The organism is Microcoleus sp. T3_B1 (assembly GCF_036700445.1).
Taxonomy (GTDB): domain Bacteria; phylum Cyanobacteriota; class Cyanobacteriia; order Cyanobacteriales; family Microcoleaceae; genus Microcoleus.
Genome location: NZ_JAUBOX010000060.1, coordinates 7,056 through 49,916 on the forward strand (window position 1 = coordinate 7,056; position 42,861 = coordinate 49,916).

At 45.1% G+C, this 42,861-nt stretch carries 22 protein-coding genes; 8 read left to right on the top strand and 14 right to left on the bottom strand.

What is annotated here, in order from left to right; genetic code table 11:
- From QT990_RS25290 to ppsA, 4 genes are all read right to left on the bottom strand, one after another.
- On the bottom strand, positions 1–3,521 hold a 3,521-nt coding region (locus QT990_RS25290; protein WP_333465892.1), incomplete at its 3' end, for a DUF4347 domain-containing protein.
- A 1,097-nt stretch (positions 3,522–4,618) separates the two neighbouring features.
- Positions 4,619–4,810, bottom strand: a complete 192-nt coding sequence (locus QT990_RS25295; RefSeq protein ID WP_333465893.1) for a hypothetical protein — start codon at positions 4,808–4,810, stop codon at positions 4,619–4,621.
- Between the two features lie 226 nt (positions 4,811–5,036).
- The gene (locus QT990_RS25300; RefSeq protein ID WP_333144083.1) at positions 5,037–5,357 is read right to left on the bottom strand and encodes a DUF6464 family protein; all 321 of its coding nucleotides are present in this window, start codon (positions 5,355–5,357) and stop codon (positions 5,037–5,039) included.
- A gap of 583 nt (positions 5,358–5,940) precedes the next feature.
- Positions 5,941–8,418, bottom strand: coding sequence for a phosphoenolpyruvate synthase (gene ppsA, locus QT990_RS25305; protein ID WP_333144082.1), 2,478 nt, complete (start codon positions 8,416–8,418; stop codon positions 5,941–5,943).
- 263 nt (positions 8,419–8,681) lie between these two features.
- Here ppsA and QT990_RS25310 point away from each other — a divergent pair, with 263 nt between their 5' ends.
- The 5 genes from QT990_RS25310 to QT990_RS25330 all read left to right on the top strand — a co-directional run bounded on the left by QT990_RS25310 (position 8,682) and on the right by QT990_RS25330 (position 23,815).
- Positions 8,682–8,813: a hypothetical protein gene (locus QT990_RS25310; RefSeq protein ID WP_333144081.1), complete on the top strand. Its 132-nt coding sequence runs from the start codon at positions 8,682–8,684 to the stop codon at positions 8,811–8,813.
- A gap of 605 nt (positions 8,814–9,418) precedes the next feature.
- Complete coding sequence (locus QT990_RS25315) at positions 9,419–15,910, top strand: PAS domain S-box protein (protein ID WP_333465894.1); 6,492 nt, start codon at positions 9,419–9,421, stop codon at positions 15,908–15,910.
- A 406-nt stretch (positions 15,911–16,316) separates the two neighbouring features.
- Positions 16,317–17,522, top strand: coding sequence for a hybrid sensor histidine kinase/response regulator (locus tag QT990_RS25320; RefSeq protein WP_333308944.1), 1,206 nt, complete (start codon positions 16,317–16,319; stop codon positions 17,520–17,522).
- Between the two features lie 947 nt (positions 17,523–18,469).
- A complete protein-coding gene (locus tag QT990_RS25325; protein ID WP_333465895.1) occupies positions 18,470–23,491 on the top strand; it encodes a PAS domain S-box protein in 5,022 nt (1,673 codons plus the stop codon).
- 186 nt (positions 23,492–23,677) lie between these two features.
- Positions 23,678–23,815: a hypothetical protein gene (locus QT990_RS25330; RefSeq protein WP_333465896.1), complete on the top strand. Its 138-nt coding sequence runs from the start codon at positions 23,678–23,680 to the stop codon at positions 23,813–23,815.
- Between the two features lie 206 nt (positions 23,816–24,021).
- Here the strand turns inward: QT990_RS25330 and QT990_RS25335 are convergent, their stop codons facing one another.
- The 9 genes from QT990_RS25335 to QT990_RS25375 form a co-directional block, all read right to left on the bottom strand.
- Entirely contained in the window at positions 24,022–25,683 is a 1,662-nt protein-coding gene (locus QT990_RS25335) for a diguanylate cyclase domain-containing protein (RefSeq protein ID WP_333465897.1), read from the bottom strand.
- 128 nt (positions 25,684–25,811) lie between these two features.
- Positions 25,812–26,264, bottom strand: a complete 453-nt coding sequence (locus tag QT990_RS25340) for a response regulator (protein ID WP_333144075.1) — start codon at positions 26,262–26,264, stop codon at positions 25,812–25,814.
- Complete coding sequence (locus QT990_RS25345) at positions 26,261–26,431, bottom strand: hypothetical protein (RefSeq protein WP_333144074.1); 171 nt, start codon at positions 26,429–26,431, stop codon at positions 26,261–26,263. The genes QT990_RS25340 and QT990_RS25345 overlap by 4 nt, the downstream gene beginning before the upstream one ends.
- 527 nt (positions 26,432–26,958) lie before the next feature.
- Positions 26,959–28,866: a PAS domain S-box protein gene (locus QT990_RS25350; protein ID WP_333144073.1), complete on the bottom strand. Its 1,908-nt coding sequence runs from the start codon at positions 28,864–28,866 to the stop codon at positions 26,959–26,961.
- The gene (locus QT990_RS25355; protein ID WP_333144072.1) at positions 28,867–30,807 is read right to left on the bottom strand and encodes a response regulator; all 1,941 of its coding nucleotides are present in this window, start codon (positions 30,805–30,807) and stop codon (positions 28,867–28,869) included.
- Between the two features lie 339 nt (positions 30,808–31,146).
- Positions 31,147–34,305, bottom strand: a complete 3,159-nt coding sequence (locus QT990_RS25360; protein WP_333409452.1) for a PAS domain S-box protein — start codon at positions 34,303–34,305, stop codon at positions 31,147–31,149.
- Complete coding sequence (locus tag QT990_RS25365) at positions 34,302–34,700, bottom strand: response regulator (protein ID WP_333144070.1); 399 nt, start codon at positions 34,698–34,700, stop codon at positions 34,302–34,304. The genes QT990_RS25360 and QT990_RS25365 overlap by 4 nt, the downstream gene beginning before the upstream one ends.
- A gap of 60 nt (positions 34,701–34,760) precedes the next feature.
- Positions 34,761–37,304 carry a CBS domain-containing protein gene (locus tag QT990_RS25370; protein WP_333409451.1) on the bottom strand — a complete coding sequence of 848 codons (2,544 nt, stop codon included), beginning with the start codon at positions 37,302–37,304 and terminating at the stop codon, positions 34,761–34,763.
- Positions 37,305–37,368: 64 nt separating this feature from the next.
- Positions 37,369–37,713 (bottom strand): ATP-binding protein, encoded by a 345-nt coding sequence (locus tag QT990_RS25375; protein ID WP_333144068.1) that lies wholly within the window; start codon positions 37,711–37,713, stop codon positions 37,369–37,371.
- Positions 37,714–38,481: 768 nt separating this feature from the next.
- On the opposite strand from QT990_RS25375, the gene QT990_RS25380 reads away from it, so the two are divergent.
- From QT990_RS25380 to sds, 3 genes are all read left to right on the top strand, one after another.
- Positions 38,482–38,853, top strand: coding sequence for a helix-turn-helix domain-containing protein (locus tag QT990_RS25380; RefSeq protein WP_333143194.1), 372 nt, complete (start codon positions 38,482–38,484; stop codon positions 38,851–38,853).
- A gap of 125 nt (positions 38,854–38,978) precedes the next feature.
- Entirely contained in the window at positions 38,979–39,536 is a 558-nt protein-coding gene (locus tag QT990_RS25385) for a transposase (protein WP_333465898.1), read from the top strand.
- A gap of 1,355 nt (positions 39,537–40,891) precedes the next feature.
- Entirely contained in the window at positions 40,892–41,863 is a 972-nt protein-coding gene (sds, locus tag QT990_RS25390) for a solanesyl diphosphate synthase (protein WP_333104787.1), read from the top strand.
- A 99-nt stretch (positions 41,864–41,962) separates the two neighbouring features.
- On the opposite strand, the gene QT990_RS25395 is transcribed toward sds, so the two are convergent.
- On the bottom strand, positions 41,963–42,427 hold the full coding sequence (locus tag QT990_RS25395; protein ID WP_333148343.1) for a hypothetical protein: 465 nt from the start codon (positions 42,425–42,427) through the stop codon (positions 41,963–41,965).
- Between the last annotated feature and the right edge of the window lie 434 nt (positions 42,428–42,861).

The following is a 42,861-nucleotide window of genomic DNA, read 5'->3' on the forward strand; positions in this document are numbered from 1 at the left end:
CCCGCCTCACCGGGCACTGCCACTGTCGAGCCGTCGTTGTTGGTTAAGTCCGGGTCAAAAGTGTCCGATCGACTCAATACAATATTCGTGATACTCGTCAGAGTAGGCGGCGGTACAAAAATCAGGCGGCGGGTGACGCTGCTGCCGCTGGCTAAAGTCGCGATCGCTGGGAACTCGATCGCCCCTGTGTCTGGATTGTAGGTTCCGCCATCGGACACGCTGACATTAGTTAAGCCGGGAATCAGGCTGTCGGTGATGACTACGTTGGTCGCGGGACTGGGGCCGTTGTTGGTAGTAGTAATTGTATAAAGGAGGGTGTCGCCCACCTCGATGGTGGCCGGAGCCGTTTTTTGGGTGACAACATCGGCCACACCATTGATCGAAGTAACAACTCGCCCCCCCGCCTCACCGGGCACTGCCACTGTCGAGCCGTCGTTGTTGGTTAAGTCCGGGTCAAAAGTGTCCGATCGACTCAACACAATATTGGTGATACTCGTCAGAGTCGGCGGCGGTACAAAAATCAGGGTGCGGGTGACGCTGCTGCCGCTGGCTAAAGTCTCGATCGCTGGGAACTCGATCGCCCCTGTCTCTGGATTGTAGGTTCCGTCATCGGACACGCTGACATCAGTTAAGCCAGGAATCAGGCTGTCGGTGATGACTACGTTGGTCGCGGGACTCGGCCCGAAGTTGGTAGTAGTGATTGTATAAAGTAGCGTGTCACCCACCTTGATGGTGGCCGGCGCCGTTTTTTGCGTGACAACATCGGCCAAACCACCGATCGAGGTCACAACAGTAGCATTAGCATTTGTACCGTTGTTGTTGGCTGGAGTGGAGTCGGGAGTGATAGAGGTACTTCTTGCCGTGTTGCTGATGGAAGTTAGGGTGGGCGGTACCGTGAAGCCGATCGTCCGAGTGACTGTCTCCGCGTTGGCGATTGCCACGGGCGCGAAGGTGACAATGCCGGTCACTGGATCGTAAACGCCACCGTTAGATGCCGTGACTCCGGTTAACCCCGGAACTATGCTGTCAGTGATGGTTACAGCTTCTGCAGGACTTGGGCCTAAGTTGACGGTGGCGATTGTATAGCTGACCGAGCTACCGGCCGTAGCACTCGTAGATCCCGTTTTTGTGGTAACAAGATCCGCGTTGGGCGCAATACTTGTCGTAACCGTAGAGTTAGTGGGAGTGCCGTCTTTGTTGGTTGTCGAGCCGTTGTTGTTAGTGGCGATCGGATCGAAAGTCGCCGAGCTGCTCCGGGCCGTGTTGCTGATGTCGGTACGGGTGGCTGGGGCGATGAAACTGACGGTGTGGGTCGCAGTAGCCGCATTGGCCAGCACCGTCAGTGCTGGGAAGGTGACAATGCCCGAAACTGGGTCGTAACTCCCCCCGTCCGATAGGCTGACTCCTGTTAAACCCGGAATAATGCTGTCGGTGATAGTCACATCGGCAGCGGGGTCTGGCCCCATGTTAGTCGTAGTCAATGTGTAGGCGACGCTTGACCCGGCCGAAGTAGTCACAGGGCCACTTTTGGTAGTAACTAAATCCGCCACTGTACCGACAACAGTAGTAGAGACTACACCCGGCCCCTCGATTTGACCGGGCGCGAGTATACCGCTGTTGTTGCTGAGGTCGGGGTCGAAAGTCGAGCTAGTGCTGAATGCAACGTTCGCAAAACTGCTACCGCTGGTTAAACCTGACGGCAGATTAATTGTCAGGGTGTAAGTCAGAGTCTCACCCGCATTGAGAACCGGAATTAACGGCCAGGTGACAGCCTTCGTTTCGTTCACATAAGTGCCATTGTTCGAGGCAATCAGCTCCGGCCGCATTCCCCCCGGACCCAGCAGTTCAAAAGGTATTTCATCTTGAATCAGAACATTTGTAGCCGGCGCTGGCCCCTTGTTTACAGTAGTAATCGTGTAGGTAATGCTGCCTCCAGGCTTGACGAACTGCGGGCCAGTCTTGATAGTGGCAACCTCAGCGGTGATACTGGGAGGATTGATAGTTTCAACTACCAGGTTTTGAAGTTCGTGAATGTTGTTGGCGGCTCCTGTGGAACTGCCAAAACCAAATTTGAAAATTGGCGGTACTCGGCCGTTTGCGGTTGCCAAGTTGGGGATGTCGATGAATGTAGTTTCGTAGATGTCGTCGAAGTTTTTATCGAAGGCAACCGTTAGGCGAGAGGGATTCACCGGATCGTTAGATGGATTCAGCGTAATTTGAACGGATCTTTTGGCTAAATTGCGATCGCTCGTGAACGTATTGCTGAAATTAAAACTGGTGCCGGGAGGGCCGATAAAGTTAATACTCGTAGGAATGTTATCGATGCCGAAAGGAACGATCGCATTTGTTAAAAACTTATAACCTTCTGCTTGATTTCCTCTAACCGTTACTGAATCTGGCCTGAAAGAACCAATAGAAGAACCCGGAATCGCAGGCGGCTCAGGGTCGGAGCGCCCTTCTGTAGACGTTGAAAAATTGCCAAACTCATCAAACCCAATGCCTAAATAACCTCCCTCAATACCGGGTATACCCGTTCGTGGAGCGTAAGCCACAGAACCGCCATAACCCCCAGTCCTTGTTGGGCTAACAGTGCCGTCAATCAAGAAGAAACCCAGCCCGTCCCCTGGCTGAGGGCCAATATTGGGTTGCGGAGCCTCAAATTGCCCGCTTGAACCGTAAGAATAAAAATCAAACTGAACTCTGAGACCGTCCGTGGAAGGAATAGGGTTGTTGTAGATGACAAAGGCTTCCCGAAGGTTTACTGCAGGAGTTAATCGCAGAGCACCATCGCCGGGACTCGAACCGCCCAAACCCGGAAGCACCCCAGATACTGTGCCTCCCGTAATGCCGGGGATAAGTTGATCGGCTGCTGGAGCGTTGCTGCTCGGATTGAACAGTGCCCCGTCGTTTCCCCCGTAAATCCACGGCCCCCTAACTGTGGAGTTTTTGAAAGTTTCGTTAACTAATATGCCGAGGGCGTAAGGGTAGGCTTCGAGCACTTCTTTTTCAATGGCGATTCTCGCCTTTATTTCCCCAGTCGCAAATTTTAATTCCCAGTCGCCGCCGAGTGCCGCACTCCCCGTCAAGTTGTCGGAAGCTGCAATATCTGCACCCAGCATCAAGCTCAACCGCCGCACGAAGGCCTCGCCGCTTTCCCCCGCTGCGACGCTGCACCCGAATAACAAGATATCTCCTCTCTCGCTGAGGGCTTTTCCCCACTGCTGTAACAAATGGCTGTAGGTTTCTAAGTTGTCGTTGCAGAGTTCGATCGATCCTAGCTGCACGCCCCCTTCTCGACCGTGAGAAACTATCTGAAGGCTATCTAAATCGCTGCAAACCGCCAGAATTCTAGTAATTTGCTCGACTCCATCCCGTGTCGAGTCCAGTACAAATACCTCTGTATCGGCTGTTGTTCCTCTTGCCAAGCTGTCGTAGTTCTCTACTCTGCCATCGAGGAACAGTACATTTTTTATAGTCCGAGAAGGCAACCACGGGAAGTTTGCCCCTACAGTTGATCGCAAAAATTCTCTGTGGGGATGCCCAATTCTCGTGCCGCCACGAAGTTTCTGGGACAGGGGCAACCACGGGGGGATTGCCCCTACTGTTTTTACTTGTTTTATTGGTTTTTTCTGATGATAAGTTGCTGTTGTTTGGGATTTTGCGCCCCCAATCCTTGCGGGGGAGTCACATCTTTTTGGAGTGATAAAAATTGGTTTGTTGCAGATGCTTTGCATGGTCAAATTGGCTCACGGATTGTAGATGATGTACCCATTTCCAGATGATAATTATCACCTATTGACAAGGTTTAATTGCAGAGTAATAGGCTCTGCTGCTTGACTTGAATCAAGAGCAAAAAGCGAATTTTACTCAGCACAAAGCAGTGCTATATTGCTATTTGATAGCATTGCAAGTATCGCCGGCAGAAACGCTGACGATTTGGTGTTTAAATGCCAATAATCTCTCTATCGGGTGATATTTTGCCTTGGGCTTTTTTCTTTTCTGTTAGCGAGTGTATCTGTTATACGCCTGTCTCTTACATCGCGCAGTAGATAATAACAGGACTTCTCAAAAATTTACTTGATGAGGTTTTCTGTAGATCGTCTAATGCACTTTAATTTGCAGAGAATTTTCACTATTTATGGACGGATAAACGGGTTGGATGGACGAAAAGACTTGGTTGCCGCCTTTGCTCCCGGTAAAAAACTCGGTTTCTTTGGTTTGGGTGTGCAAGCCCTATTCACAATAGCAACTAGACATTAATTAGGGAGTGATAGCCGTCACATAATTATGTCGGCCGTGCCCGAAGTGTCATTCAACTGATATCTTTTACCATTCTCAATAACCATTCTATGGAGGGTTCTCCTGCCCAGTCCATAAGAAAATTCACTTGTTGTGGAAAAGGCCAGAAAGCCTATTCTTGAAAATGGTGCAACATATGAGATTCAATTGAAATCGGCATACCCTGTATCGACGAAGCGTCTTAAAAATTCATGACTTGGAGTCTGGAGATAGCAATCTAGGTTTGAGACTGTTTCGCTACGATCGCAAAAACAGATTAGTGCCGCCCACAAGCAACTTCTCAAACTGTCCACAAGCGAGTCTTCGAGCTGGTTTCTGTTTAAGATAAATGCTCTGGACAATGTTTCGTGCAGAATTTTTCATGATGTTTTGGAGAAACTGATTGGGAGATTTGCCCATCAGCTACGTGGAATTTTTGTTCGCTAATTTTCTTAACTGCAGGAGTTAAGCCGAGGAGACTAGAAACCCAATTTCTGTCTAGATTTTTCGCCGTCCAACCAAAATTCATCATCTAAACTTCGTTTCTGATCGTAAGTCGTCAACTAGAAAAACACTGATCGCAATCCCCCAGTTATGGCAACTGTAACCAAGCAATAATGCTCGATTAGGTTTTAACTGCTGAGTTTGGGCGTGGGTCGTCCAAAACAAGCTTCAACAATAATCATTACACCTAAGTACATATTAACTCATAGATTACTACATCCGCAAATATGCGTAGATACAAGCACCAATACAAGCTATATCTTTTCACCACGAGCGTCAAGAGTTCTGGCTTGGTAGTACCGACAACCTTGACAGGGCCCAGAAGGATTGACAGCGCAGCGAATGTAATTAGAGCGGGCGTTATACTCGCAAGTGATATCGCCGATCGAATAACCGAGGCTTTGTATGTAAGTGCGATCGGCAGTTGCTAGTTGAGTTCGCAGGGATCTATTGGCTACCGCAAGTCTGGCCGCTGCAATTCTGTCGCGGGCTTGGCTCTGGGCAGAGCGCATCACCCACAAAGACAGCAGCGACGGAGCTAAACCTATGAAAATAATCAGGAGAGCAGTTAGCACTTTTTCAGAGCTTATGTGGAGAATATTTGTTTTAATTTAGGCGATCGGCAACAAAAAATCCTCCCCAAGAAGACGGTTTTAAATAAGAAAAGTTCCCGATCGAGTCTCAAACTAGGCCGCCCCTGTGTTAAGCGTTAGCTGGCGGGTGAGGAGGGCGATGATCGCGCGCCGCGCCAGGGTTAAACAAAGCCAGAAACGCAGATATGATGTGATATTATGTCAGGTGAATCGATTTTAGATTTTAGATTTTAGATTTTAGATTTTAGATTTTAGATTAAAGAATTGAAGCATTGACCCCACGGATAAATTCCGGGACTTGTTTATGGGATACAGGTTTTTTATTTCTGGGTCCTGAGTCTGCTTTCGGAATGAATCCGGGGGCTTGTATCCTGGATGCTTTCGGTCAATTACCAGCCATCAAATACAGCATATTCCATGTAGATGTAGAGCGCGAGAAACCGGGTTTCTTGAACAGAATTAGTTTAGAGGCAAGAACTGTAAAGAAACCAGGTTTATGGGGTGTACTTCATAAACCTGGAATAGGCTTGTTTGAGAAACCGGTTGCTCTCCCAAACCAAAACGGTTAAACCTTAGCAATATCTCCCGCTAAATCCATCAACGAACCCGCACCTTCCACCTTAGCAACATCTAACAAAGTCTTCAAAACCGAATCGGGATTCAAACTAATCGAATCAATTCCCAACTCAACCAAGAAACGAGCAAACTCAGGATAATCGCTGGGTGCTTGACCGCAAATCCCAATCTTGCGATCGTACTTCTTAGCGGCTTTAATGGCAATTGCTACCATTCGCTTGACAGCTTCATTCCGTTCGTCAAAAATGTGTGCGACTAAAGCCGAATCCCGGTCTAATCCTAATGTTAGCTGAGTTAAATCGTTAGAGCCGATCGAGAATCCGTCAAAAACTTGGGCAAATTCGTCAGCAAATATGACATTGCTCGGCAATTCGCACATCACATACACTTGCAAGCCGTTCTCGCCCTTAACTAAACCGTGTTTTGCCATCTCGGCTAACACTTTTCTGCCTTCCTCTGGGGTGCGGCAAAATGGAATCATCGGAATCACATTTGTCAAGCCCATTTCGTCGCGAACTCGCTTTAATGCTTTGCATTCCAAAGCGTAAGCTTCGCGGTAATTTGGGTCGTAATAGCGAGAGGCGCCGCGCCACCCGATCATCGGGTTTTCTTCCTTGGGTTCAAACTGCCGCCCTCCCAAAAGATTAGCATATTCGTTGCTCTTGAAATCGCTCATCCGCACGATAACTGGATTTGGATAAAATGCGGCGGCAATTGTGGCAATTCCGTGGGCTAGTTTGTCGGTGAAGAAATCGGGTTTGTGTTGGTAAAGTGCTGTCAGGTTGGCAATTTCTTCTTTGACTGATTCATCTACCAATTCGTCAAAGTGAATCAGTGCCAGGGGGTGTGCTTTAATGTGATTGGCAATGATGAATTCCAACCGCGCTAAGCCTACGCCGTCGCAAGGAATGGCTGATAAACCAAAGGCTTCTTCTGGGTTCCCGACATTCATTAAAATTTTAGTGCGGGTGCGGGGCAAATTCTCGATCGCAGTTTCTTGAATTTCAAAAGGAAGCAAACCGGAATAAACTTTGCCTTCCTCTCCTTCGGAACAAGAAACAGTGATTTCTTGCCCGTTTTTCAAGATTTGGGTGGCATCGCCGGTGCCGACAATGGCGGGAATTCCCATTTCTCTGGCGATGATGGCGGCGTGACAAGTGCGGCCGCCGGAATTGGTGACGATCGCACTTGCTTTTTTCATAATCGGTTCCCAATCCGGGTCGGTTTTGTTGGTAACTAAAACTTCTCCTGATTGAAATTCAGCGATTCTGTGAACGTCTAAAATCACGCGGGCTTTGCCTTGTCCGATTGATTCGCCAACGGCGCGTCCTTTTGCTAAAACTGCACTGCTGCCTTGCAATTTGTAGTTTCGCAAAACTTTAGCCGACTTTTGAGATTGTACTGTTTCGGGTCGCGCTTGGACAATAAATAATTCGCCCGTATTGCCGTCTTTTGCCCACTCAATGTCCATCGGGGTGTATGTCCCGCGCACTTTAGAGTAGTGTTCTTCGATGACTACGGCCCATTTTGCTAGTTGCAGAATTTCATCATCTTGGATGGCAAATTTATTTTTTTCGGCGGCGATGACGGAGACGTTTTTGGTGTATTTAGAACCGCCGATATCGTACACCATTTTGAGGGTTTTGCTGCCGAGTCGTTTCTCTAAAATTGGGCGAAAACCTTGTTTTAAGGTTGGTTTAAAGACGAAGTATTCGTCGGGGTTGACGGTTCCTTGGACGATGTTTTCGCCTAATCCGTAGGCGGCGGTGACTAATACGGCGTTTTTGAATCCGGTTTCGGTGTCGATGCTGAACATGACGCCGGAGGATGCTAAGTCCGATCGCACCATTTTTTGGACGCCGACTGATAGGGCGACTTCAAAGTGGTCGAAACCCCGCTGTTGGCGGTAGGAAATCGCGCGATCTGTGAATATGGAAGCAAAGCATTTGTGACAGCATTCGAGGACACCAGCGCAAGCTTGGACGTTGAGGTAGGTTTCTTGCTGTCCCGCGAAACTGGCGTCGGGTAAGTCTTCGGCGGTGGCGGAGGAACGCACTGCTACGTCTGTACTGTCGCCGTAGCGATCGCACAATTTTTCGTAAGCATCCGCGATCGCCGCTTGGAGTTCTCGCGGAAATGGTGTGTCGAGAATCAGTGCCCGCGCTTGCTTGCCTTTTTGTCGCAGGTTCTGCAGATCTTCTACGTCTAAATCGGCAAAAATTTCGCGCAATTTAGCTTCTAAACCCGCTGACTGGATGAAGTACCGGTAAGCGTGTGCTGTAGTTGCAAATCCGTTGGGAACTCTGATTCCTTGACAGGTTAATTGTTGAATCATTTCGCCCAAAGAAGCATTTTTACCGCCTACTAATGGGATGTCGGCGATGCCGACTTCATCAAACAACAATACTAAGGCTTTTTCTTTGGGAATTAAACCGGGTTTTTGTTCAATTGCTAAATTTTCGATCATTGCTTTTTTTCCTCTCAACTTCATCTCAGTTCGGTCAAAGGACAGTAAACAAAAGACAGTTTATTGGGACTTGTAATTTTGTTACCAAAATTCTCGGATTTTTTCTTAGGCTGTATCAACCGAGTGTTCGATTGCCTCTATTTCAAGATTATCACTTTTTGGCTAAATAGCAAGGCCGGTGGAGATATTTTATTTGATTGCAAAAAGTAAAGAAATTGCAGTAATTAGTTTATGTAAGGTATTATAAAAGAAGTGGTAAAAATATGAATAGCGAAGATAGTTCCCAACGCTTTTTGGGCGTTGAGCGCTCATTGGTGTGGGGATATGGCTCGGATTGTGTGGGTAGCGGAATCCAAGGGCAACAAAGGGTGGGGTTCGATCGCGCGATCGGCTGAACCCGCCCAAAAACGGATACTTACTTTCCGACAGAAGTCGTGAGTCGCCCAAAATTGGAGATTCTAGTTCCACATCCCCGATTCATCTGTGGACTAAATCTAAAATTTAAAATCTGGTCACAGGGGCGATCGCCCAAAAAAATACTAAGCAGCTTAGTTTCCTCCTGAAACCCAGCTTCTAAAAACCTTAAAAATTTTCCCTCTGATTGCGTTAGCCTACTTAGAAGAAAAACACAGCCGGATAGATATTATATAGCGGTTCTCAAAAAAGTGACGTATGCCCACGGAGGCCTATGCCCTATGCCCACGGAGGCCTATGCCCTATGCCCATGAGTACCTCATATGAGAGCTCGAAAGGCTATATATTGCACCATTTTCAATAAGCCTTTTAAGGGCTGGTTAGAAGAACCCCTCCCAAGAAAATTTACTCTTTGTGAAATGGGTCGGAAAGCCCGTTCTTGAGAACCGTTCAACCTTTGAGATAAAGTGCATTGTAATTATTGAACCAAAGAGTTTTTAACTGGGAAGGGCGGGATTTGTGGCTATACAATTCTTTATATGCTATAATAGTTAGCTAAACTGCCTTATTACAAAAAACAAGGTATATGATATCAGTTTTGAGCCCACCCGCAAAGCGAAATGGCTTTAAAGTTCTTCTGGTCGAAGACAATCAAGCAGAAGCCGATCTGATCGAAGAATTATTATTAGAAACAAATGTCAGTAGAGCCGAACCCCAAAGGCTATCAGTAAGTTGTACAGACTGTCTCAGCAAAGCGCAGGAACTTTTGGTAGGCGAAAATTTTGATGTGATTTTACTAGATCTTTCGCTGCCCGACAGCCAAGACTTAAATACAATTGTCAAAATACAAGAATATAGCCTGAATACTCCGATTGTCGTCCTGACTGCCCGCAACGATGAAGAGCTTGCCGTGCAGTCAATCCAAGCCGGCGCTCAAGATTATCTAGTCAAGCGAAAAATCGACAGCGAAGTGTTAATTAGATCGCTTCGCTACGCAGTCGAGCGACAGCAGAACCAAGAAGCTTTACGAAAAAGCGAAGAAAAATATCGGTCAGTAGTCGAGAATTCTCTGGTCGGAATTGCCATTATTGCTCCTCCAATTTCTCCCTCAGAACCCGAAAAATGCGAGTGGTTGGAAGTGAACAATGCTTTGTGCGATTTGCTGGGATACAATCGCCAAGATTTTTTGCACATAAAATGGGATCAGTGGGGTTTTCCTGATGACTTGCAGGCCAGTTTAGAGCAGTTAAAAAAAATTTTTGCCGGGGAGAGCGAAGGCTATGTTCTAGACAAAAGGTGGCGCAGAAAAGACGGAAAAACAGTTTATACTAGAGTTTCCCTGCGCTGTATTCGCGCCCTAGACGGCTCGATCGACCACATGATTAAAGTAGTCTTAGACGTGAGCGATCGCTACCGTTACGAAGCTCAATTAAAAGCCTCAGAAGAGTTTTTAAATCACACGATCAATTCTATTCCTGACCCGATTTTTGTCAAAGATGAGCAGCACAAATGGATCGTATTAAACGATGGTTTTTGCAATTTGATAGGAAAAAGGCGCTCGGAACTGATTGGCAAGTCAGGATACGATTTTTTACCCCCAGCACAAGCGGCTTTTTTTTGGCAACAAGACGAGGAAGTATTGCAAAGAAGTCTTTCTCAGGAAACAGAAGAAAATTTTACCGAGGCCTGCGGCAAAGAACGCATTATATCTACAAAAAGAACAGTTTTTAAGAACGCCGATGGTCGTCAAATGTTGGTCGGCACAATGCGAGATGTGACCGAATACAAACGCCAGCAGATAGCGTTGCAGGAAAGCGAAGCTCGATTTCAAATAATGACCGACAACGTGCCGGGAATGATCTATCAATATCGGCTTTATGTAGATGGTAAAACATCTTTTACTTACGTTTCTTCCGGCAGTTGGCAGATATACAATTTAAAGCCAGAACAAATAGAAGAAAATGCCGCTTTGGCTTTTGCAACAGTTCACCCAGACGACATCTCAGACTTGCAGCTATCGATGGCAACTTCAGCGGCGACTCAGCAAGCTTGGCAACACCAGTGGCGGCAAGTTATGGGAGATCGAGTGAAATGGCTGCAAGGCGCGTCGAAGCCAGAAAAGCAAGCCAACGGCGATATAGTTTGGGATGGTTTGGTGATGGATGTTACCGAATTGAAACAAACCCAGCAAGACCGCGATCGATTTTTTAATCTCTCGCTGGATTTACTTTGCATTGCAGGTTTTGATGGCTATTTCAAACGCTTAAACCCCGCTTGGTCAAATGTATTGGGTTATAGCAGTGATGAAATCTTAGCCAAACCTTTGATAGAATTCGTGCATCCACAAGACCGAGAAATTACTGTAGCGGAATTAGAAAAACTTAAAAAAAGCCACCCCGTTATTAGCTTAGAAAACCGCTATCTTTGCCAAGATGGTACTTATAAATGGCTCTCGTGGACAGCATCGCCATTTGCAGAAGAAGGTTTGATTTATGCAGTGGCTCGCGACGTTACATTTAGCAAGCAAGCTGAAGCTGAATTGGGTAAGAGCGCAGCCACAAACCGCGCTCTTTTAAATGCGATACCAGACATGATATTTCGCTGTCGGGCAGACGGCACTTTTGTAGATTTCAAGCCTGCCAAAGATTTCGATAATATCCTATCACAAAAATCACTAATTGGCAAAAAAGCACAAGACATATTGCCGGCTGCTTTTGCTGAGAAAATCTTGTCGGGCAATCAACAAGCGATCGACACTGGCGAGATTCAAGTCGTAGAATATCAAATGCCAGTTAATGGTGAACTGTACGATTTTGAAGCGAGAATTGTCTTCTGCACGGAGGACGAAATTATCGCGATCGTCCGCGACATCACTCAACGCAAACGATCCGAGTCAGTCCTCCACAGGCAAGCAGCAGCAATGGCCCAAGCTTCCGAAGGTATCGCCATATTCAGTGCCGACCATGAGGTGATTTATTGCAACGCAGCACGACTAAAAATCTACGGTTACGACTCTCTAGAAGAAATCTTAGATAAAAGTTGGAAAATGTTCTACCAAGGTGCAGAACTGCAAAGGTTCGAGCAAGAAGTCCTGCCGACTTTAGTGAAGAAAGGTTCTTACAGCACCGAAGCAGTAGGATGCCGTCGCGACCGCTCGGAAGTTCCTCTAGATGTATCGCTGACAATGCTGCCAGACGGGGAAATCATTTGCATTGTTCGCGATATTTCCCAAAGAAAAAAAACAGAAGCAGCACTGCGGGAAAGCCAGCGGTTCATTCAGCAAATTGCTGGGGCCAGTCCTAATATTTTGTATGTTTGTGACTTAATTGAAAAAAAAAATATCTATGGGAACGCTTCTATCTACCACATTCTTGGCTATACAGTAGAGGAGATTCAGGCAATGGGGCCGTGGATGATGTCAACTTTAATCCACCCCGAAAATTTAATCAAAATGCCTGATTATTTACAGCAAGTCGAAACAGGCAGCGAAGGGGATATCTTTGAAATTGAATACAGAATTAGGCACAAGGATGGTTCTTGGCGCTGGATGGTCAGCCGAGATACTGTATTTGCGAAAACAGCAGACGGTAAGTTACAACAAATTCTCGGCACGGCCACTGATATTACAGAAAGCAAGCAAGCAGAAGATGAAATAAAGCTGTTGCTGGCAGCAACTCAAGCCATTAGTCAGTCGGCAGATTTTCAGAGCGCCCTCCCAGATATTTTGCGGTTGCTGTGCAATGCGATCGGCTGGAATTTTGCAGAAGCTTGGATACCGAGTGCTAACGGTACTTTTTTGGAACACAGCGAAACTTGGTACGCTAGCGATCGCGATTTAGATAGGTTCGGCTGCGAAAGTAAAAAAATTAGATTCGCCGCCGGAGTGGCAGTACCTGGACGGATTTGGTCAACCAGAAATGTAGAATGGATTGAAGATATTTCTCTAGCCAAAAATCATCTTTTTGCCCGATCGCAAATGGCGAAATCAGTCGGATTGAAAGCTTGTTTCGGAGTGCCAATTCACGCTAGCTCAAAGGTGCTGGCAGTTTTAGTATTCTGCAAGCGCGATCGCTCGATTATGGAACCGCGTATAGTAGAGTTGGTCAAGGCTGTAGCGACTCAGTTGGGCGATCATATTCAGCGCAAACAAGCCGAAGAAGAATTGCGTAAAAGTGAAGAACGCTGGCAGTTAGTTCTCAAAGGCAATCAAGACGGAATTTGGGATCTGAATCTTCAAACAAATGAAGCTTTTCGATCGGCCCGCTGGCAAGAAATTATCGGTTACACAGACGGCGAAATCGACAGCCGCAACACCGCATGGATCGATCGCATCCATCCAGAAGATCGCTCACGAGTGCAAGCAGCGATCCAAGGTTATCTCGATCGGCAAACCCCCAATTACGCCGCCGAATACCGCTTGCAGTGCAAAGACGGTAGCTATAAGTGGGTGCTCGCTCGCGCTCAAGCAGTGTGGGATGAAGCCGGAAACCCTCTGCGGATGGTGGGTTCGATGACGGATATCAGCGATCGCAAAGCAGCAGAATTAGCTTTACTGCGGGTCACTCAAGCCGTCGAAAGTACCAGCGACGCGATCGCGATCGCCGACTTGAATGGGCGGTCTATTTACCACAATCAAGCCTTCATTCAGCGCTACGGCTACACGGTGGAAGAACTCAATGATATTGGCGATATGGCCGCGCTTTATGTCCGACCTAAAAATTACAAACAAATCTATAAAAGCCTTCGCCAAGGTCGCTCTTGGTGTGGCGAACTTTCACTGCAAACTAAGAGCTGCGAAGCAGTAACTGCTCTGGTGCGAGCTGACAGTATTCAAGATATTAATGGGAATTACATCGGCTTAATTGCAGTAATTACAGACATCACAAAACGCAAAGAATCTGAAGTAATTTTGCGCCAAAAGTTAAAGCGCGAACAGTTGGCAGTAGCTATGCTGGAACGCATTAGGTCTTCTCTAAATTTAGAAGAAATTCTTACCAAAACTGTCGAAGAAGTGCGACAGTTTTTGCAAGTAGATCGCACAGTTATTTACCAATTTAATCCCGATTGGAGCGGGTTTATCGCTGTAGAGTCGGTTGCCGAAAATACCCTACCCATTGTAGGAATGGATATTTATGACCCATGTTTTGGGGAAGCCTACGTTACTCTTTACCGAGACGGCAGAATTAGAGCAACAGAAGATGTTTACAATGCCGGTCTGGCCGACTGCCACTTGGCTTTGTTGACTCGGTTCGAGGTGAGAGCGAATCTGGTAGTGCCGATTTTGCAAGGCGAAAACTTGTGGGGGCTGTTAATTGCCCACCACTGCACGGGCCCGCGTCCCTGGCAACAATTGGAGGGAGAGTGCCTAAAACAATTGGGGGTGCAGTTGGCGATCGCCATTCAGCAATCGACGCTATTTGAACAAGCACAAACCGAAATTGCCGATCGCAAACAGGCAGAAGCCGCCCTGCAATTAGCTAAAGAAGCCGCCGAATCCGCCAACCGCGCTAAAAGCGACTTTCTCGCCAACATGAGCCACGAATTGCGGACGCCTTTGAACGGGATTTTGGGATACATTCAACTGCTCAAAGTCGATAAAAATTTGACCGCAGATCAGCAGGAAAGTCTTAACAACATTCACCAGTGCGGCAACCACCTGCTGACGCTGATTAATGATGTTTTAGACCTCTCAAAAATCGAAGCGAGTAAAATGGAGCTGTCACTGACAAATGTGCATTTTTCCAGTTTTGTTAAAAGTATTATTGATTTGTTCCAGATGCGCTCTGCTCAAAAAGGAATTGCTTTTAATTACGAGCAGGTTTCAGCCCTGCCAGACGGCATTTGGGCCGACGAAAAAAGGTTACGTCAAGTTTTGATTAATTTGCTCAGTAATGCCGTTAAGTTTACGAACAGCGGCAGCGTTACCTTCAAAGTCGGTTATGCAGAAAATTTCCCCGATAATTATCCTCAAACCAACTGCGAAAATTCTAGTTTGACAGCGGAAATTGCCACTCAAACAATCAATTTGGCCGGGAATATAGACGCGCAGCAAATGTCGAACCCGCCGCTAGGAACAACAGAGGCGCGCGAGGTGACAACAGACAATACCGGCGATCGTACCCCTACCCCTAAAATTCGCTTTCAAATCGAAGATACCGGCATTGGCATTTCTCAGAATAAATTAGAAGAAATATTTTTGCCTTTTCATCAAGTGGGCGATCATAAAAATTTCGTCGAAGGTACCGGCCTGGGACTTTCGATCAGCCAAAAATTAGTCAAAATGATGGGCAGCCAAATTCGCGTCCAAAGTACCTCCGGCAAAGGCAGCATATTTTGGTTGGATCTAGACTTGCCAGCAGTCGCCCAGTGTTCGGAACTCCCCTCCCGGCAAGAAAAAAGGCGGCTTGTAGGTTTTATCGGCCCCCAGCGGAAAGTGCTAATCGTGGACGATCACGAAGTAAATCGCGCCATGTTGCACAGGCTACTTGTTCATTTAGGCTTTGAAATTGCACAGGCCACAGACGGCGAAGACTGCTTGCACAAAGCACAGGAATTTCTACCCGATCTAATTTTAATGGATTTGCTGATGCCCGTAATGGACGGTTGGGAAGCTACCAGGCGGCTGCGACAGTTGCCGGAATTAAAAGATACGGTTATCCTTGCTTTGTCCGCTAACGTTTACGAGACTAGCAGGCAACAGAGCATACTTGCAGGTTGCGATAATTTTCTCACCAAGCCGATTCAAACTAATGAGCTTTTAGAATTATTGCGCCTGCACTTGAGACTAGAATGGGTTTACGAAGAACGAGTGCAAACCAAAAAGCGGACAGATCAAACGGCAAAAGCATCTTCTGAGATTGCTGCTGCTGACTCAACGATGGTGTCTCCTGCCTCAGAGTCAGTCTTGGCGTTGTTAAGATTGGCTGCAATGGGCGATATTGAAGCTATTCTGGAAGAAACTGCTAAACTAGAACATTCTGACCCGACATTAGTGCCTTTCGTTCATCACCTGCGCCAACTTGCTAAAGGATTTCAGCTCAAGCAAATTCGAGATTTTTTGAAGCAACATTTGTCCTAAAATTGACGGTAGCTAACAGACCACTCAAAATCAGTTAAATCTCGCGCCCTGAGTACCATTCTCAATCAGGGGTTCGGGCCTCCCGCGAAGCGACAACTTAATCTGCTTGGGCGGCCCGGACTCGCAGCCTGCTCCTCAAACGGTTATTGCAAATAGAAGCATCTAGGAAGCAACCGGGTTTGGAGCATCTCAATGACAGCAGCCAAGCTAAAAATTGGAGTTTTGAGGCAGGAGGCAGGAGGCAGGAGGCAGGAGGGAAGAGGAAGAAGGAAGGAGCCAGAAGAAGTGTTTTTACAAATATGAGATGCTCCCACCGGGTTTCTAGATCCGCAAAAAATTCATTGAATCACGTTTTACGTCACAAACCACAACTCAACACTCAAAAATTTGAAGATTTCCCTTGAATATGAACGATAAGAATTCCGAAAGAAGCATCATACTAATTGTCGATGACAACCAAACAAATCTTGACGTACTTTTCGAGTTGTTAAGGAATTACGGGTTTAAAGTATTAGTGGCTCTAGACGGCGAAAGTGCGATCGAGCAAATTGACTACATCCATCCAGACTTGATTCTTTTGGATATCATGATGCCAGGAATTGACGGTTTTGAAACTTGCCGACGTTTGAAAGCAGACCCGTCAACGCAAGATATTCCCATCATCTTCATGAGCGCCCTTTCCGATACGCCTGATAAAGTAAAAGGCTTTCAGACAGGAGCCGTTGACTACATCACTAAGCCTTTCCAGCACGAAGAAGTTTTGAGCCGGATTCAAACCCACTTGACAATCCGCAGCTTGCAAAAAAAACTCGAAGAAAAAAACCTCGAACTGGCCCACCTCAACCAAAACCTGGAAAAACTTGTTGAACAAAAAACCAAGCAATTAATAAACCAGGAAAAAACAGCCATCATCGGACGTTTGACTCAGGGCATGGTTCACAACCTCAAAAGTCCCCTGCAAGTGATCCAGACAAGCGTCGATTTGATTGAAACAAAAGCCACACAAATTCAAGACGACTCTCTGTTTAATTATACTAAGTATATTTTCCAAGCTGTCACAAAAATCAATCTGATCATGGATACTCTGATGATGAAAAGCCGAAACGAGCAAAAGCAAGATTTGCACCCGGTGAATATCAACGATTTAGTCCAGAGAGAAATTCAGCTATTGGAAGGCAACCTGTATTTTAAAAATAAGATTAGAAAAAAATACTTTTATGACGAAGAAATTGCCAGCATTCCATTAATTTATTCCTATCTTTCTCAAGTATTTTATAATTTAATCAATAATGCAATGGATGCTATGTGGGCCAAGAAAAGCAGAGAAATAACTATCGTGACTCGGCAAGACGACTCCAACATATACATGGATATTGCAGATACGGGATGCGGCATAGCATCTGAAGATGTGTCAAAACTTTTTGACCCTTTTTACACATCAAAGCCACCTAAAGGGGAGGAAAAGACCGAAGGAGAACCGACAGGAACGGGCCTAGGACTTTATACTTGTATTGAACTTTTAAAACCTTTTAACGGTGAAATTGCTATTAGCAGCAATGTGGGTCAAGGCAGCGTGTTTACAGTTGTGCTGCCAAAACCTCAGAAAAATTGAGCGACTCAACAGAGTTAAATTGTGTCCAGTTAGACAACCCTAATTAAGTTGGTAATTAAATTTGTAGCAAGGAATGCAAGTCTTGGTTACTCGATCGAGAGAGGACTTGCATTGCTCAATACAAATAGGCGCTAATTGCGGGCAATTAACCGAAGACAATCTCAGAGCGTATTTTGTAAATCAACGGTAATTCTCGTAGCTTAGTAGTAATATAGCAATCCTTGCAGGAGTCGTAAACTTTTTACCTCACCCCAACCCTCCCCGAAGCCGCAGGGAGGGAGTAAGAAATTCACAAATGATTGAGGATTGCTATACCATTTTAAAAAAATAAGGCAACTTTAGGCAAGCTTTAAACGGCAATTTATAATCTAAAGTTTCCAAGGCTATCAGCAAGGCAAATCCTGATTACTCCGCACTCTTTTGAGTGGCCTCTTGCTATTCCCCTGCCAAAGGTTGTAAATTAAAAGAGAGTTGAGTTGCAATATTGGTAAGAGTATTATAGTTTTGGATCGCTAGGTTTGGGGCGAGGCGGAAAACTTGCAGCGAACAACTCAATTCTACAAATCTGCGGGGTCTGCAAGCACACAGCCCACTCTCGTGCGTGCGGTTCACAGGGCTGTTTCATTCTCAGAAAAACCAGGGTTTTGTAGGGGCGGTGCGACCCCTACTCCCCGTGCCCGCCCAGCCGATAGACGAGCGGGTAGGGGTTTTAGATATCGGGGCAACCGGGCGTGGGATTGCCCCTACAAGAGAATGAAACAGCCCTGGTGCGGTTCAAGTTCCCCAATCATCAGCTAGGTAGCTGCATCCGCTGCTGAGATTTTATAATTACTAAAAAATAGCAAAAGGATAGCAGTAAAAAAAAATGCCACTGTACGCAAGAACCAAACTGCGATAGTCATCAGTCATTCCCAATCTCCAATCTCAAATCTAAAATATAAAATGGTATGACCTCTGTGTTTGAGTCAACTTTAACGCCTGGTTTAAAAATTCTTTTAGTAGAAGACTGTGCAGAAGATGCAGAACTCATTCAAGAACTGCTGTCTGAGGGCCAACTAGGACTATCAATTGATGTCACCAATGTAGTTCGCCTCCGGGAAGCGATTGAAATTTTAAGCGACAAAATTTTTGATGTAATTTTATTAGATCTTTCACTTCCTGACAGCCTAAAATTTAATACTTTTTTCCGACTGCAAGATTGCGGTATAAATATTCCGATCGTCATTCTGACAGCCGCAGATGACGAAGAACTGGCTGTCGAGTTAATTGCCGCCGGCGCCCAAGATTATTTGGTGAAAAGACAGGTAGACAGCCGGCTGCTGGTACGGACGCTTAGGTGCGCGATCGCCCGCCAGAAACGGCAAGCAGAATGGCAAAAAAGTCAACAAAAATACCAGCAGGTTGTTGGCAATATCAAAGAAGTAGTTTTTGAAACAAATACTGCGGGCCATTGGACTTTTCTAAATCCAGCTTGGACGGAAATTACCGGATTTACCGTTGATGAAAGCTTAGGAACTTCCTGTTTGAGTTACATTCATTCTGAGGATCAATACCAATATTTAAATTCGTTTAGAGGTCAGAAACCAAATCAAGAAACATCCTGTTGTTATCAAAGTCGATATATTACCAAAAATGGCGAAATTCGGTGGGTGGAAGTGCAAGAATTTTTTATGTTGGGCTGGGACGGCGCGCCACAGGGGACGACAGGAACTATCCACGATATTACGGATAAAATTTTAGCACTCTCCGAACTGGAAGCTAGTAAAAAGTTTTTGAATTATACGATAGATGCACTGGCTGATCCCATTTTTGTCAAGGACGAAGATCACCGCTGGATACTGTTAAATAATGCTTTTTGCAAGCTGCTCGGCAAGCAGCGCGAGGAACTGCTGGGCAAGTCGGATTACGACTTTTTCCCAAAACAAGAAGCTGAGATTTTTTGGCAGAATGACGAACAAGTTTTTAGGACGGGGGAAGAAAACGAGAGCGAGGAAATATTTACGGACGGCAGCGGTGCAAAGCACATTTTGTCTACTAAAAAAACTGTCTTTGAAAATACCGATGGCAGTAAAATTCTCGTCGGGATAATTCGAGATATCACTCAGGATAGGCGCCAACAATTAGCGCAGCAAGAAAGCGAAGCTAGACTGCGGCAACTTGCTGCCAATTTACCGGGAATAATTTATCAATTTCGTCTCTCAATCGACGGCAAAAAAAGTTTTCCTTATATTTCTTCGGGCAGCCGCGATTTATTTGAATTGGAACCCGAAAATATTCAGCAGAATCCTCAACTCCTTTTTAGTTTTCTTCATCCAGATGAGCGTCAAAAAATTGAAGAATCTCTTGCTGTTTCTGCGGCAAATATGCAGCCCTGGCAGCAGGAATGGCGCGCGATTTTACCGTCGGGAAAACTTAAGTGGATGCAAGGGGTTTCGTCGAAACCGGAACGAGTTGATTGTCCGACTGAAATAGGGCAGGAAGGGGATATAGTTTGGGAAGGCATGGTGCTGGATATTACTGATTTAAAACAGGCAGAAGCAGCTTTGCGGGAGAGCGAAGCCAGATTTCGATCGCTCGTTGAGAATATCCCCGGCGCTATCTGCCGCAGCTTGTACGATGCTGAGGGGACGATGGTATTTATTAGCGATGAAATTGAGGTAATTAGTGGGTATCCTGCTGGGGATTTTATTGGCAACAACGGCTTGAGTTTTGCGACAATTGTCCACGAGGCAGACAAGGAAATGGTCGATCGACAAATCAGCGCAGCCGTAGAGTCGAAACAGCCGTACAATCTAGAATACCGGATTGTTCGCGCTGACGGGGCGGTGCGGTGGATGTCGGAAAGAGGTAGGCCAACTTACAATATAGAAGGGCTAGTTTTGTGGCTCGACAGAGCGATTTTTGACATTACCGATCGCAAACAAGCCGAACTAACTCTGTGCCTGGTAACTCAAGCTGTAGACAGTGCTAGTGATGCGATCGCGATCGCCGATTTGGACGGTTATTCCATTTATCACAATCAAGCATTTATTCAGCGCTACGGCTATACAGTTGAGGAACTAAATAATGCCGGCGGCCCAGCAGTAATGTACCCCAAATCTCAAGATTTGAGAAAGTTATTTAGGGGGCTGCGGAAAGGTTTTTCCTGGGACAGTGAAATTGAAATCAAGAGTAAAAATGGCGATATCATAGAAACTTTCTTGCGAGCTAACTGCATTAAAGATAGCGCTAGTCAACCGATAGGAATGATAGCCATAATTGCCGACCTCACAGAACTAAAACGCACCGCATCGGCATTAAAACTCAGTCAAGAGCGATTGCAGTTGGCGGTTTCAGGCAGCTCTTTGGGGCTGTGGGATTGGAATATAGCTACTGGCGAAACTTATTTCGATTTTCATTGGAAATCAATGCTTGGCTACGCAGAAACCGAAATTGAAAACAACCTCAAAGGTTGGGAAAGTTTGCTGCATCCAGAAGACCGAGGGAAGGTAATGGAATGTTTAAATTCCTATTTGGAAGGTGAGACTGAGATTTATGAATTTGAATTTCGGATGCTCAACAAAGCGGGCAATTGGCAGTGGATTCTGGCAATGGGCAAGGTAGTCGAGTACGACGAATGGGGTGCGCCGTTGCGGATAACGGGCACTCACAAAGATATCAGCGCCCGCGTGGCAGCAGAAGCCGAAAAAACGCAGTTGATCGCATCTCTGCAACTACTTGCCGAACAGTTGCAAGCAGCGCAAAAAATAGCCCGCATCGGCAATTGGGAATTCGATAGGGAGGCAGGACTTATTACTTGGTCGGAAGAACTGTTTCGAGTTTATGGTCGAGAATTGAATCTGCCACCGACAATGGAAGAACTTTTAGAGCAAATTCATCCCGATGACAAAGAAAGGTTCGCAGAAGTTGTACAAAAAGCAGTGACTGAAGGAACAGCTTACGATATCGACCACCGCATCTATTTCCCATCAGGAGAAATTAGGCACGTTAACGCTAAAGGACAAGCTATTAAAAATGAGTTGGGTCAGGTGGTGCGGCTGTTTGGCACGGCAATGGACATTAGCCATCGCAAAAAAGCAGAAATTGCTTTACAAGAAAGCGAACAGCGATTTCGCGCTGTATTTGAACAAGCGGCGATTGGCATTGTTAAAGTGTGGCGCGACGGTCAATTTTTGAATGCAAATCAAGGGTTTTGCAATATTGTGGGATACTCAGAATTGGAGCTGAAATCGCGAAATGTTGGGGAGATTTCTCACCCCGAAGATGTAGCAGCAGATGCCGAGTCGCGCGACAGACTGTTAGCTGGGGAAATTTTTAATTATTCCCTTGAAAAACGCTTTATTCGCAAAAACGGTTCATTTGTTTGGACTAATATGACTGTATCTTTAGTGCGGGATGGGTTTGGGGAACCTAGCTATGTAATTGCTGTGATTGAAGATATTAGCTCTCGCAAACTTGCCGAGGCTATCTTGCGCCAGCAATTAAAGCGAGAACGCTTGGTGGTAGAGATGCTGGAACGCATTCGCTCTTCTCTCAATTTAAAAGAAATTTTGACAAAAGCTGTGGCTGAAGTACGGCAATTTTTGCAAACAGACAGGACAATAATTTATCGCTTTAATCCCGATAGGAGCGGTTTTGTAACTGTCGAGTCGGTGGGCCAAAAGTGGCGATCGATTCAGGGACTAACTATTAACGATCCCTGCTTTGAATACAGCTATGCTTCTGCTTACGAACACGGTCGCGCTGTACCTGTAGATGATATTTACAAAGCTGGTCTTTCCCAGTGCTACCTTAATTTATTAAGTCAATTTCAGGTGCGAGCTAATTTGGTAGTGCCGATTTTGCAAGGCGAGAAGTTGTGGGGGCTATTGATTGCCCACGAGTGCGCGGGCCCTCGCCAGTGGCTGGAAATTGAGGTCGAGTGTCTCAAACAAATTAGCGTGCAGTTGGCGATCGCGATCCAGCAATCAATGCTGTTTGAGCAAGCACAAAGTGAAATTGCCGATCGCAAACAAGCCGAGTCAGCTTTGCAGGAATCGGAAGCGCGAGAACGTTCAAAAGCGCTAGAGTTAGAAGCAGCTATTAACAAACTGCGAACGACTCAAGCTCAGCTCGTTCAAAATGAAAAAATGGTGAGCTTGGGTCAGTTAGTTGCTGGTGTTGCTCACGAAATTAATAATCCTGTTAGCTTTATTCACGGCAATCTCAATCCGGCTCGCAATTACACTTTAGATTTGCTGGAATTGATTAAAGTTTACCAGCATTACTGTCCTCATCCTCCCGCCCAAGTCTTGCAGAAAATTGAGGAAATAGACTTGGCTTATATTGCTGAGGATTTCCCGAAATTGTTTAATTCGATGCAAGTAGGAACCGAGCGAATTGTCGAAATCGTGAAATCGTTGCGTAATTTTTCCCGATTGGACGAGTCCGCAGGGAAGGCGGTTAACATTCACGAAGGAATTGATAGCACTTTGATGATTTTGCAAAATCGCTTAAAATCTCACAGCAGTCCAGGAGAAATTCTGATAGTTAAAGATTACCAAATCTTGCCACAAATTGAATGTTTTCCGGGCGAGTTGAATCAGGTATTTATGAATATTTTAATTAATGCGATCGATGCTTTGGAAGAACGGGACAAGCAGCGTTCGATCGAGGAGTGCGATCGACATCCCAGCACGATCGCTATTCGCAGTTATCAGGCGGCTGCCGACTTCGTAGCGGTATCGATTGCCGACAACGGGCAGGGGATACCGGAGTCAGTGCGATCGAGGCTGTTTGACCCGTTTTTCACGACTAAACCTGTGGGCAAGGGTACGGGTTTGGGATTGTCGATTTCTCACTCGATTATAGTCGATCGCCACGGTGGCAGATTGAGTTGTATTTCGACACCGGGAGAGGGCGCGGAGTTTTTGATTGAAATTCCAGTGCGGCCGAATTTAACTGGTAGGAATTCAAATTTGGGGCAATAATTAGCAATTGGTAATTGGAAATTAGGAAGCGGAAATGGTTACTATCTCACATCTTGCACGATTCTCAAGAACAGGCTTTTCGGCCTGTTCCACAAAGAGTGAATTTTCTTGTGGAACAGGCATCTTGCCTGTTCCTCAACAAGTAATTGAGAAGGGTGCAACATCTCAGTAATATCAAATGCGGAAATGGGTAATATCTCAGCTCTTGCACCCTTCAAAATAACAGGCAAGATGCCTGTTCCACAAAGAGTGAATTTTCTCGTGGAACAGGCCGAAAAGCCTGTTCCTCAACAAGTAATTGAGAAGGGTGCAACATCTCAGTAATATCAAATACCGTTGTGAGTGAAAAATCAAACACGATATTACAAATTACCAATTATATCAAATCCGTTAGCATCGGAATAGTAAATTCGATTTCACTGTTGACAGTCAACAGTCAACAGTCAACAGTCAACAGTCAACAGTCAACAGTCAACAGTCAACAGTCAACATCATTCTGGTGTTACCGGAAATGATATTACCTTCAACTTTTACATAAAAATCGGGGCAGATTCCGAGTTACTCCTGGCGTGACAAATGCGATTTTTGCCTTCGCTTTTGGCTTGAAAAAGGGCGCTGTCAGCGCTGTGAATTAGGGTGGTGGGAGATTCCTGGGCAGAAGGAATCGCTGTCGCAATGCCACAACTGAGGGTAACGTAGGGGCCGATCGACGATCGCGCGTGGGGCAGTTTCAAGCAGGCGATGCCGTCGCAAATTTTCCGGGCGACAGCGTTTGCCCCTTGGGCGCTGGTGTTGGGCAGCACTAGGGCAAATTCTTCGCCACCGTAGCGGGCAGTCAAATCCCCAGCCCGGTTGGTGGCGCTGGCGATCGCCCCCGCAACTTGGCGCAAACAATCGTCCCCGCCGAGATGCCCATAAAACTCGTTGTAAAGTTTAAAAAAGTCGATGTCAAACATAATTAAAGACAGCGGCAGTTCCTCTCTTGCCAATCTGCGCCACTCTAAGCTCAAAATGCGATCGAACTGGCGGCGATTGGCAATGCCAGTCAGTCCGTCAGTAGTTGCCAGTTGCTGCAATTTTTGATTGGCTATTGCTAGCTTGCGGTAAAGTTGAGATTGTTCGATCGCGATCGCCACTTGATTTGCCAAGTGCTCTAAAAAATCTATTTCCCACTGCTGCCATTCCCTGACACCGTAGCAATTGTATGCTGTCAGCATTCCCCACAAACTATGGCCATTTTCTGCGATCGAATCCGGCAAATTTTTACTGTGCGCCTGCGGTTTGCCACTCGCCTGGTTCCAGATATAATTTTCCGCTGCATCTTGATTGTTCTCGACTTCCCAAACAGTGGCTTCTTGTGTTTCTTTTGCCGTTTCCCAGTCGCCTGATTGCCAAATTGGTACGCTTATAACTGCTGCAATTTCACAATCTCTCAACAATTCTTTGCAACTGCCAGCCAAGGGGGCAGTGCTGACATCTGCTATTGCTTGTACCGACTGGGATTCGACTAAAATAAAGCAGGATACTGCCAAAGCAGCACTAATATTTGGGTTTTCAATATAACCTTCTGGCAAACCGTCACCTGCGACGATCGCACCTTTTTGCTCTTCCCCGTCCAATTGAGACACCCAATCCTGACAGCGATAAATTAAAACGCGGTCTGTTTGGAGAAATTGGCGCACTTCTGCAACGGTACTTTGGAGAATACTTGCCGGATCTATTGACGATCGAATATGTTCGATCATTTTCCCCAACAGGCGCTGTCGGAGAGCCTGCTGCCGCAATTGTTCTTCGATTTGCTGGCGTTCGATCGCGTAATGGATTGCCCGCACCAGCAGAGTTCTGTGAAATCTTCCCTTTACCAAACAATCTTGAGCGCCCCAGCGCAATACTGACCGGGCCATATTTTCATCGCTGATATCTGTCAGCACCACAATTGGCAATGTGGGCCATCGCCCTTTCAAAACTGCGAGATCCTCGCTTCCCCTCAAGCTGTCTGACACTGACAAATCTAATAGTACGGCGTCAAACTTGTCTACTTCCAGACGCCCAACTCCTATCTCCAGAGACTTAACAGTTTGGAGCAGAAATAGAGACTCGCTGAATGACCCTAGAAGGTCTTCGATCATTGTCGGAGCTCCGAGGTCATCCTCAACCAACAAAATTTTCAGACATTGGTGACGTGTTAACACAACTATAGCCTTCGGAGCGCGTCGAAAGCAACTTTTTTGTTTTGATAGCGATACTTGCGATCGGCCAATATTTCGGCCGATCAAATTCACTATACACTCAAACTAGGCATTTAGCGCTCCATTAATGCTTACATATCCGGCGGGAGTGAAACGATCTCAAACCAATATTCACATAAAGTCTTCATTACTTCAAGCAAGCCTTCAAAAGTTACTGGTTTGGATATGAAAGAATTGGCTCCCAAGCGGTAGCAAAGCAAGATATCTCCTCTGCAGTGGGAAGTTGTGAGCATTACAACCGGAATTTGTTGCAAATGGGGGTCAGATCTGATCGAAGTTAGTGTTTCTCGCCCGTCCAGCCTCGGCATATTCAGATCCAAAAGGATCAAGTCTGGCTGATGCCAATTGCTGCTACCAAGATATTGACCGCGACGGTATAAGTAGTCTAGGACTTGTTCTCCATTTTCCACAAATTCGCTCGTAATTGCTAATCGAACTTCTCGCAGTGCTTCCTCCACCAAAAAGCGCGTGTCCTCGTCATCGTTTGCTATTAAAAGAGTAAATTTTTTCTTTTGATAATTCACGGCTTTGCCTCACTAGGAACGTCTTTTATGAGGTTGCGGGACTTTGAGCCGTGTCTGATTACCTGCAAAGAATCTCTTGCCATCATCCGGTAAATTGGGCTGAGGACACTGAAATTGTGTTGCAGCCATTTACCGTTTTTCTCCATTTGCAAAGGTTTGCGAATCATGCTTGTTTCACTTGGCAGTCTGTCCCAGAACCGGCAAACTGCAAACACATCACAAATCCTTCTCCGCGAACTACTAGGGAAACTATTGCATCCCAAAGCAAGATGCTCTGGATACAGTTGAAAAAAATTAACAAGTCTTGCGCGCACCGCTGATTTATAAGTTGTATAAGGATAGAGCTAATAGATTTATGTTGATAGATTTTTAGCTCGATGTCATCAGTGAATATGCTACACTTTATAAGCATTTTTGTAAAGAACAGATAAAGATATTTAAAGCTTAAGTAAAGGACGGGTGACAATCAAGCAATTTGCTGACAAGCCCCCGGATTCATCCGTGGAGCGAGAAACAAGCTCCGAATCCTGATCGCAAGCCCCCGGATTTATCAGTGGGGTCGCTTTCTTCAAATCTCAAATCTCAAATCTCAAATCTCAAATCTCAAATCGATATCACCAGCCCCCGGATTTATCAGTGGGGTCGCTTTCTTCAATTCTAAAATCTAAAATCTAAAATCTAAAATCGATTGACTTTACTTTGATATAGGAATAGAAAAATAAAAAGTCGAGCCTCGATTGGGTTCTGATTCTACCCAAAGGCTGCCGCCGTGCCGATCGATAATTCTTTGACAAATCGCTAAACCGATACCAGTTCCCGAATACTGTTTTTGGGTGTGCAAGCGCTGAAAAATCTGAAAAATTCGCGGATGGTACTGTGAGGCAATCCCAATACCATTATCCTGCACTGAAAACACCCAGCTATCCTCCTGACACGAAGCGTCCACCTGCACCACCGGCGCCTCACTGCTGCGGTACTTAATGGCGTTACCAATTAAATTTTGAAACAGTTGCAGCAGTTGAAAACTGTCACCTTTTACCCTGGGCAAATCCCCCCTAGTAACAGAAGCTTGATTCTCGCGGATGGCCAACTGCAAATTAGCGCAAGCATCCTCAAAAACCCGATTGCAATCTATCACATCAAAAGGTTTCTCACTGCGACCTACCCGCGAATACTCCAGCAAGTCATCAATCAGCCCCTGCATCCGCCCGCAAGAGTTAACAATATTGCGGATAAATTTATTCCCTTGGGCATCAAGTTGGTTGTGACAGCGCTTTTCTAATAGTTGAGCGTAGCCGACAATCGTACTCAAAGGCGCTTGCAAATCGTGAGAAGCCACGTAAGCAAACTGTTCTAGTTCGGCATTAGAACGAGTTAATTCTTGAGCGTAGCGGGTTTGAGTGTCTAAACTCTCTTGCAGCAATTCTTGTGCCAGCTTGCGTTCGGAAATATCCTCGATCGCACAAATCAAATACTGCAGCGTCCCCTTGACATCGCGCATTGCCGAAACAGTAACATTTGCCCAGCGCACTGCGTCATCTTTGCATACCAAACGCTTTTCCACAGAAAAAGTTTGAATCTTCCCGGATAACAGCGAGCGCAGGTATTCTCTGTCCGCTTCTCTGTCATCCGGGTGAGTAATTGCCTGCCAATTTTGCTGTAACAATTCCGATTCTGCATAGCGGACTATTTGACAAAAGCCGGGATTTACCCGTATAAATTTACCACAAAGTGCGGTTTTAGCTATGCCGACTGCTGCTTGCTCGAATATCGCGCGGAAGCGTTCTTCGCTGTCTCGTAGGGCAATTTCTGCTCGTTTGCGCTCGGTGATGTTACGAAATGTTACTGCCAGACCATCGTTTAATTTTACCGCCACAATGTGCAGCCAAACAATTGTATCTCGCTCCTGTTCGTAATAAATTTCTTGGTCTACAGTTTCTCCTGTTTCTACTACAGAAACATACAAATCAAATAACCCGTTATTGCTAACTTGGGAAACTTGGGATAACAAATTCTTGCCAACTATGTCATTGAATAGCAGCCCATAAAATTTTTCGGCGGCAGGGTTGATCAAGAGCCACTGGAAATCTACAATATTTCCCTCACTGTCGCGGACAGCCGAATAAGCCACCACACAGTCTAAGGAACTATTTAATATGCTAGCAAGCAGCGACTGTGACTGTTGCAGTTGATAATTTTGCTCTTTTAATTGCTGTTGCAGTTTTTGCAAGCGGACTTGCTTGTCGATGCGCGCTAAAACTTCTTCTACTTGAAATGGTTTAGTAATATAGTCGGCGCCTCCTACTCGAAAAGCTTGTAATTTATCATTCATTTCATCTAAGACGCTTAAAAAAATTACCGGAATTTGTTCGGTTTCTGGTGTCGCTTTCAGTCTCCGACAAACTTCATAACCGTTCATTTCCGGCATTCTAATGTCGAGCAAAATTAAATCCGGGCAATGGGCGATCGCAACATGCAACGCCAGTGGCCCGCAAATAGCTCGGTAAACTTGATACCCCTGGGATGTTAGCAGTTTGGATAAGAACCGCAGATTGCTTGGTTGGTCATCAACCACCAATACTTTAATTTCGCTATTATCCATTTATTTTAAACTCGATTGAGTTAAATCCATTATCTTGTCGAGTCGGTAATCGGCAAGCAAATCTTTTAAAGCCTCAGCTAAAATTGGATGACTTTCCCAGATGCGATCGACAAGTTGAATCGCTAGCTCTTCATTAACATCATTAGCGGCGTCGTAGAGTTCCTGCACCCAGCTTTGAGGCATCTGAGCCAGCAGCCCTCCGAAAAATGAATCGGGTTTTTCCTTCACACAATAACGCCGTAAAGCCCCGACTGGGAGCTGGGGCAACTCTTGATAAAGATAGCGCACTCCCAAATAGCAAGCCATCTTATCAAAGAGGATTTGTTCTTGAAAAGGTTTTCGCACAAAATCGTCGCAACCTGCGGCGATAATTTCGTCTTTTCTTTCCTCAAAAGTGCTAGCAGTCAGAGCAATAATTACAGTTTTCCACTGAGTTTGTTTCTCTTTATATCTAATTCGTTGGACAGCTTCAAAACCGTCCATTACTGGCATTCGCGTATCCAGCCAAATTAAATGAGGCTGCCAACTTTCCCAAAGTTCAACAGCTTGGTAGCCATTTTCCGCTTCTCGGACTTCAAAACCAATTGGTTGTAACATTTTAAGCAGCAGCAGCCGATTGTCTGGATTGTCGTCTACTGCTAAAATCCGATAAATTGGTTGATCTGCTTCTAGTCCGATCACCCGCTGCAATGTCGCCACTGTTATTTCAGACGAAATAGCGGCAAATACTCGGATATTAAATTTAAAACTGCTTCCCTCACCTACAACACTTTTGGCCCTAATATCCCCGCCCATTATCTGCACGTATTTTTTAGTAATTGTCAAACCCAATCCCGTACCATCAGCCGCTTTTCTCCCGGCTTGTGTTTGCACGAAAGCCTCAAATAAAGTATCAAATTCTGCTGTTGCAATGCCAATTCCCGTGTCTTCAACTTCAAACAAAATTAACAATGGTTCGAGCGACGTATAGTTAGGATAACTTCCCGATTCTACCGACTGCGGCTGGTTGCTTTCCACGCTCACGCGCAGCCAAATACTGCCCCCCTCGGGAGTGAATTTCATGGCATTTCCCAGCAGGTTAATTAAGCAGACGCGCAGCTTTTTTTCGTCAGTTTTTATATATTGGGGAACATTAGCCTCGACGGAAAATCTCAGTTGCATTTTTTTTGTTTCAGCTTTGATTTGAAACATTTCTTCGAGAGTGTCGAGGAGTAGATAAAGGTCAAAGCTGCGTTCATCTAAGGCAATTATCCCTGCTTCTATTTTCGACAAGTCTAAAACATCGTTAATTAGTTCCAGCAAATGTTGACCGCTGCGGTTAATAATTCGGAGATTTTCGAGATTTTCGTGGCTGAGCAAAGAGTCGCGGCTCATGACTTGGGTAAAACCCAGGATGGCGTTCAGGGGAGTCCGCAATTCGTGGCTCATGTTGGCAACGAATTGACTTTTTGCGAGGGATGCAGCGGCCGCTGCTTCTTCGGCTTTTTTGCGTTCTATTATTTCTTCTTGCAGTTCTTTATTGCGATCGATTAATTGTTTTTTCAGTCTTTGGATAGTCAGTTGGTGTTCGATTCGCGCTAAAACTTCTGCTACATGAAACGGTTTTGTGACATAATCTACCGCTCCCACTTGAAATGCGGTTAATTTGTCCAATACCTCATCTAAAGCGCTGATAAAAATAACGGGAATTTCTGATGTCTTCGGATCTGCCTGGAGCTGCGTGCAGACTTCGTAGCCGTCCATTTCCGGCATTTTGATGTCCAGCAAAATCAAATCTGGAGAACCAGATCGCGCGGCTCTGATTGCCATTTTGCCGCTAATTACGCCGCGGACTTTGTAGCCCCGATCGCACAGCGTTGCTGATAAAACTTGCAAATTTTCGGGAGTATCGTCAACAATTAATATGTTGCCTTTATTTTCTTCTCTGTGATTGTTGGTCATCGCTGGTTATTTTTTGTTAATTTAAGAAGTGTTGAAATGCTGAAAACTGGTTAAAAAGTCATTATAGCACTCCATCCTCAATCAACTCATTTTATATTTACACAACTTATCCTAGTTAAGATTTGAGATGGGAGATTAAAGGGGCTCATCTCATTTTGGCAGCTAAGCTAGAAATTGGAGTTTTGAGGCCCGAAGCTGCGGGGCAGGAGGCAGGAGGAAAGAGGCAGAAGGAAGGAGCCAGAAGAAGTATTTTTACAAATATGAGATGCTCCCTAGGCGATCGACCTACATCATCAATAATCCTGAACCTGCCCCTATTATCCCTTCTTCTTTCATCCTTCAACAATTTCTAAACTCCTCAATCAAATCGATAATCCGATCGCACCGGAAGTTATTCGCCAAATCAGCGATCGCGCTGCCGAAACTAGCATTAATAGGAGGGATCGACAACAACAGCCGAAAAATCTCCTCGTTATCAACCGCATCGGCCGCAGAATACAATTCATCAACCCATTCAGCAGGCATCGCTTCCAAAAATGAAGTATTGAGCGTAAAAGGCAAATCAGCCGTTTCAGTTGCCGTGGAAACCTCGGCGGACACCGCAGCATCATAACTTAGCGAAGCTTCTCGATCGTAAACATAGCGGACTCCCAGATACTTAGCCATCTTTTCCAGAATCACTTGCTCCCGAAAAGGCTTCGCTACAAAATCATCGCAACCAGCAGACAAAATCACCGATCGCTCTTCATCAAAAGCACTTGCAGTCAGAGCAATAATCACCGTTACTTGACCTTTCAAATGCGCTTTAATCTGTTTAGTAGCTTCGTAACCGTCCATCACCGGCATCCGCATATCCATCCAAATCAAATGAGGTTCCCAACTCGACCACATTTCCACAGCTTGAACGCCATTTTCAGCTTCCTGCACCGCAAAGCCTAGCGATGTCAGCATTCTGACCAACAGCAAGCGGCTTTCCAGGCGATCGTCAACAACTAAAATCCGGTATTCTGGCTGTCCTGGTTCGAGACCGACCACTCGGCTAGCTGTTTGAGCCACCTGAATTTCCATTTCATTAGGGAGCGAAACTTTAACATCAAATCTAAAAATGCTGCCGCGACCGGGGGTGCTTGTTACCGTCATCTTCCCTCCCATTAACTTAACGAACTGCTTGCTGATTGGCAAGCCCAAACCTGTTCCTTCTTGAGCTTTTTTTCCGCTTTCAGTTTGCGCGAAAGGTTTAAATAAATTGTCCATTTCTGCCGCAGAAATTCCTGAACCAGTGTCTTCCACTTCAAATAGCAAACAGCAACAGTCAATTGGCGGCATCTCTCCATGAGTTTTAGTTTTCAACAACTCATGTTTGATTCTCAAATTAACACCACCTTCGGTCGTAAACTTAATAGCATTTCCCACTACATTGATCAATACTTGTCGCAACTTGCTTTCGTCACTTTCTATATATTGAGGTAGGTCGGCTGGGCAATCAAAAATTAACTGCAACCCTTTTTTTTCGGCTTGCAGCTTCAGCATATTTTCAGTATTTTTTAGCAGTTTGTGCAAGTCGAAGGTGCTGTTATTAAGTGTCACCAGCCCGACTTCAATTTTTGACATTTGCAAAATATTGTTGATCAGAACGAGCAAATGTTCCCCGCTCTGGGTAATAATTCCTAAGTATTGCTGTTGGTCGGCACCGAGGTCTGGGTCGCGGGCTAGCAGTTGGCTGAAACCGAGAATTGCGTTGAGGGGAGTTCGCAATTCGTGGCTCATATTCGAGAGAAATTCGCTTTTTGCCCTGTTCGCTCTGTCGGCTTCTTCTTTGGCTTTTTGCAGGACTATTTCAGCTTGTTTGCGTTCGGTAATATCGCTAGCAGTGCCTGTTGTGCCGATGATATTTCCTTCAGCGTCCATGCGCGCGATCGCCTTGGTAGTTACATCAATCTTTCTGCCGTCTTTTCCTAATACTATATTTTCGTACTGAAACACAGTTTTTCCTGTCAGTAAGCGCTGCTGAAGTTCCCATTTCCAGTCTATCTCTCCTGGAGCTAAAAAATCGCTAAAAGAACAGCCAAGCATTTCTTCAGGCTCGTAACCGTATATTTGTTTAACTGCTTGGTTCACAAAAGTAATGTGGCCTTGATCATTGCAAGACCAAATAATATCTTGGGAAGTTTCAACTAAATGACGGTATTTTTCTTCGCTCTCTGCTAGGGCTAGTTCTGCCAGCTTGCGTGGGGTAATGTCCATCAAAGTTGTGAATAGTTTTGTCACTTGCCCTTGTTGGTTGACAACTACTTCTCCTCTGGCTTCGATGTAGCGGATGAAGCCGCCTTCACTTATTTGTGACGGGGAATTATCGGCAGCAATTTTCGGTTCCGGCCGCAGAATTCGATATTCCAAAGTGTAAGATTGCCCGCTAGCAATAGCAGCGTCGATCGTTGTTTGCCACTTTTGTCTATCGTCGGGATGCACGTATTGCGAAAACTCAGTTAGTGTTGGCGCAGGCTGAGTTGGCTCAATCCCAAAAATCCGAGATAACTCTTGCGACCAAGTAGTTGTGTTGGTCGATAAATCGCATTCCCAATTACCGACACGGGCGATTCTTTGCGCTGCTGCTAAAGAAGCCGCTACTGATCGGAGTTTTTCTTCGGCTAATTTGCGATCGCTAATATCTTGAATCACAGAAATCACGCAGGTTTCGCCATGAATGTCAATGATTTCTGCTGACAGTAGCCCGGTTCTGAGTTCCCCTGTTTTAGTGCGAAAATCAAATTCGTAGTTGAGAATAATTTGTTTTTCATCTAACATTTTACACAACTCAGCGCGGGCTTGTATATTTTCCCAAAGATTCAAATCAATCGCCGTGCGATCGAGAATTTCTGCGGCAGAATAACCGATTGTCTGGCAAAAAGCCTCATTAATTTCTAAATAACGACCGTCATTAAATCTGGTAATAGTAATCGGGTTGGGAGACGAACGAAAAGCTTTAGCAAACTTTTCCTCAGACAAGCGTAGTTGTGCAGTCCGCTCCTCGACTAAAGTTTCCAATTCTTGATTTAGCTTTTGGAGTTGAGCATTTTGTTCCGCTAATTGCTTCTCCATAAAATAGCTATTGATGGCTTCTTTTACCGTCAACTTCAAGTCTTCTGACTGCCAAGGCTTCGATATATATCGGTACAATTTAGCATATTTAATCGTATTCGCCACTGCTTCGAGGTCTGCTTGCCCCGTCAGCATAATTTTGATAGTTTTTGGGGAAATTCTGTGAATTTGCTTCAGCAATTCGTCCCCTTTGATATTCGGCATCAGATAATCGCAAATTACTGCTACGATTTCGCAGCCATCAGCCAGTAATTCCTCGATTAACTCTAAAGCATCTTCGCCGCCTTCAGCGGTTTCTAATAAATGTTCTTCCCCCAGGGTTTTTTTTAACTCAATTTTCAAACTTTCAAGAATTATCGGTTCGTCATCCACGCAAATAATCACAGGTTTATGGTTCATATTTTTTTTAACCCAGATTTTATTGTTTCTACTAATTCTTGGCGTTCCCACGGCTTGTACAAACAACGGTGCAAGTTTGCTTGCTCTTTCACCCGTGCTATTGCTACTTCGTTTGCTTGCCCGCTCAGCATGACCTTCACAATTTTAGGATATTTTTGGTGAACCATAATCAAAAAATCATCTCCTTTAATCCCTGGCATTAACCAGTCAGATACTATGACCAAAATATCACTTTCATCTTCTTTCTGAATTTCCTCCAGAATTTCCATAGCTTCATCTGCGTTTTCTGCTACTTCATAGAGGTAAGCATCCCCAAATTCTTTTTTAAGCTGAATTTTTAAACTATTTAAGACCACAACTTCATCATCAACGCACAAAATTACTGGTTTCAGCATAAAATTTTACTTCTATTAAATTTTAAGAATGGGTGCATTTACCTATTTTTTTTATGGCTATCAAGGAATTTCGATGGGCAAGGAGATAGTAAATTTTGTTTGACCAGGCACGCTTTCTACTTGCATCTCACCTTGGTGTTTGTCCAGAATTTTTTGAACTATATCTAATCCCAAACCGCTGCCTTCCCCTGGAGGTTTAGTTGTGAAAAAGGGATCAAAAATTCTCGGCATAATCTCTGGAGGAATGCCGGGGCCACTGTCGGTAATACTGACTGATATTGCGTTCGCTTGGCATTTGACATCAATTTGTAACACTCCTTTGTTGCCCATCGCTTGTAAAGCATTGTGAACCAAATTTGTCCAAACTTGATTGAGTTCATCAGGATAGCATAGCACCGGGGGCAAATTAGTACCATAGTTTCTGACGACTTCCACACCGTGTTTGATTTGGTAGTTGTAAAGCGTTAGAACAGTATCAATACCGTCGGTAATATTAGCGATTACTTTGGAACCCCACTGGTCGTAACGAGAGTAGCTTTTCAAAGCAAAAACGATTTTGGCTGCCCTATCTGTGGCAGTAGCAATATTTCTAGTGCTTTTTTGTACTGTAGCAAATTGGTATGCGGTTTCTACAATATTTCGGCTTTGGCTGTCTTTCAACAAAGGTAAAAAAGGTTCTACATTATTGCCGATGCCGATATCTAATAAAGTACAGGCAAGACTGGCAGCGTCGTCAATGTTTTCTGATTCTAATTGCCCTTGCAAAAGTTTTTTTAACTGACGTTTTTCTTTACTAGATAAGGTATCTGTTTCTTGGCTGGACTGGTGTAGCAAAGCAAAGAAATCCTGCCGCCGCTCCGGGGATAGTTGTTGAAAAAATATCGGCAACTGCTGCAATTGTTCGGTCCAGAAGTCGGCGATGTTCTGCACAGAAGAGCGAATCGCCCCTAAAGGAGAATTGATTTCATGAGCAACTCCGGCAATTAACTGTCCGAGGGCTGCCATTTTTTCTGATTGAATGAGTTCTTTTTGAGTCCGCTTCAGTTCTTCTAAGGTATGAGATAATTCTGCATTTTTTTTGCACAGCGCTGACTCGGCTATTTTGCGGGAGTTGATGTTGCGGGCAACCCAAATGACTCCATCTTTTGAGAACAGGGAAATGCAGGCGGAAAACCAAATTTCGCGACCACAAACTGTTAAGCTGTAGTCAAAATTGAGTGTTTGTTGTGTTTCTAACACTTGCTGAACTAACACCCACCAATCATCCGGGTTGTCGTCGTCAAAAAAATGTTCTATGGTCAAGCTGACTATATCACAATCAGGCTCAGAAGCCGCTGCCACATTCGTTGGCAAAACTTCTATGTTCCGCTGACTGTCTAGCACGAGAACGATGTCGGTCATCGCTTCAAAAACGGCGCGGACTTTCTTTTCAGAAAAGTGCAATTTTTCTTCGAGCAATTTGCGATCGCTAATTTGTTGCTGCAATTCTTCGTTACTGGCTGCTAGTTGAACCGTGCGGTCTAGAACTCGCTGTTCGAGTTCGGTGTTGAGGCGGCGAACTTCAGATTCAGCGGTTGTGCGGTCTTGTATTTCCTTTTTTAACTGACTGTTGGCATTAATTAATTCTAAAGTCCGCTGTTTAATTTGTTCTTCCAAATTATCATTTAAAACCCGAAACTTTTCCTCTACTTCTCTTCTCCGCAACGCTTCTTTTTGCAATTGTTCGTTCATTTTGTTCAACTCCTGAATTTTGTCGGCAAGTGTTTCCTGCAAAAGCTCGACATTTGCGTGCATTTCTACCGGATCTAAGACCTGCTGCAGGCTACTTTCAGTCACAATTCCGGCTAAATATCCTTCCTCGTCCACCACCACCAAGCGCCGGATGCCGTGCTGCTGCATTAACTGGTGAGCCTGCCACAAGGTGGCTTTTACCTGCAACGGTATCAGCGGAAAACTCATCGCGGCGGTGACGGGAGTATCTGCGAAATCTAGTCCAGAAGCTTGGAATTTAACAATGTCGCGTTCTGTAATTATGCCCACAGGTTTCTGATTTTGGTTGTCGCTGTCCGTGCAAATGACTATGCAGCTTTTCCGGTGGGTTCTCATCTGTTTTGCGACTTCTAAAACTGAGGCGCTGCTTGAGGTAACTATTAATTGTGTAGTCATAATTTCTTGGACGCGCCACATTTTCAGCACATCTGCCGGTTTGAGGATTTGACGGATGCTTTCGCAGGTGATAGCGCCTAGCAAGTTGCCACCTTCGTCTAGGAGGGGTAAATGACGGATTCTTTTCGATCGCAATATGCTCAATACCTTCAAGATATTCCCCGCTTGATCGAGGTTCAGGGCGATCGGGTTTTCAGTCATCACCTCAGAAATTGCCACCCCTGCTAGCGAAATACCGCTAGCAGTTATTTTCACAACATCGCCTTCTGTAAAAATTCCGAGCAATTGCTGCTCAAACGCGATTAAAATGCAACTGGCACTCGCCTCAGTCATGGCAGCAATTGCGACTTTCAAGGGTGTGTCTGGAGGCAGCACAGGTAGTTTGGGGTCGATCGCCTGTTCTAGCAAGCTTTGGGTATCAGAAACTGTTGTTGACATGGGCCAATCAAGGGGGATAGATGCAGGCGGAACCGGGACTTAATACCATTTTAGATTTCCGATTTTACAGTCGCGACACGCTAACCGCAATCGAGATTTGACATCGGTCTAGAGTTGCATTTTTATTTAGTCGCGCATTGGTATGATTTTTAGTGCGATCGCCCTTGATGGCGATCGAAATTGACACAATACACGTCCTTTGACCGATAACTGATGTTACTTCTATTTTACCCGAATGTTTTTCCACACTTTTTTTAACAATCTCCCGTCCCAATCCGCTGCCTTCGTCGGCGGGTTTTCTGGTAAAGAACGGATCGAATATTCGGGGCCAAATTTCCGGGTAATTCAGTTGCCACTGACGAGCAGGCTCTGATTTTCTGCTCTCACCTCTACTTTTAAAACTCGGCAATTCTCTATCGCTTGTAAAGCATTGTGCATCAGATTTATCGAAACTTGTTTGAGTTCGTCTGCCTCAGACAACAATTTAGGCAGTGGAGCTTGATAATTTCTGACAATTTCTACTCTGTGTTTTAGTTTTTTTAATCAAAACTTAATATAGTTTTAAGGCTGTCAGTAATATTGGCAATTACTTTTCTTCCCTACAGTTAGAGCGAAAATATTTATTTTTCATCAAAAATAACTTTTGCGGCTCTATGTGTAGCAGATGCTCTTTTTGGCAAGCTGTGAATAAATGGCAGAGACTATCTGCCTGACCGAAAGCATCCAGGATACAAGCCCCCGGATTCATTCCGAAAGCAGACTCAGGACCGGTGAAATAAAAAACCTGTATCCCATGAAACTTGCCCCCCGAATTTATCCGTGGGGTCAAGGCTTCAATTCTTTAATCTAAAATCTAAAATCTAAAATCGATTGACTCAGCAAGTTAAGCACCCTTTGATGAAATAACTTCCGTAGGTTGGGTTGAGGAACGAAACCCAACAATCAAGCGTGGCGTTGGGTTTCGTTCCTCAACCCAACCTACAAAAAATGCAAGTTATTTAATTCTCATTCCTAAGCACCCTTTGATGAAATATTTGATTGCAGTGCAAGTTTATGGATTCCTTCAGTTGCTCAAGCAGGTTGCTAGTACAGCTCGGCGTAAGTAGACAGACTATATTTGTGGTAGAATAACATAGTTAGTTTAGACCAGTTTCGGTAGGTGATAAAGGAGTCATATATGGCCTTATTAATGCCTAAAACATTAAAATTAAGCGATGGCGAGCGTCATCAACTTAACCAGTTGAGCAAGAGACACAACACGCCGCAACAGATCGTGCTACGAGCCAAAATCATTCTGATGGCATCAGATGGTCAAAACCATCGTGAAATAGCCCGAAGCCTAGAGATTAACCGACAGATGGCTCGCTTATGGCGAAACCGATGGTTGGAAAGCGAGGGAAAAGACTTATCGATTTTGCAAAGATTACAAGATCGAGAGCGTGTTGGTGCACCAGTAAAATTTAGCATGGAACAAGTAACCGAGTTATTTGCTTGCAGCCTGTTCCTCACCGTCCGATTATGGACGACCAATAAGTCACTGGACAGCTAGAGAACTGGCGGAGGAAATCATGTTTCAAGGCATTATTGAAAGTATATCAGTCCGCCATGTTGGCAGATTATTAGAAGAAGCAGAAATTAAACCACACGCCTCGCGCTACTGGTTAACCCCCCCCTGTGGATGAAGAATTTGATGCAAAAGTTAAAGATATTACAGGCTTATATCTGACTGCGATTGAACGCAGTCAAAATGGAGAACACACTATATCGGTTGATGAGATGACAGGAATTCAAGCGATTGAGCGTCTCGAAAAAGACTTACCAATGCGACCAGGGAAAGTTGCAAGAAGAGAGTTTGAATATATTCGTCATGGTACGCAGACCTTGATCGCTAATTTCAATATTGCGAATGGTAAGATAATCGAGCCAACTTGCGGAGATTCGAGAACAGAATCGGATTTTTTACTGAATATTCGTCACATCATTGAAACTGACCCTGATGCCAAAAAATGGCATCTAATTATGGATTGTCTGAATACTCACCAATCGGAATCACTGGTGCGTTTGGTCGCCGAAAAAGAAGGCTTAGATATCGACCTCGGCATTAAGGGAAAAAGCGGCATACTTCAATCTATGAAATCTCGCGCAGTTTTTTTAAGTGACCCAACACATCAAATTGTTTTCCATTACACACCAAAACATTCTTCGTGGCTTAATCAAATAGAGATTTGGTGAGCGCATTTTGGTGCGGAAATTACTTAAAAGAGCAAGTTTCACCAGTGAGTACGATCTGAAAAATCGCATCCTCAATTTTATTAACTACTTTAATCAAACAATGGCCAAACCTTTTAAGTGGACATATAAGGGTAAAGTCTTGGCTGTTTAATAGTCTGTGTATTTACGCCGAGCTGTACTAGATTCAGAAATTTCGCGTTTTATTTCTGTAATTTCTTGACCTACCAAATAGGAATATTGAGATTTTTGGCACAATAACCGACACCTTCAAACTCAGCGTTTTTGAGAGTAATTTAATAGCTTTATCGGAACATTGGCAGGGTTTTCCTGACATGAAACTTGCTGTGAGCGATACAAGCTGCTACTAAATATAATATTCTGCCTCAGAGGCTGTTGGCATTGAACATCGATAACTGTAGCTACGTGTTGCAGTAACTAGCTGCCCAGAAAATCACGGTGCCCGCAATTGTAAATAAATAACCCTGCCTTTGCGCGCAAGCATTCAAGGCAGGGTTATTATTGAGGATTCCGAATTCTCAACGGTGAAGCGAGGGCGCTGCTGCCGACTTCGGCTGCCCAGCAGTGCACTACTCGCCTAATCGAGTTATTTTAGTGCTGCGTTCGGCCAACATCAGCACTACATAAATAGTCATTACATAGCCGGCGGCCAGAATGGGAATAATTAGAGGAATATCACGATAAATCATAATTAGAACCAAAAGTCAAGGACGAGGAGGAGCAGGACAAGTTCAAGACCTACTACATTAAGTCAGCACGCAAGACCATGCCTTGGTTCTGAAGGCTGTTTTTCCATATCAAGCCTGCGGGAACATTTAGCCGTTCCCGGTCATCAATAATGATTTACTGCTTTACAGATGCTTAAACAGCCTAAAACCATCCACTTTAGCTGCTTTGAGCTACCGTGCACATAAGATGCGCTACTCTTAACTTCTGAAAACTTTTAGTCGCGAGGAACTAAAAATCTGTCCCAGAAATTTTGGCTGCGATCGACTAACAAGGCTGGCTCTACGAAACTTTTACAGGCACCTAAAAGCTACCTGCCAGTCTGGCTGTACTTAATGTATAGAATTGTTTAAATCCTTAATACCCATAATAACACAGGGTTTCTGGGATTTAGAGATTTTTTGGCAGTGTCCTTAACAATTCGATACAATAGGGGCAACCCCTCTGGCAGCCGGCTACTCGCCTCTGGCAGGCGGGTGACTCCCATCGGGTGGCAGATGACAAATAACTGCCGATCGCCTAGATTTTTCTTTTCTATTGCAGAGAATTACCTTAAAATAAAGATATGATTTGTAAAATTTTGTTACTTTACGGCTTGAGTCGGCGTATCCATGATCTCTAGCACTCTCCTATTTTCCTCGGTTGAAGAAGACCTGCGACTGTTGACAGAAAACTTAAAACAGTTAGTGGGTGCCCGTCATCCCATCTTGTACGCGGCTGCAGAATACTTATTCGGCACAAAGGGAAAACGAGTGAGACCCGCAATCGTTCTGTTGATGGCCAAGGCGACTATGCCCGATCGCGAAATCACGGAAAAACACCGCCGCCTCGCTGAAATCACGGAAATGATCCACACAGCTAGTCTCGTGCACGACGACGTGGTGGACGAGTCGGATCTGCGGCGGGGAGTGCCGACGGTTCACAGTCGGTTTAACAACCGAGTGGCAGTATTGGCGGGAGACTTTCTGTTTGCTCAATCCTCCTGGCATTTGGCAAATCTCGACAACCTGCCAGTAGTCAAACTGCTTTCAGAAGTGATTATGGATTTAGCTGAGGGGGAAATTCAACAGGGACTAAATGGATTTGACACCAGTTTATCGATCGAAGCGTACCTCGAAAAAAGTTATTACAAAACAGCGTCTTTAATTGCCAACAGTTCCAAAGCAGCGGGCTGTTTGAGCGAGGTTTCAGCGGAAATAGCAGACGATTTGTACAACTACGGTCGGCACATTGGTTTGGCATTCCAAATAGTAGATGATATATTAGATTTCACCGCTTCCACGGAAACTTTGGGGAAACCTGCAGGCTCGGATCTCAGAAGCGGTAATCTGACAGCACCCGCACTATTCGCCCTAGAAGAAAAACCTTACTTGGAAGTTCTCATAGAACGCGAATTTGCCCAAGAAGGAGATATAGAGCAGGCCCTGGCACTGGTAGAAGATTCTAGAGGCATAGAGCGATCGCGAGAACTAGCCACAAATCACGCACAGAAAGCCGTCGAATACTTAGCTGCGCTGCCCCATTCAGAGTCCCGTCAAGCTTTGATTGATTTGGCTGAATACGTTTTGAGTAGACTTTATTAGAGGTGAAAAAGTTACACTTTATTGGTAATGGGGAATTGGTAATGGGAAATTCCCAATGCCTAATGCCCTGTTACCAATTAATAATAGAAAATTGAGTTTTTAGGCAATATCCGACGGGGGAGCCGATCGATACTGTTGCAAGTAAACGTTAATTAAACTCTGTACTTGCTCGCGAGGGATTTCCGTCCCGACTTCCTGATTTCCGGGACTTTCAAAAAAAACAATGCTGTCAAGACCTTCAAGAGCTATCATCTGAAATAAAAGGTGAGTGACAGGCAAAACCACCGGTCTGAGGCGATCGCCCCCAGCAGCCGCAGCCTGCGACGCATCTTTAATACTGCTCCAAGCATAAATCACCCTCTTCTCCCGTCCCGGTTGCTTGAGATTGCTCAAAACCACGATCGCCCAACTTTGGTCTACCGCTTGCAGGATCGAGTATTCGAGGTGCTGTAGCTGTTGGGCAATTAACACCAGGGCCGGGGCGATCGCCTTTAAGATTTGTGGCGTCGAACCGTCGGGCGGAGCTTTTTCGATCAATGCTTGAATCTGTTGGTCTAAATCCATCAGTCAGTTCTTTGATATCTAAAATTAAAAATTTCAGGTTAGCAGGTCCGCATCCAAGTATATATTACCCAGCACTGCCCTATTAAAGATAAGCTGACACCCCTCTAAATTTAATTAATATTTTGCAGCCTAGAGTCCTTGTAGCGAGCATTTGGGCAAAAAAATTAAGTGCGTAACAGCTTACACAATGTCATCCAAAAAGTCTAACCATAGGGTGCTGAGCGCTAGCGCTGTCAAGGTGTGTTAAATCTGAGCCCGATAAAAAGCCGAAAACGGCTATTTCACGTTCGGATTTTCAAACTTAAAGCAATAAAAACTGCTTGGGGGACCTTGGTTTCAAAATCAAAACGCCCAAAGTTAGGATCGCGAATTAAATAACTTACAATTTTAATTGTTATTGTGGGATGGGCGTCCCGCCCGTCCTTTTTGGACGG

Coding starts and splice junctions, on each gene's coding strand:
- QT990_RS25365 (WP_333144070.1), bottom strand. CDS start 34,700: ATGCTGAAACCAGTAATTTTGTGCGTTGATGATGAAGTTGTGGTCTTA.
- QT990_RS25315 (WP_333465894.1), top strand. CDS start 9,419: ATGATATCAGTTTTGAGCCCACCCGCAAAGCGAAATGGCTTTAAAGTT.
- ppsA (WP_333144082.1), bottom strand. CDS start 8,418: ATGATCGAAAATTTAGCAATTGAACAAAAACCCGGTTTAATTCCCAAA.
- QT990_RS25395 (WP_333148343.1), bottom strand. CDS start 42,427: ATGGATTTAGACCAACAGATTCAAGCATTGATCGAAAAAGCTCCGCCC.
- QT990_RS25360 (WP_333409452.1), bottom strand. CDS start 34,305: ATGAACCATAAACCTGTGATTATTTGCGTGGATGACGAACCGATAATT.
- QT990_RS25295 (WP_333465893.1), bottom strand. CDS start 4,810: ATGATGAATTTTGGTTGGACGGCGAAAAATCTAGACAGAAATTGGGTT.
- QT990_RS25310 (WP_333144081.1), top strand. CDS start 8,682: ATGAATAGCGAAGATAGTTCCCAACGCTTTTTGGGCGTTGAGCGCTCA.
- sds (WP_333104787.1), top strand. CDS start 40,892: ATGATCTCTAGCACTCTCCTATTTTCCTCGGTTGAAGAAGACCTGCGA.
- QT990_RS25350 (WP_333144073.1), bottom strand. CDS start 28,866: ATGGATAATAGCGAAATTAAAGTATTGGTGGTTGATGACCAACCAAGC.
- QT990_RS25355 (WP_333144072.1), bottom strand. CDS start 30,807: ATGACCAACAATCACAGAGAAGAAAATAAAGGCAACATATTAATTGTT.
- QT990_RS25380 (WP_333143194.1), top strand. CDS start 38,482: ATGGCCTTATTAATGCCTAAAACATTAAAATTAAGCGATGGCGAGCGT.
- QT990_RS25320 (WP_333308944.1), top strand. CDS start 16,317: ATGAACGATAAGAATTCCGAAAGAAGCATCATACTAATTGTCGATGAC.
- QT990_RS25345 (WP_333144074.1), bottom strand. CDS start 26,431: ATGATTCGCAAACCTTTGCAAATGGAGAAAAACGGTAAATGGCTGCAA.
- QT990_RS25330 (WP_333465896.1), top strand. CDS start 23,678: ATGGGTAATATCTCAGCTCTTGCACCCTTCAAAATAACAGGCAAGATG.
- QT990_RS25325 (WP_333465895.1), top strand. CDS start 18,470: ATGACCTCTGTGTTTGAGTCAACTTTAACGCCTGGTTTAAAAATTCTT.
- QT990_RS25370 (WP_333409451.1), bottom strand. CDS start 37,304: ATGTCAACAACAGTTTCTGATACCCAAAGCTTGCTAGAACAGGCGATC.